General features: G+C 59.1%; 48 protein-coding genes and 1 riboswitch (1 of these 49 only partly in view). Of the genes, 30 read left to right on the plus strand and 18 right to left on the minus strand.

Annotated features, from left to right (window positions below):
- The first annotated feature begins 100 nt into the window (after positions 1–100).
- The 5 genes from MRBLRC7O_RS11010 (at position 101) to MRBLRC7O_RS11030 (ending at position 7,851) form a co-directional block, all read left to right on the plus strand.
- Positions 101–1,051, plus strand: coding sequence for a phosphoribosylaminoimidazolesuccinocarboxamide synthase (locus MRBLRC7O_RS11010; protein WP_003510435.1), 951 nt, complete (start codon positions 101–103; stop codon positions 1,049–1,051).
- Between the two features lie 2 nt (positions 1,052–1,053).
- Entirely contained in the window at positions 1,054–1,713 is a 660-nt protein-coding gene (locus tag MRBLRC7O_RS11015; RefSeq protein WP_080866445.1) for a TetR/AcrR family transcriptional regulator, read from the plus strand.
- A 199-nt stretch (positions 1,714–1,912) separates the two neighbouring features.
- Complete coding sequence (locus MRBLRC7O_RS11020; protein ID WP_003510438.1) at positions 1,913–3,115, plus strand: efflux RND transporter periplasmic adaptor subunit; 1,203 nt, start codon at positions 1,913–1,915, stop codon at positions 3,113–3,115.
- 54 nt (positions 3,116–3,169) lie between these two features.
- Positions 3,170–6,259, plus strand: coding sequence for an efflux RND transporter permease subunit (locus MRBLRC7O_RS11025; RefSeq protein WP_060725454.1), 3,090 nt, complete (start codon positions 3,170–3,172; stop codon positions 6,257–6,259).
- 149 nt (positions 6,260–6,408) lie between these two features.
- Positions 6,409–7,851: an efflux transporter outer membrane subunit gene (locus tag MRBLRC7O_RS11030; protein WP_003510442.1), complete on the plus strand. Its 1,443-nt coding sequence runs from the start codon at positions 6,409–6,411 to the stop codon at positions 7,849–7,851.
- Between the two features lie 115 nt (positions 7,852–7,966).
- Here MRBLRC7O_RS11030 and efp read toward each other — a convergent pair whose 3' ends face one another.
- Positions 7,967–8,536 carry an elongation factor P gene (gene efp, locus MRBLRC7O_RS11035; RefSeq protein WP_003504809.1) on the minus strand — a complete coding sequence of 190 codons (570 nt, stop codon included), beginning with the start codon at positions 8,534–8,536 and terminating at the stop codon, positions 7,967–7,969.
- Positions 8,537–8,787: 251 nt separating this feature from the next.
- Here efp and epmA point away from each other — a divergent pair, with 251 nt between their 5' ends.
- The 3 genes from epmA to MRBLRC7O_RS11050 all read left to right on the plus strand — a co-directional run bounded on the left by epmA (position 8,788) and on the right by MRBLRC7O_RS11050 (position 11,483).
- Positions 8,788–9,852, plus strand: a complete 1,065-nt coding sequence (epmA, locus tag MRBLRC7O_RS11040) for an EF-P lysine aminoacylase EpmA (RefSeq protein WP_080866446.1) — start codon at positions 8,788–8,790, stop codon at positions 9,850–9,852.
- The gene (locus tag MRBLRC7O_RS11045; RefSeq protein ID WP_080866447.1) at positions 9,849–10,913 is read left to right on the plus strand and encodes a lysine-2,3-aminomutase-like protein; all 1,065 of its coding nucleotides are present in this window, start codon (positions 9,849–9,851) and stop codon (positions 10,911–10,913) included. The genes epmA and MRBLRC7O_RS11045 overlap by 4 nt, the downstream gene beginning before the upstream one ends.
- A gap of 378 nt (positions 10,914–11,291) precedes the next feature.
- On the plus strand, positions 11,292–11,483 hold the full coding sequence (locus MRBLRC7O_RS11050; protein ID WP_003492264.1) for a hypothetical protein: 192 nt from the start codon (positions 11,292–11,294) through the stop codon (positions 11,481–11,483).
- A 378-nt stretch (positions 11,484–11,861) separates the two neighbouring features.
- Here the strand turns inward: MRBLRC7O_RS11050 and MRBLRC7O_RS11055 are convergent, their stop codons facing one another.
- Both MRBLRC7O_RS11055 and MRBLRC7O_RS11060 read right to left on the minus strand, forming a co-directional pair.
- Positions 11,862–12,098 carry an Lrp/AsnC ligand binding domain-containing protein gene (locus tag MRBLRC7O_RS11055; protein WP_003504815.1) on the minus strand — a complete coding sequence of 79 codons (237 nt, stop codon included), beginning with the start codon at positions 12,096–12,098 and terminating at the stop codon, positions 11,862–11,864.
- Between the two features lie 103 nt (positions 12,099–12,201).
- On the minus strand, positions 12,202–13,128 hold the full coding sequence (locus MRBLRC7O_RS11060) for a LysR family transcriptional regulator (RefSeq protein ID WP_080866448.1): 927 nt from the start codon (positions 13,126–13,128) through the stop codon (positions 12,202–12,204).
- Between the two features lie 130 nt (positions 13,129–13,258).
- Between MRBLRC7O_RS11060 and MRBLRC7O_RS11065 the strand changes: the two genes are divergently transcribed.
- From MRBLRC7O_RS11065 to modC, 4 genes are all read left to right on the plus strand, one after another.
- Entirely contained in the window at positions 13,259–14,542 is a 1,284-nt protein-coding gene (locus tag MRBLRC7O_RS11065; protein ID WP_080866449.1) for an NAD(P)/FAD-dependent oxidoreductase, read from the plus strand.
- A 317-nt stretch (positions 14,543–14,859) separates the two neighbouring features.
- Positions 14,860–15,651, plus strand: coding sequence for a molybdate ABC transporter substrate-binding protein (modA, locus tag MRBLRC7O_RS11070; RefSeq protein ID WP_003504820.1), 792 nt, complete (start codon positions 14,860–14,862; stop codon positions 15,649–15,651).
- A gap of 53 nt (positions 15,652–15,704) precedes the next feature.
- A complete protein-coding gene (gene modB / locus MRBLRC7O_RS11075; protein WP_020813444.1) occupies positions 15,705–16,412 on the plus strand; it encodes a molybdate ABC transporter permease subunit in 708 nt (235 codons plus the stop codon).
- Complete coding sequence (modC, locus tag MRBLRC7O_RS11080; RefSeq protein ID WP_080866450.1) at positions 16,409–17,485, plus strand: molybdenum ABC transporter ATP-binding protein; 1,077 nt, start codon at positions 16,409–16,411, stop codon at positions 17,483–17,485. The genes modB and modC overlap by 4 nt, the downstream gene beginning before the upstream one ends.
- Here modC and MRBLRC7O_RS11085 read toward each other — a convergent pair.
- The 6 genes from MRBLRC7O_RS11085 to thiC form a co-directional block, all read right to left on the minus strand.
- On the minus strand, positions 17,454–17,849 hold the full coding sequence (locus MRBLRC7O_RS11085) for a winged helix-turn-helix domain-containing protein (RefSeq protein WP_003504826.1): 396 nt from the start codon (positions 17,847–17,849) through the stop codon (positions 17,454–17,456). The two genes, modC and MRBLRC7O_RS11085, sit on opposite strands and share 32 nt — an antisense overlap.
- A 3-nt stretch (positions 17,850–17,852) precedes the next feature.
- On the minus strand, positions 17,853–18,857 hold the full coding sequence (locus MRBLRC7O_RS11090) for a P1 family peptidase (protein WP_003504828.1): 1,005 nt from the start codon (positions 18,855–18,857) through the stop codon (positions 17,853–17,855).
- 88 nt (positions 18,858–18,945) lie between these two features.
- Positions 18,946–19,719 carry a thiazole synthase gene (locus MRBLRC7O_RS11095; RefSeq protein ID WP_003504832.1) on the minus strand — a complete coding sequence of 258 codons (774 nt, stop codon included), beginning with the start codon at positions 19,717–19,719 and terminating at the stop codon, positions 18,946–18,948.
- Between the two features lie 3 nt (positions 19,720–19,722).
- The gene (gene thiS, locus MRBLRC7O_RS11100; protein WP_003504833.1) at positions 19,723–19,920 is read right to left on the minus strand and encodes a sulfur carrier protein ThiS; all 198 of its coding nucleotides are present in this window, start codon (positions 19,918–19,920) and stop codon (positions 19,723–19,725) included.
- Entirely contained in the window at positions 19,889–20,893 is a 1,005-nt protein-coding gene (gene thiO, locus MRBLRC7O_RS11105; RefSeq protein ID WP_003504834.1) for a glycine oxidase ThiO, read from the minus strand. Before thiO ends, thiS begins: the two co-directional genes overlap by 32 nt.
- Before the next feature lies 1 nt (position 20,894).
- Positions 20,895–22,718: a phosphomethylpyrimidine synthase ThiC gene (gene thiC, locus MRBLRC7O_RS11110; protein ID WP_080866451.1), complete on the minus strand. Its 1,824-nt coding sequence runs from the start codon at positions 22,716–22,718 to the stop codon at positions 20,895–20,897.
- 95 nt (positions 22,719–22,813) lie between these two features.
- Positions 22,814–22,925, minus strand: a riboswitch (TPP riboswitch).
- 182 nt (positions 22,926–23,107) lie between these two features.
- Here thiC and MRBLRC7O_RS11115 point away from each other — a divergent pair.
- The 5 genes from MRBLRC7O_RS11115 to MRBLRC7O_RS11135 are packed head-to-tail and all read left to right on the plus strand — an operon-like array spanning position 23,108 to position 28,896.
- Positions 23,108–23,359, plus strand: coding sequence for an acyl carrier protein (locus tag MRBLRC7O_RS11115; protein WP_003504852.1), 252 nt, complete (start codon positions 23,108–23,110; stop codon positions 23,357–23,359).
- Positions 23,359–24,540: an acyl-CoA dehydrogenase family protein gene (locus tag MRBLRC7O_RS11120; RefSeq protein ID WP_020813437.1), complete on the plus strand. Its 1,182-nt coding sequence runs from the start codon at positions 23,359–23,361 to the stop codon at positions 24,538–24,540. The genes MRBLRC7O_RS11115 and MRBLRC7O_RS11120 overlap by 1 nt, the downstream gene beginning before the upstream one ends.
- Positions 24,541–24,544: 4 nt before the next feature.
- On the plus strand, positions 24,545–25,453 hold the full coding sequence (locus tag MRBLRC7O_RS11125; protein WP_003504856.1) for an amino acid--[acyl-carrier-protein] ligase: 909 nt from the start codon (positions 24,545–24,547) through the stop codon (positions 25,451–25,453).
- 6 nt (positions 25,454–25,459) lie between these two features.
- Entirely contained in the window at positions 25,460–26,443 is a 984-nt protein-coding gene (locus MRBLRC7O_RS11130; RefSeq protein ID WP_060725442.1) for a DUF1839 family protein, read from the plus strand.
- Positions 26,440–28,896 carry a beta-mannosidase gene (locus MRBLRC7O_RS11135; RefSeq protein WP_080866452.1) on the plus strand — a complete coding sequence of 819 codons (2,457 nt, stop codon included), beginning with the start codon at positions 26,440–26,442 and terminating at the stop codon, positions 28,894–28,896. The genes MRBLRC7O_RS11130 and MRBLRC7O_RS11135 overlap by 4 nt, the downstream gene beginning before the upstream one ends.
- 20 nt (positions 28,897–28,916) lie before the next feature.
- On the opposite strand, the gene MRBLRC7O_RS11140 is transcribed toward MRBLRC7O_RS11135, so the two are convergent.
- Positions 28,917–30,722, minus strand: coding sequence for an alpha/beta fold hydrolase (locus MRBLRC7O_RS11140; RefSeq protein WP_080866453.1), 1,806 nt, complete (start codon positions 30,720–30,722; stop codon positions 28,917–28,919).
- A 344-nt stretch (positions 30,723–31,066) separates the two neighbouring features.
- Here MRBLRC7O_RS11140 and MRBLRC7O_RS11145 point away from each other — a divergent pair, with 344 nt between their 5' ends.
- The 4 genes from MRBLRC7O_RS11145 (at position 31,067) to MRBLRC7O_RS11160 (ending at position 37,239) form a co-directional block, all read left to right on the plus strand.
- A complete protein-coding gene (locus MRBLRC7O_RS11145) occupies positions 31,067–33,784 on the plus strand; it encodes an ABC transporter ATP-binding protein (protein ID WP_003504864.1) in 2,718 nt (905 codons plus the stop codon).
- Between the two features lie 43 nt (positions 33,785–33,827).
- Complete coding sequence (locus tag MRBLRC7O_RS11150; RefSeq protein WP_060725438.1) at positions 33,828–34,283, plus strand: cyclic nucleotide-binding domain-containing protein; 456 nt, start codon at positions 33,828–33,830, stop codon at positions 34,281–34,283.
- A gap of 190 nt (positions 34,284–34,473) precedes the next feature.
- Positions 34,474–35,334 (plus strand): MBL fold metallo-hydrolase, encoded by an 861-nt coding sequence (locus MRBLRC7O_RS11155; protein ID WP_050816427.1) that lies wholly within the window; start codon positions 34,474–34,476, stop codon positions 35,332–35,334.
- A gap of 210 nt (positions 35,335–35,544) precedes the next feature.
- Positions 35,545–37,239, plus strand: coding sequence for an adenylate/guanylate cyclase domain-containing protein (locus tag MRBLRC7O_RS11160; protein ID WP_003504871.1), 1,695 nt, complete (start codon positions 35,545–35,547; stop codon positions 37,237–37,239).
- A 34-nt stretch (positions 37,240–37,273) separates the two neighbouring features.
- Here MRBLRC7O_RS11160 and MRBLRC7O_RS11165 read toward each other — a convergent pair whose 3' ends face one another.
- Both MRBLRC7O_RS11165 and MRBLRC7O_RS11170 read right to left on the minus strand, forming a co-directional pair.
- Positions 37,274–37,756 carry a class I SAM-dependent methyltransferase gene (locus MRBLRC7O_RS11165; RefSeq protein WP_003504873.1) on the minus strand — a complete coding sequence of 161 codons (483 nt, stop codon included), beginning with the start codon at positions 37,754–37,756 and terminating at the stop codon, positions 37,274–37,276.
- 4 nt (positions 37,757–37,760) lie between these two features.
- Positions 37,761–39,101 (minus strand): nucleotide sugar dehydrogenase, encoded by a 1,341-nt coding sequence (locus MRBLRC7O_RS11170; protein ID WP_153315648.1) that lies wholly within the window; start codon positions 39,099–39,101, stop codon positions 37,761–37,763.
- A 127-nt stretch (positions 39,102–39,228) separates the two neighbouring features.
- Here MRBLRC7O_RS11170 and MRBLRC7O_RS11175 point away from each other — a divergent pair, with 127 nt between their 5' ends.
- Both MRBLRC7O_RS11175 and MRBLRC7O_RS11180 read left to right on the plus strand, forming a co-directional pair.
- Positions 39,229–40,326: a glycosyltransferase family 4 protein gene (locus tag MRBLRC7O_RS11175; RefSeq protein WP_080866454.1), complete on the plus strand. Its 1,098-nt coding sequence runs from the start codon at positions 39,229–39,231 to the stop codon at positions 40,324–40,326.
- Positions 40,323–41,066 carry a polysaccharide deacetylase family protein gene (locus MRBLRC7O_RS11180; RefSeq protein WP_003504880.1) on the plus strand — a complete coding sequence of 248 codons (744 nt, stop codon included), beginning with the start codon at positions 40,323–40,325 and terminating at the stop codon, positions 41,064–41,066. The genes MRBLRC7O_RS11175 and MRBLRC7O_RS11180 overlap by 4 nt, the downstream gene beginning before the upstream one ends.
- On the opposite strand, the gene MRBLRC7O_RS11185 is transcribed toward MRBLRC7O_RS11180, so the two are convergent.
- Positions 41,058–42,020: a glycosyltransferase family 32 protein gene (locus MRBLRC7O_RS11185; protein ID WP_003504882.1), complete on the minus strand. Its 963-nt coding sequence runs from the start codon at positions 42,018–42,020 to the stop codon at positions 41,058–41,060. The two genes, MRBLRC7O_RS11180 and MRBLRC7O_RS11185, sit on opposite strands and share 9 nt — an antisense overlap.
- Positions 42,021–42,230: 210 nt before the next feature.
- On the opposite strand from MRBLRC7O_RS11185, the gene MRBLRC7O_RS11190 reads away from it, so the two are divergent.
- The 7 genes from MRBLRC7O_RS11190 to MRBLRC7O_RS11220 all read left to right on the plus strand — a co-directional run bounded on the left by MRBLRC7O_RS11190 (position 42,231) and on the right by MRBLRC7O_RS11220 (position 51,913).
- The gene (locus tag MRBLRC7O_RS11190) at positions 42,231–44,123 is read left to right on the plus strand and encodes an ABC transporter ATP-binding protein (protein WP_003504884.1); all 1,893 of its coding nucleotides are present in this window, start codon (positions 42,231–42,233) and stop codon (positions 44,121–44,123) included.
- On the plus strand, positions 44,120–46,021 hold the full coding sequence (locus MRBLRC7O_RS11195; protein WP_003504886.1) for an ABC transporter substrate-binding protein: 1,902 nt from the start codon (positions 44,120–44,122) through the stop codon (positions 46,019–46,021). The genes MRBLRC7O_RS11190 and MRBLRC7O_RS11195 overlap by 4 nt, the downstream gene beginning before the upstream one ends.
- Position 46,022: 1 nt before the next feature.
- A complete protein-coding gene (locus tag MRBLRC7O_RS11200) occupies positions 46,023–47,021 on the plus strand; it encodes an ABC transporter permease (RefSeq protein WP_003504887.1) in 999 nt (332 codons plus the stop codon).
- Positions 47,018–48,193, plus strand: a complete 1,176-nt coding sequence (locus MRBLRC7O_RS11205; protein ID WP_003504888.1) for an ABC transporter permease — start codon at positions 47,018–47,020, stop codon at positions 48,191–48,193. The genes MRBLRC7O_RS11200 and MRBLRC7O_RS11205 overlap by 4 nt, the downstream gene beginning before the upstream one ends.
- 72 nt (positions 48,194–48,265) lie before the next feature.
- Complete coding sequence (locus MRBLRC7O_RS11210; RefSeq protein ID WP_003504889.1) at positions 48,266–49,474, plus strand: glycosyltransferase family protein; 1,209 nt, start codon at positions 48,266–48,268, stop codon at positions 49,472–49,474.
- A 43-nt stretch (positions 49,475–49,517) separates the two neighbouring features.
- Entirely contained in the window at positions 49,518–50,765 is a 1,248-nt protein-coding gene (locus MRBLRC7O_RS11215) for a glycosyltransferase (RefSeq protein ID WP_161974142.1), read from the plus strand.
- Positions 50,762–51,913 carry a glycosyltransferase family protein gene (locus MRBLRC7O_RS11220; protein WP_080866455.1) on the plus strand — a complete coding sequence of 384 codons (1,152 nt, stop codon included), beginning with the start codon at positions 50,762–50,764 and terminating at the stop codon, positions 51,911–51,913. The genes MRBLRC7O_RS11215 and MRBLRC7O_RS11220 overlap by 4 nt, the downstream gene beginning before the upstream one ends.
- Here the strand turns inward: MRBLRC7O_RS11220 and MRBLRC7O_RS11225 are convergent.
- The 5 genes from MRBLRC7O_RS11225 to MRBLRC7O_RS11245 all read right to left on the minus strand — a co-directional run.
- Positions 51,879–52,619 (minus strand): copper homeostasis protein CutC, encoded by a 741-nt coding sequence (locus MRBLRC7O_RS11225; RefSeq protein ID WP_080866635.1) that lies wholly within the window; start codon positions 52,617–52,619, stop codon positions 51,879–51,881. The genes MRBLRC7O_RS11220 and MRBLRC7O_RS11225 overlap by 35 nt on opposite strands.
- Positions 52,620–52,645: 26 nt before the next feature.
- Positions 52,646–53,851, minus strand: a complete 1,206-nt coding sequence (locus tag MRBLRC7O_RS11230) for an MFS transporter (protein WP_020808536.1) — start codon at positions 53,849–53,851, stop codon at positions 52,646–52,648.
- A 62-nt stretch (positions 53,852–53,913) separates the two neighbouring features.
- A complete protein-coding gene (locus MRBLRC7O_RS11235) occupies positions 53,914–55,347 on the minus strand; it encodes a M81 family metallopeptidase (RefSeq protein ID WP_080866456.1) in 1,434 nt (477 codons plus the stop codon).
- A gap of 12 nt (positions 55,348–55,359) precedes the next feature.
- Positions 55,360–57,279 (minus strand): beta-N-acetylhexosaminidase, encoded by a 1,920-nt coding sequence (locus tag MRBLRC7O_RS11240; protein ID WP_080866457.1) that lies wholly within the window; start codon positions 57,277–57,279, stop codon positions 55,360–55,362.
- 45 nt (positions 57,280–57,324) lie between these two features.
- Positions 57,325–57,671: the final stretch of an SDR family oxidoreductase gene (locus MRBLRC7O_RS11245; protein ID WP_003504903.1), read on the minus strand. It continues 436 nt past the right edge of the window; only the last 347 of its 783 coding nucleotides appear in the window; its start codon lies off the right edge, out of view — the gene reads right to left on this strand; the stop codon is at positions 57,325–57,327.

Raw genomic sequence — 57,671 nt, forward strand, 5'->3', positions numbered from 1 at the left:
ACTGGCCCTGTTCCAGGAAACATGCAATAGGAACGGACGAGAGTTTCAGAAGACTTGGGGCGTCTCACGTCCCCTTATAAAGCGAAGAATTGGAGAGCCCGTGCGCATTCTCGATGAAGCCGTCATTCCCGAGCTGCCGAATTACTACCGTGGCAAGGTGCGGGAAAACTACGATCTGCCGGACGGCAACCGTATCATCATATCCACCGACCGCCTCAGCGCCTTCGACCGTATTCTCACCTGCATACCTTATAAGGGACAGGTCCTGACCCAGACGGCCCGCTACTGGTTCGAAAAGACAAAGGACATCTGCCCCAATCATGTGGTCAGCTATCCTGACCCAAATGTCGTCATCGGCAAAAGACTTGAGATATTGCCGGTCGAGGTGGTGGTTCGCGGTTATCTGGCCGGCACGACAGGCACGTCGATCCTGACCCTTTATAAGAAGGGCGAGCGGCAGATGTACGGCATGAGCCTTCCTGACGGGATGCAGGACAACCAGATTCTGCCCGAACCGGTGATCACGCCCACAAGCAAGGCCTTCGATGGCGGCCACGACGAGCCGCTGACACCGACCGAGATTGTGGAGAAGAAACTCCTGACACAGGAGCAATGGAACACGCTTTCCCGTTACGCGCTGGCACTGTTCAAGCGCGGGCAGGAAATTGCCGCAAAGCAGGGCCTCATTCTCGTCGACACGAAATATGAATTCGGAACGGATGAAAACGGCACCATCATCCTGGCCGACGAGATCCACACACCTGATAGCAGCCGCTACTGGATGGCTGGCAGCTATGAGGAAAGCTTTCGCAACGGCACCCGGCCGGCGAGCTTCGACAAGGATTTCGTGAGAGCCTGGGTTGCCGAACGCTGCGACCCTTATAAGGATGACGTTCCCGAAATTCCGCAGGATCTCGTCTTGCAGACCTCGAAGGTCTATATTGATGCTTACGAACGCATCACCGGACAGAGCTTTGTTCCCGACGATAGCGGCGAGACGCCGCTTGCAAGAGTACGCCGGAATCTGGAGCCGTTCTTCCCCGGAGTCTGACCGTGAGCAAAATGATCGAACAGGCGAGAAAGGGCGACAGGAAGAGTGACCGTCCTGTCAAGCGCCGGCCTCGCCGTTCCGCCGAGGAAACCCGGCGGGACATTCTCGCCAAAGCGGAAGAGCTTTTCCGGGAGCGTGGTTTCAATGCGGTGGCGATTGCCGATATCGCCTCAGCGCTTGGCATGTCTCCCGCCAATGTCTTCAAGAATTTCAGCTCGAAGAACGCGCTCGTCGACGCCCTTGGCTTCGAACAGATCGGCGCTTTCGAACGGCAGATCTGTCCACTCGACAAAAGCCATGCACCGCTTTCCAGATTGCGCCATCTAGCGCGCAACCTGATGGAGCAGCACCACCAGGATCTCAATAAGAATCCCTACGTCTTCGAAATGATCCTGATGACCGCCAAGCAGGACATGAAGTGCGGAGACTATTATAAATCCGTCATCGTTAAATTGCTGGCCGAAATCATTCAGGACGGCGTCGAGGCCGGAATCTACACCGCCACCGATATCCCTCCTCTGGCGGAGACCGTGCTCCACGCGCTGACCAGCGTCATCCACCCCGTCCTCATTGCGCGGGAAGATATCGGCAATTTGGCAACACGTTGCGATCAACTCGTCGATTTAATTGACGCGGGATTGCGCAATCCGCTTGCTAAGTGACGATTCCCAATTTACGTCACCTTCTCGCAATTGCTTGCGAAGCGCAAAAGCCTGCGCTTCTATGCGCATGGCGGTCCGGACAAAATGAGCGAATCGGGTCCCTTCCAAGGCCTTCGCCTGTCGTGTCTGTTTCCGGACGCGCATCCGCCGAGCGACATTGCGCTTATAGTTAAATGCGAGCGATACGCAGGGAAGAACAATGAGCCGACGTATTTTACCCCTATTTGCTTCTCTGTGTGTAACCGCGCTTCTGGCGGGCTGCAGCGATGGCGGCGAGAGCAGCCAGACCGCCGGCCAGACTGCAGAGCGTCCGCCGTCTCCGGTCAGCGTCATCCTGATGAAGACCAGCGAATATCCCCTGACCACCGTTCTGCCCGGCCGCGCCAGCGCGTTCCAGACAGCCGAAATCCGGCCGCGCGTCACCGGCATCATCCGCGAAATTCCTTTCAAGGAAGGCAGCGAGGTCAAGCAGGGCGACGTTCTCTACCAGATCGAGGACAATACCTATCTGGCGGAAGTGGCGCAGGCCAAGGCTAACGTGGCGAAAGCGGAAGCAAGCATTCCGAGCGCCCAGGCGAACCTTGCCCGTTACGAACGCCTGGTCAACAGCGGTGCGACGCAGATCGAATATGAAAATGCCAAGGTGACGCTGCTGCAGGCGCAAGCCGACGTGGCACAGACCAAGGCAGCGCTGGAAACAGCCGAGATCAATCTCGATCTCACCAAGGTCCGCGCCCCCTTCGATGGCATTACCAGCGCGACCGCCTTCAGCATCGGCAACGTGGTGACGGCGAACCAGACGACGGCGTTGACAACGCTGCGCCGCATCGATCCGATCTATATCGACCTGATGGAATCCAGCATCAATCTCCTGCGTCTGAAAAAGGCGATCTCATCGGGTCAGCTTGGCGGCGACACGAAGGAGACCGGCATTCACCTGACGCTGGAAGACGGCACCGAATACAAGCATGACGGCAAGATTGATATGTCGGACATGGCGGTGAGCGAAACGACGGGTACCTTCTCCATCCGCGCCCTCTTCGACAACCCTGACGATCTTCTGCTTCCCGGCACCTATGTTCGCGCCACGCTGACGATCGGCAAGGAAAAAGGCTTCCGCATTCCGCAGCGCGCAGCGAGCCGGAACGCCAATGGCGAACTGACCGCAAAATTCGTGACCGCGGAAAACAAGGTGGAAACCCGCACCTTCCCGTCCAGCCAGCAGTCGGGCAACGCCTGGCTGGTGACGGAAAATGTCAAGGATGGCGACAAGCTCATCGTCGACGGCTTCCAGTGGATTGCCGACGGTGCAACGGTTGCGCCAGTTGAAGTGACCATTGACGATCGCGGTATCGTCGTTCTGCCGCAGCAAGCTCCGCCTGCCGCCGCCCCCTCGAAATAAGCATGAGCACGAAACCCCTTGGTCGAAGCTCGTAAAAGGTAAGGCAGGACTGCCATGGCCCATTTCTTCATCAGGCGCCCCGTGTTTGCATGGGTTATCGCCATCGTCATCATGCTGGGCGGCGCCCTTGCGATCTGGACGCTTTCCATTTCGCAATATCCCGATATTGCGCCGACAACGGTGCGTGTCAGTGCGACCTATAACGGCGCCAGCGCCGAAACCGTCGAGAAATCGGTGACGACCATCATCGAGGACGGCATGACCGGCCTCGACGACCTCACCTATATGACCTCGTCGTCCTCGACCGGCAGCGCCGAAGTGACGCTGACCTTCGGCAACAGCATCCTGCCAGACATTGCGCAGGTTCAGGTGCAGAACAAGCTGCAGCTTGTCCAGTCGCAATTGCCCGATACCGTGCAGCAGCGGGGTATCCAGGTCAGCCGCTCGACATCGAGTATCCTGATGGTTGGCGCGCTGATCTCGACCGACGGCAAGCGCAATTCGGCCGATCTCGGCGACGTATTCTCCTCGCGTGTCGAAGACCAGATCAAGCGCCTCGAAGGCGTGGGCAGCATCAACGTGTTCGGCTCCGAATATGCGATGCGTATCTGGCTGGATCCGTTCAAGCTCAACAAATACCAGCTGACCACCGCCGACGTCACCAGCGCCATCGAAAGCCAGAATACCCAGGTTTCGGTCGGCTCGCTCGGCGCCGTGCCCGCGGTCAAGGGCCAGCAGCTCAATGTGACGGTGACGGCGCAGAGCCAGCTCACCACGGTTGCCGATTTCGAATCGGTCATCCTGAAAGTCGAAAAGGATGGCGCGACGGTTCGCCTCAGCGACGTGGCGCGCATCGAAATCGGCCAGGAAACCTATGGCGGCGATTCCCGATCCAACGGCCGTCCGTCCGCCGGTTTCGCAGTCAACCTTGCCACGGGTGCAAACGCGCTCGACACGGCGGCACGTGTGAAAGCGGCTCTGACAAATGTCGAGGGTTCGCTGCCCGAGGGCGTTTCGATTGAATACCCCTATGACACGACGCCGTTTGTGAAGCTGTCGATCGAGAAAGTGGTGCATACGCTGATCGAGGCGATCATCCTCGTCTTCGTCGTGCTTCTGGTGTTCCTGCAGAATCTGAGAGCCACCTTCATTCCGATGATCGCCGTTCCGGTCGTGCTTCTCGGCACCTTCGGCGTTCTCGCGCTCACCGGGTATTCCATCAATACGCTCACCATGTTCGCCATGGTTCTGGCGATCGGCCTTCTCGTCGATGACGCTATCGTCGTTGTCGAAAACGTCGAGCGCATCATGTCGGAAGAGGGCCTTTCGCCGGTCGAGGCGACCGAAAAGTCGATGGGCGAGATCACCGGTGCGATCATCGGCATCGCGCTCGTGCTCACAGCCGTGTTCATTCCGATGGCCTTCTTCGGCGGATCGACGGGCATCATCTACCGCCAGTTCTCGATCACCATCGTTTCGGCCATGCTGCTTTCGGCCGTTGTCGCCATCGTGCTGACGCCGGCGCTTTGCGCCACCATGCTGAAGCCGATCGATCATCACAAGAAGCAGCGCGGACCTGGCGCGTGGTTCAACCGCGGCTTCGGCAAGACGACGGATGGCTACGTGTCCTCCATCGGTTATCTGCTGAAACGGCCCCTGCGCGTGATGATCATCTTCGCGATCGTGATCGGCGGCTGCGCCTGGTTCTTTTCAAAGCTGCCAAGCTCGTTCCTGCCGCAGGAAGACCAGGGCGTGCTGCTGACGATCATCCAGACGCCAACCGGGTCGAATATCGAGCGAACCAACGAGGTGGTGAAGCAGGTCGAAAACTACTTCCGCGAAAAAGAAGCCAACAATGTCGAATCTGTTTTCGGCGTGCTCGGCTTCAGTTTCAGCGGTTCGGGCCAGAACAACGCTATCGTCTTCACCAGGCTCAAGGATTTCGCCGAAAGAACCGCGCCCGATCAGCATGCCGGCGCCATCGTGCAGCGTGCGATGGGCACCTTCTTCGGCTTCCGCGATGCTCAGGTGTTCCCGCTTCTGCCGCCGGCCATTCAGGGCATGGGCACATCGAGCGGTTTCTCGATGTATCTCGTGGATAGCGGCCGCAACGGCACCGAGGCATTGACCGCCACGTCCAAGGAGCTGATCGCGCTCGCGACCAGCAATCCGAAGATCAGCTCGCTTCGAAGCGACAGCCAGGACAATGAAACGCAGATGAAGATCGTTCTCGATCAGGAAAAGATGGGAGCCATGGGGGTCGATCTCTCCTCCGTGAACCTCATGCTGTCGACGATCTTTGCCGGCCGGGATGTCAATGACTTCACTCTGAACGGCGAACTGAAGCCTGTTTATGTCCAGGGTGACGCGCCCTACCGCATGCAGCCGGACGACCTGAAGTTCTGGTATGCCCGCAATACCAGCGGCGAGATGGTGCCTTTCTCTTCCTTCAGCGAAGTGAAATGGATCAATGCACCGCCGTCTCTCGCCCGCTTTAACGGCACAGGCGCGATCTCGCTGGAAGGCACCGCCGGCGCAGGCGTTGCATCCGGTGATGCGATGGACGAGATGGAACGCCTGACGGCAAGCATGCCGGGCGGTTACACGGTGGCATGGCAGGGCATCTCCTATCAGGAACGCCTTTCCGGTTCACAGGCGCCCATGCTGTACGCGCTGTCGGTTCTCATCGTGTTCCTTTGCCTTGCCGCCCTCTATGAAAGCTGGTCGATCCCGTTCTCGGTCATCCTGGCCGTTCCGGTGGGCGTCCTTGGCGCCTTGACCGCGGCCCATTTCTTCGGCCAGACGAACGACGTCTACTTCAAGGTGGGCCTGCTGACGACCATCGGCCTCGCCGCGAAAAACGCGATCCTGATCGTCGAATTCGCCAAGGAGAGGCAGGAGCACGGGTTAAGTCTGGTGGAAGCGGCACTGGAGGCAGCGAAGCTGCGCCTGCGTCCGATCATCATGACATCGCTCGCCTTCATCCTGGGTGTCGTGCCTCTTGCGATCGCAACCGGAGCGGGTTCCGCCGCGCAAAATGCAATCGGTATCGGGGTGCTGGGTGGTATGCTTTCTGCAACACTCCTCGGAATTTTCTTCGTTCCGTCCTTTTTCGTCATCATTCGTCGCCTTTCAAGGCGTTAACAAAACAAAAATGGGCTGTGCCAACCGTTAATACGCTGCTAGAAATGTTGCCGATTTGGCAAATGCACGTTTCTACGGCATATCGATCGCGCAGCCCATTTGTCAGCAAGCCGCGCTCGGTAAGCCAACCAGAGAATTGGGAAAATTACATGCTGTCTATTCGCGCTACCCTTCCCCTGACAATGCTGCTGCTCTCGGGCTGTGTTGTTGGACCCGACCACAAGACGCCGGAAATCCAATTGCCGGGAAAGTTTGCGGAAGCCGGAAAAACCAGTAATGGCGACATCAGCAGCGTTGCATGGTGGACGGCCTTTAACGACAACCGCCTGAACGGTTACGTCTCCACCGGCCTCGCGCAGAACCTCACCGTGATGCAGGCGATCGAACGCATCAATCAGGCGCAGGCCCAGGTGATCGTTGACGGCGCTGGCGGCCTGCCGAGCCTGACAGGCAGCGGTAGCCACACGACCAGCCAGACCAAGGGCAGCTACCGTGACGTTCCCGTCACCAACGTATCCAGCGGCAGCCTCAGCGTTTCGTGGTTCCTCGACCTCTTCGGTCGCTACCGCCGGGCGACGGAAAGCGCGGATGCATCGCTCGATGCCGCTTACTCCACCGTCGACGTGCAGCGCCTGACGCTGATTTCGTCCGTCGCCGCCGCCTATATCGACGTGCGCTATTATCAGGAGCGCCTGGCGATTGCCCGCCAGAACCTGGGTTCACGCCGCGAAACGCTCGATCTGACCAAGCTGCAGCTCGAAGCGGGTGCGGCCTCGCGTCTCGATGTCGTCCAGTCCGAAGGTCTGGTCAATTCCACGCTGTCGCAGATACCCGGCCTCGAAACCAGCTTCCGCAAGGCAGCGCACCGCATCGCGACCCTGCTTGGCATGCCGGCCTCGTCGCTCATCGCCGAGCTGCAGAAGGGCGCACGCCAGCCTGTTGCGCGCGCAGTTCCCCGCACCGGTATCCCGGCCGACCTGATCCGCAACCGTCCGGACATCCGCGTCGCTGAACGCAATCTCGCCGCTGCGGTCGCCACGATCGGTGTAACCGAGGCGCAGCTTTATCCAAGCATCGAGCTTGGTGGAGCGATCACGCCGAGCTACAATTTCCTGAGTGGCGGCGGCAGGGGAACTGCCAATAGCTGGTCCTTCGGTCCGAGCCTCACGCTCCCGATCCTCGATGGCGGCAGACTCCGCGCCAATGTCGACATCGCCAACTCACAGGCACGAGAACAATATCTCGTCTGGAAGGCGACCGTTCTCAATGCGGTGGAAGAAGTCGAAAACGCCCTGGCCGCCATCAATCGCGACCAGCGTACCGTTGACGCGCTGAGAAAGACCGTTGCCTCCTACCAGGAAGCGCTGCAGCTCTCCACCGCCAGCTATCGTGATGGCGCCTCGTCTCTGCTCGATGTTCTGGATGCCCAGCGCTCGGTATCGGATGCGCAGGCAAACCTTGCCACGGCGATCCAGACGACCGCGCAGGATTATGTCTCGCTCAACGTGGCTCTCGGTGGCGGTTATGCCGTTGGCCAGCCTGCCCCGAAGAAGTCCGCCGGCCCGACCGTGGCCGCCGCGAAGGGCATGTAGGCAAGGCCCAAAAAAGCAAACAAAAAGCCCGCATCTTTCGATGCGGGCTTTTTGTTATTCAAGGCACAAAAAAAGCACCGGTTACCCGGTGCTTTTTTTCAGCCCGTCTCCAGGCTCAGTTCTTGGCGCGCTCGACGTAGGAATTGTCTTCCGTCGCGATGACCACGCGAATGCCGGCATCGATATGCGGCGGCACCATGGTGCGGATGCCATTGGAAAGGATTGCCGGCTTGTAGGAGGAAGAAGCCGTCTGGCCCTTCACGACCGGTTCGGTCTCCGTGATCTCAAGCGTGACGTGACGCGGCAGTTCAACGGCCAGCGGATTGCCTTCATGAATAGAAAGAATGCAGGTCATGCCTTCCTGCAGATAGGCCTTCTGATCACCCATCGTCTCGGCATCGACCACGACCTGGTCGTAGTTCTCAGGGTTCATGAAGTGGAAGCCTTCGCCATCTTCATAAAGGAACTGGAAGTTCAGGTCTTCAACGAAAGCGCGCTCGACCTGCTCGGTGGTGCGCCAGCGCTCGGAGACCTTCACGCCGTCAACGATGCGGCGCATGTCCACCTGCGTGACCGGCGTGCCCTTGCCGGGGTGAAAGTTCTGCGCGGTAAGAACGACGTAAAGCTTGCCGTCCACGTCGAGAACATTGCCCTTGCGGACGGATGAGGCGATAACCTTGACCATATGACTTCCTTGTAACTCGATGAAATGCGTCGTAAAGGACTGCGCGGCAGCACCGGCCCCGGCAGACGTTTTGTCTTTTTTCTGGGGCGCAACTACCTTAAATCCGCACGAATTGCCAGCCTTCTACAGCAATTCCCGGAAGAGTGCCTAGCGGTTTTCCGCCCGGAATTGCTTTAAATGACGCGATCAGGCGTTTTGCGGACCATTTCTCCGCAATTGAGCGCCGCAGAGAAGACGGAAAAGAACTGAGAATGCGTGCAAGCAACGAGACAATGTCGCCATGGTGGACGCCTGACGTCCACGCGGACCGCCGCGCGTTTCTCATCGGGCGCAATGCGATCCAGTCGGCTTTTCGCGGCTATTTCGCCAGCGCCGATTTTCTTGAGGTCGATACCGCGACATTGCAGATCTCCCCCGGCAATGAGGCGCATCTGCATGCTTTCGCCACGCAAGGCCTGACGCCGGCCGGCGACGCCGCGCCGCTTTATCTGCACACCTCGCCGGAATTTGCCTGCAAGAAGCTGCTCGCCGCCGGTGAAAAACGCATCACCTGTTTTGCGCATGTTTACAGAAACCGGGAGAGAGGCCCCCTGCACCACCCGGAATTCACCATGCTGGAATGGTACCGGGTCGGCGAAACCTATGAGAGCCTGATGAAGGACAGCGCCAATCTTCTGGCGCTGGCAGCCGAAACCGCAAAGACGAAGAATTTCACCTATCGCGGCCGCAGCGTCGATCCATTCCTGGAGCCGGAACGAGTGAGCGTCGCCGAAGCCTTCGAGCGATATGCTAATGTCGACCTCTTGGCCACTATCAGCCGAAACGGCGAAACCGACAGCCGCCATCTTGCCGCGAGCCTCACCAATGCCGGCATTCGCGTGGCCGCTGACGATAGCTGGGCGGATATGTTCAGCCGCGTCATCGTGGAGCGGGTGGAACCGGAGCTGGGTTTCGGCAGGGCAACCATTCTCGACGAATATCCCACCTGCGAAGCGGCGCTTGCCCGCAAGTCCCCCGGGGATGCCCGGGTTGCGGAGCGTTTCGAGCTTTATGCCTGCGGTGTTGAACTCGCCAATGCCTTCGGCGAATTGACCGACGCGGCCGAGCAGAGACGGCGTTTCGAAATGGAAATGGCCGAGAAGCAGCGCATTTACGGCGAAACCTATCCGCTGGACGAGGATTTTCTGGCCGCGCTGGCAATCATGCCGCCGGCAAGCGGCATAGCACTCGGTTTCGACCGGCTGGTGATGCTGGCAACCGGCGCACCGCGTATCGATCTCGTCATGTGGGCTCCAGTCGCGGAATATGGACGATGACAGGGCTCGAGACCATCAAGACACCCGAAGCGCTTCTCGAAGCGGGGCTGATTGAAGCCGAAGCGCTGGAGAACCTGCGCGCGGTGACGCAGCGTTACGCGCTCGCCATCACGCCGTCGATTGCCGGGCTGATCGACAGCCGCGACCCGCAGGATCCCATTGCCCGGCAATTCGTGCCGGATGCCGCCGAACTCGTTCACCTTCCCGAAGAACGGGACGACCCGATTGGCGACGACGCGCACAGCCCCGTCCACGGCATCGTTCACCGTTATCCCGACCGGGTTCTTTTAAAGGCAGTACATGTCTGCCCCGTCTATTGCCGCTTCTGTTTCCGCCGGGAAATGGTCGGACCGCAGGGCAATGGCATGATGAGCCCGGCGGAACTTGACGCCGCATTCGACTATATAAAAGCGAACCCCGCCATCTGGGAGGTCATCCTGACCGGTGGCGATCCGCTGGTGCTTTCCCCGCGGCGCCTGTCTGACCTGATGACGCGCCTGAAAGACATACCGCATGTGAAGATCGTCCGGTTCCATACCCGCGTGCCGGTGGTCGATCCCGACCGTATCGACGCATCATTGATCGATGCGCTGAAGGCCAGCGGCAAAACCACCTATGTGGCCCTGCACGCCAATCATTCCCGAGAACTCAGCGAAGCCGCAAGGCACGCTTCGGCACGCCTGATTGATGCCGGCATCGCCATGGTCAGCCAGACCGTGCTTTTGAAAGGCATCAATGACGACCCGGCAGTTCTTGCCGAGTTGATGCGCGCCTTTGTCGAGACCCGTATCAAGCCCTATTACCTGCATCATCCCGATCTTGCGCCCGGCACCAGCCATTTCCGGCTAACGATCGAAGAGGGCCAGCGAATCGTTTCGGCGTTACGCGGAAATGTCTCCGGTCTTTGCCAGCCGACCTATGTTCTCGACATTCCCGGCGGTCACGGCAAGGCTGCTATCGGCCGAAATGCGGCCGAAAAGACCCGCGATGGCTGTTATTCCGTTTCCGATTTCAACGGAAACGATCATATTTACCCACCGCCAGCCACCGGCGACGATTAAAAAATACATAAAAAGCCTGCTACACCGGGCTTTTCGCGGCGGCCTCGGACGAAAACAAAAATTTCACATTTCCGCCCCTCTCCTGTCATCATAAAGAAAAATATTCTACCTATAACAATCAGCATTGATTTTAGTGCTGGTCTGGATTATCAGTGTGGAACTGGAGAACGAGTCTCCTGATTCCGGACCAACACCAATACAGGGAGTGTGTCATGTCAAAACATATCAGCATCAACGCAATCCTTGGTCTTGAGTCCTGGAATGCTGGATTTAAATCCACGTGTTCCCGCTGCTGTCGAATGTGACCTGACGGTCTCAATTTCCTGAAAATCAGTTCGACAACATGCTGTGTTAATTAGCCACAGCGGGAGTATATCTATGCAGAAGCAAGTTATTGAATTCGCTGGCGAACCCGTCGGCATCGTCATCCCGGATAACGACCGGTTGAAGTTCATCGCGGTGAAGTTCCACGTTCACGACCTGGACGAACAGAAGTTCGACAGCGCCGACGACGTGCGGATTGCGATCCGCGATCTCGTGCGCAACCGGAATCTGGCCGCGGTCGCCTGATGCGGGAAAACTTTCGCCCGCTCACACAACCGTCAAAACCAGAGCGCGCCAAATATCGGACCCTCAAAACGCGGGCCGATGGCGCGCTTTTCCTTTGCCTGACAGCTCGCCAGCCTGCAGTCGCGCTGGCCATGCATTGCGCATCAGAGCGCTCTGCGCGGAACTGAAGTCCAAAAATCCGGATTCGAACGGAATGCCGGACGCCAGGCGCAATACCTCTTAAAGCCGCACCTCAATTCATCCCTGTACGCATCACAAGAACCTAGCCGGCCGCAAGTCTTTGGACCGAAAAGGCTCTTCCTGCCATGCGCGCGCACCTCCACCCTATTACGGGCAGCAGGCGTTTGAGGCCGGATGGACGGCAATCTTCAAAAGTCTTCAGAATGCGGTAAAAGTCAGCGTCGTCAGCGAGCGCACGATTCCTGGAATATTGACAATGTTCTGGTTGATGAACTTGCCGATATCTTCTTCCTGCGGCAGGTAGACTTTCAGCAGCAGATCATATTCACCGCTGGTGGAATAAAGCTCGGAAACCAGTTCCGTTTTATAGATGGCATCGGCGACATCATAGGTCTTGCCGGGCTCACATTGAAGCTGAACAAAAATGGGCTTCACGGACATCTCCCGTATTTGAACTTTCGGTGCATGGCTGCTCGTGCCACGCGTCATGGCGCACTATTGGCTGAGCTGCGTCCGTCTTGCAAGACCGGTCACCGGATTACGCCGAAAACTCGCCCGTTCTGCCGTTCGTCCCAATTGCGGCCTCGGAAACGATCCACCGCCGAAAACTCTCGAGCGGTGCATAACCGGCGCGATCCGGCATGCAGGCGAGATAATAGGCTTCCTCGCTCTCCACTTCGCCCGCGACAGCCGCGACCAGGCGACCGCTTCGCAGCTCCTCCTCGATCATGAAAGAAGGAATGAGCGACGCCCCGACGCCGGCGCTCGCCGCCTCGGCAATCGTCGTGAACTGATCAAAAAGCATGCCATGCACATTGTCGAAACGAACCTCGTGGCCGCGAAACCATTGTTCCCAGGCATCCGGCCGGGTCGTCATGTGCAGCAACGGCACCTGCAGCAGATCATCAGGCCTTGAAAGTCCGTGTCGCTCCTTGAAGGCCGGGCTGCATACCGGAATGACCTTTTCATGCATCAGGAAAACCAGCTCGGTTCCCGGCCAATGCGGCAATCCGAAATGGATGGCCGCATCAACAGTGTCAGTACGGAAATCGAACAGCGATGATCGCGTCAGAAGATTGACCGAAACGCCCGGGTGTCTGGCAATGAAATCGGGAAGACGAGGCACCAGCCAGCGCGTGCCGAAGCTCGGCAGAATCCCGAGATTGAGCGTGCCGCCATCGGGATTGGCGCGCAGGTTGAGCGAGGCCGTCGATATACGCCGCAAGGCCTCGCGGATTTCCCGCGCATAACCCTCTCCAGCCCTTGTCAGCCGTATCGTCTGCCGCTCACGCAGGAATAGCGCCATGCCAAGCTGCTCTTCAAGCGCCAGAATTTGGCGGCTGACCGCACCCTGCGTCAGCCCCAGCTCCCTCGCCGCGGCGGTGACGCTACCCGTGCGCGAAGCGGCTTCGAAAGCCGCCAGCAGCGAGAGCGACGGCAGAAAACGGCGGGGCGGCAGAACCATATTCCCTCACGGAATGAACTCTTGACGATATGTCGATATTCAACAGGCGCGACCGCTTGTAAAGTCTCATAAACAAGGGCTTGTCACTCATACGAAAAACAAATGAACTGGCCCGGAATATGGTGGAACGATGTATAACGACCCCCGCTCGCACGGCCTCTGGGAAAAGACCGCGCCGCAACCGCCCGTAACGCCTGCCCTGCAGGGCGCAGCAGTTGCCGATGTCGTCGTCGTCGGAGGTGGTTTCACTGGACAATCCGCCGCCCTTCATCTTGCCGAATGCGGTGTGGATGTCGTTCTTCTCGAAGCAAGGGAAATCGGCTTCGGCGGCGCCGGCCGCAATGTCGGCCTCATCAATGGCGGCATGTGGGTCATGCCGAAAGAACTGCCCGGCGTGCTGGGTACAACTTACGGCGAACGGCTTCTCGATCTTCTGGGCAATGCGCCCCTCCTCGTTCGCGAGTTGGTGGAGAAACACGCAATTCCCTGCGAAATCGAAAAAAACGGCACGCTCCATTGCGCAGTCGGCGAAAAGGGGCTCGTCGAAATCCGCGAGCGCTGCGAACAATGGGCTGCAAGAGGCGCGCCCGTCCGCATTCTCGATGCCGAGGAGACAGCGAGACGCACCGGCAGCACGACCTATTCCGGTGCGCTTCTGGATACACGCGCCGGCACGATCCAGCCGCTCGCTTATGTTCGAGGCCTTGCCGCCGCCGCCCGGAAAGCGGGTGCACGTCTGCACACCGAAAGCCCCGTGGTAGCGACCGAACGCAGCAATGGAAAATGGGTGGTGAAGACGCCGCAGGGGTCTGTAACCGCCAGCTGGATCGTTGTGGCCACCGAAGCCTACAGCACCGGACCGTGGCAGATCGTTCGCGATGAGCAGATCTACCTGCCCTATTTCAACTTCGCGACCAGACCGCTGGGCGACAACCTGCAAAAAAGCATCCTGCCCGGCCGTGAGGGCTGCTGGGATACGAAGGAAATTCTCTCCTCCTTCCGCATGGACAAAGCGGGCCGGCTGGTCTTCGGCAGCGTCGGCGCCCTGCGCGGCACCGGGACCGCCATTCATCGCGCCTGGGCAAAACGATCGCTGAAGCGGCTTTTCCCGCAGCTCGGCGATACGGAGTTCGAATGTGAATGGTATGGCCAGATCGGCATGACCGACAATGCCGTGCCACGGTTTCATAAATTCGCGGAGAACGTCGTCGGCTTTTCAGGTTATAACGGCCGCGGCATTGCGCCGGGCACGGCCTTCGGCAAGGTGATCGCGCAGCATATTCTCGGTGAGATTGCTGAAGCCGAATTGCCGCTGCCTGTGACGGAGCCGAAAGCGCAGGCTTTCCGGGCGGTGAAGGAAGCCTATTACGAGGCAGGCGCACAGATTGCCCATTTCGCCGGCGAGCGTTTTTGATCGGACTTACAGTGCACGACACAAACGTTCGGGGCCGATGCCTCATTGCGACGTTTGCCGTTTTCGGGTGTGCTCACCGTCCCTCATCCCTGTGCTTGTCACAGGAATACAGCCAACCCAAGTCCTTGGGCGGAAAAGACTCTCACGCTGCACAGACGCACATCTGCTGGATTCCTGTGACAAGCTCATGAATGAGGTAGGGGAAGCCCGCCACGGGCTTTTTCCTACCCCAGCGATATATCCTTGAAAATATAATGATTGCCCTATAGGCCTATCGATATATTCATAGGAATATATAGAACCGGGGGTAACATACCATGAGACTTTTGCGTCGCAGCTTTTTCAAAACCATCGCCGCAGCCACATCCCTCTGGATGGCGGCCTCCTTTGCGGCCGTTCCGGCCCATGCCGCCGAAAAAGTCACGGTGTTTGCCGCCGCGAGCATGAAAAACGCCCTCGACGCCATCAACGCCGAATGGGCGAAGGACAGCGGTAACGAGGTAACCGTTTCTTATGCCGCAAGCTCTGCGCTGGCCAAGCAGATCGAGCAGGGCGCACCGGCGGATATCTTCATTTCCGCCGACCTTGCATGGATGGACTATGTTGCCGACAAGAAGCTGATAAACGCTGACAGCCGCTCCAATCTTCTCGGCAACCGCATCGTTCTCGTCGCTCCCGCAGACAAGGCAAAGTCGGTCGAAATCAAACAGGGCTTCGATCTTGCGGCTCTGGTGGGCGACGGCCGTCTGGCGATGGGCGCGGTTGATTCCGTACCAGCGGGCAAATACGGCAAGGCCGCTCTGGAAAAACTCGGCGTCTGGTCGTCTGTCGAACAAAAGGTCGCCGGCGCGGAAAGCGTGCGTGCCGCGCTGCTGCTCGTCTCGCGCGGCGAAGCCCCCTATGGCATCGTCTACCAGACCGACGCCGCCGCCGATCCCGGCGTGAAGATCGTCGGCACCTTCCCGGAAGACAGCCATCCGCCGATCATCTATCCCGTCGCCGTTCTCGCGGAGGCAAAATCGCCGGCAGCAAAAGCCTATCTGGATTTCCTGAAATCCGAAAAGGCGACGCCTTTCTTCGAAAAGCAAGGCTTTACCGTTTTGAAATAAACTGCCTTTCGGGAGCCCAGCATATTGGCCGCGAGAGATGACGATTGCAGGATATGGCATTGCATTGGTGGACACTCAGCCCTGAAGAATGGACGGCAATCAGGCTCAGCCTGTGGGTGTCCTCCATCGCCATGCTTGCCAGCCTGCCTTTCGGCATTGCGATTGCCGTGGCGCTGGCGCGCGGCCGCTTCTGGGGCAAGTCGCTGCTCAACGGCATCGTCCACCTTCCGCTCATCCTGCCGCCCGTCGTCACCGGCTTTCTGCTGCTCGTCCTGTTCGGTCGCAGGGGGCCAATCGGGCAATTTCTCGATAGCTGGTTCGGCATCGTCTTTTCTTTCCGCTGGACAGGAGCCGCGCTCGCCTGCGCCGTCATGGCCTTTCCCCTGATGGTGCGTTCCATCCGCCTCTCCATCGAAGCGGTGGACCGCAAGCTGGAGGAAGCGGCGGGCACATTGGGGGCAAGCCCGTTCTGGGTGTTCCTCACTGTCACGCTTCCCCTGACATTGCCTGGCATCATCGCCGGCATGATCCTGGCTTTCGCCAAGGCCATGGGCGAATTCGGCGCGACCATCACCTTCGTTTCCAATATTCCCGGTGAAACCCAGACACTCTCCGCCGCCATCTATACCTTCACCCAAGTTCCAGGCGGGGATGCCGGCGCATTGCGGCTGACCATAGTCTCGGTCGTGATTTCCATGCTCGCCTTGCTCGTCTCGGAATTTCTGGCCCGCATCATCGGCAAACGGGTGAGCATGGAATGACGCTTTCGGTCACCACCCGCCATCGCCTCGGCTCCTTCGAACTCGATGCGTCATTCACCTCCGAAGGCGGCGTCACCGCGCTGTTTGGACGCTCCGGTTCCGGCAAGACCTCGATGATCCGCATCATCGCCGGCCTGCTGCGACCGGATGAGGGACAGGTTTTGCTGGACGGCGAAGTGCTGGCCGATAGCGAAAAGCGACTGTTCGTGCCGGCCCATAAACGCCGTTTCGGTTATGTCTTTCAGGAGGCGCAGCTTTTCCCACATCTCAGCGTGGCGCAAAATCTGCACTACGGCAGCTGGTTCACCACAGACAAAACGAAGGCCGCGCAGGAAGACCATATCGTGGAGATGCTCGGCATCGGCCATCTCTTGCAGCGGCGTCCAAACAAACTCTCGGGCGGCGAAAAACAGCGCGTCGCCATCGGCCGCGCCCTGCTTTCTTCCCCCAGGCTGCTGCTGATGGACGAACCGCTCGCCTCGCTGGACGAGCAGCGGAAAGCCGAAATCATTCCTTATCTCGAACGGCTGCGCGACGAGACGAAAATCCCTGTTGTCTATGTCAGCCACTCCATTCAGGAAGTCGCCCGCCTCGCAGACCGCATCGTGGTGATGAAGGATGGCAAGGTGGAAACGCAGGGAAAAGCAGCCGAGGTGCTGGCGAGACCGGATTTCAGCATGCATCTCGAACGGCGTGAGGCAGGCAGCATTCTTTCCGGGCACATTGAAAGCTTTGATGAGCGGCACGGACTTGCCGCCGTGCGGCTAAAGACCATGCTGCTCCATGTGCCGGCAAAAAGGGGAACATCCGACAGCCCGGCACGCGTGCTTATACCGGCGCGCGATGTGATGCTGGCAACCATAAAGCCCGAAGGCTTGAGCGCCCTCAACATTCTCGAGGGCCGTGTTGCGACTGTTTCGGCCAGTGAAGACGGCATGGTCACGGTTCAGGTGGATTGTGGCGGTGACATCATCCAGTCGCGCATCACCGACCTCTCCCGCGAAAGGCTGCAGCTGGAACCCGGAAGACCGGTGCATGCGATCATAAAGTCGGCGGCTCTTGATCCCTATTGAGGGCCGCATCGGGATTGCGGCTGGCCTCCAGCCAGTCGATATCCGCGCGCAAGGCCTCGTTCATCCGCTTTTGCATGCTGCGATAGCGTTCCAGCAATTCGGCGCCGAAAGCGGTCAGCGCCGCACCGCCGCCCTGTTTGCCGCCCCGCTGCGATTCAATAACCGGCTGCCGGAACATATGATTTAGCGCATCCACCAGCAGCCATGCGCGACGATAGGACATGTCCATCGCCCGCCCCGCGGCGGAGATGGAACCCGTTTCGGCAATCAGCTCCATCAATTCGATCTTGCCGTGCCCGAGACGCTCTCCGGGCGGAAAATCGATACGAAGAACAGGTTTCAGTGGAGGGAGAGCCTTAATCATCGTTCAAAGGCTCCGTCCATGAAGATCGCGATAGGCCTTTTGCGCTCCATCCACCGGCAAGGCCGTCGCCTCATAGACGCCACGCGCCACCGCACGCGCCATCACGATGGTGGCAAGATGGCAAAGTTCGGCGAAATGAACGCCGCCCTCAAGCGGCTTTTCACCGGTTGAGGCCGCAAACATGGTGTCGCCGTCACTCGGCAGATGGGCGGGCAGAACGGCACGCGCCAGCCCGTCATGCGCCATGATGGAAAGGCGATGCGCCTGCGCCTTGGTGAGCGCGGCATCCGTCACCACCGCACCGATGGTCGTTGCCGTGAGATTGACCCCCTTGAGCCGCAGCGCGGTGTGATCCGGCTCGAAATGAGCAGGAAAACCGCAATCGCCGTATTCACCCTGCACTTCAAAAGGCGCGGACCAGAAATGGCGGCTCGTTCCAACCGTTACGGAGCCGAGCGCATTGACGGCAACGATGGCCGCCACTTTGTAACCGCCGGAACTGACGGCGCTTGCGGAGCCGAGCCCGCCCTTGAAGGTGGCGGTCGTCGCACCCGTTCCAGCCCCGGCTGTTCCAAGCTCGAAGGGCATCGCACGCGCCGCCTCGAAGGCTGCATATCCCATCTCGCGGTAGGGCGAATGCAGACCCCAATCCTTGTCACCGCCATTCAGCAGATCCATCAGGATCGCCTGCGGCACGATGGGAACGCGGGTGGACCCCACCTGCAGCCCCCGCCCGATCTCGCGCAACCCGGCCTGAACGCCGCCCGCCGCATCCAGCCCGAAGGCGGAACCACCTGACAGCACGAAGGCATCCACCGTTTCCACCGTCATCACCGGGTCGAGCAGGCCGGTATCGCGCCCGCCCGGCGCACCGCCCAAAACAGAGCCGGAAGCAATGGCGGGTTTTTCGAAAACAATCGCCGTAACACCGGAGCCGAGGGAAAGATCGGTGACATTGCCGACCGAAACGCCGCCTATGTCAGTCAGAAGATTGGTGAGTGCCGCCATGCCGTTTCCCTTTTTTCCCGGTATCCCGCCACCATCAGGCACTGTCAACGCAAAACGTGACGTGCCTGATGTCTACGACAAGCCGCGATCAGGAAAAAACAGCCGTGCCGATCACCGGCGTCGAGGGAACGGCCATGTCCCTCGGCTCCAGCGGCCCGGAGAGATATGCCTGATGGCCGGCCTCTATGGCGTGGGCGAAAGCCTCCGCCATGCCGACCGGATCACCCGCGCCCGCAACCGCCGTGTTGAGCAGAACAGCATCGTAACCAAGCTCCATCACCGTGACCGCATGGGACGGGCGGCCGATACCGGCGTCAACAATCATCGGCACATCCGGAAAACGCGCCCGCATGGATTTCAGCGCCGTCAGATTGAGCGGCCCCATGGCGCTGCCGATTGGCGCGCACCAGGGCATCAGTACCCTGCAGCCTGCCTCCAGCAGCTTTTCGGCGACGACCAGATCGTCGGTCGTATAAGGAAAGACCTCGAAACCATCATCGCAGAGAATTTTCGCCGCTTCGACAAGCGCAAAGACATCGGGCTGCAACGTATCGTGATGACCGATGACCTCCAGCTTGATCCAGTTGGTGCGGAACACCTCGCGGGCCATCTTTGCCGTCAGCACCGCTTCCTTGACCGTATGGCACCCGGCCGTATTCGGCAGGATGTAGCGATCGAGCTCGCGGATAAGCTCGAAAAACTGACCGCCCTTCTTATTGCCGGCTGTTTCCCGGCGCAACGAAATCGTCAGAATATCCGTGTTGCTCGCCCGCACGGCATCGGCAAGCACGGCGGGGGACGGATACCGCGCCGTGCCGAGGAGAAGACGGGACGAGACTTCACGGCCATAAAGCGTCAGCATGTCTCAGCCTCCCTGCATCGGCGAGAGAATTTCGACACGGTCGAAGGCCTTCAGTTGATAGTCGGCGCGCTCTTCCGAATGCACCAGATCGCCATTGACCGCCGTTGCCAGCCATTCACCTTCATATTCGAGGCTGGCGAGCAGACCGGCCAGCGTCTCGGCGGCAAGATCAAGCTCGTCGCCATTTACCAGAAGTTTCATGATCCTGTTCCTTTTGAGAAAGAGTTTGGCAGACGATTTCAACCGCCTGACGCGCGATAGCCGGCGAGAGCAGAAAGCCATGCCGGTGTGCGCCGTTGATGAAAATGAGCCGGCCGTCTTGCGTGACTTTCGGCAGATTGTCGGGATAGGCGGGGCGCACGCCCGTGCCGGTCTCGATGATTTCCGCTTCCGCGAAAGCCGGATGCACCGCATAGGCGGCATTCAGGAATTCCACCATCGAACGGACAGAAATGTCGCCGGTATCCTCGGTTTCGATCATCGTCGCGCCCACCATAAAACGGCCGGGCTCGCGCGGCACGATGTAAAGCGGAATACGCGGATGCAGCAGCCGGACGGGACGGGACAAAAAAACTTCCGACGTGGAGAGATAGAGCATCTCTCCCCGCACGCCGCGAAGGTCGGAAATCTCTCCCACCGCAGCGGCGCCGGTGCAATCCACCACCCGGTCGAACGGTCGGTCATCCACCGGGATGCCCATATGGAACCGCACACCCATGGTGCAAAGCCGCTCATGCAGCGATTTCAGTGCAAGGCGCGGATCGAGATGCCCCTCGTCCGGAAAATAAAGCCCGGAGCGAAACCGCCCGGCAAGATCAGGCTCCAGAGCGGCGATCTCTCCCTCGTCCACCCAGCGATAGCCGCCGGTCCGCGATGCGAAACGCGAAAGCTCCGCTTTGTCGCGGGCGGGCGCGACAACCAGCGTGCCATGTCGGGCCACAAGGCCGGGGGTTGCCTCATCCCACCAGTCGAGCGCCGCCTGACCCAGCGTCAGAACGGCCTCTTCCGCATTTTCACGCTCACACCAGGGCGCCAGCATGCCGCCCGCATACCAGGATGCGCCGCGAAAGGGTCCGGCATTGCGCTCGCAAACCTCGACGGTAACGCCGTTCCGCGCCAGTTCGAAGGCCGCCGTCAAACCGGCGACCCCCGTTCCCTTGACCAGAACGCGCATGCTATTCGGCATCCGCAGGCGTCGCGAGCGGCATATAAAGCTCCCCGCCTTCCTTGAAGCGCGCGGCCATGGCCTCCAGCCCCTCCTTCTGCGCCTCGGCGCGGATATCGTGGGAAATCCGCATCGAGCAGAATTTCGGCCCGCACATGGAGCAGAAATGCGCGACCTTGTGCGCCTCCTTCGGCAGCGTCTCGTCATGGAAGGACCGGGCCGTATCCGGATCGAGCGACAGGTTGAACTGGTCTTCCCAGCGGAACTCGAACCTTGCGCGCGACAGCGCATCGTCCCGCACCTGTGCGGCCGGATGGCCCTTGGCGAGATCGGCCGCGTGCGCGGCGATCTTATAAGTGATGACGCCCACCTTCACGTCGTTACGATCAGGCAGGCCGAGATGTTCCTTGGGCGTGACGTAGCAGAGCATGGCCGTGCCGAACCAGCCGATCATCGCAGCACCGATGCCCGAAGTGATATGGTCGTAACCGGGCGCAATATCGGTGGTGAGAGGTCCAAGCGTATAGAAGGGCGCCTCGCCGCAGGTCTTCAGCTGCTTGTCCATATTCTCCTTGATCTTGTGCATCGGCACATGGCCGGGGCCTTCGATCATCACCTGGCAATCCTTAGCCCAGGCGATCTGCGTCAGCTCGCCAAGCGTTTCCAGTTCCGCGAACTGCGCCGCGTCATTGGCGTCGGCAATCGAGCCGGGTCTAAGACCATCGCCCAGCGAGAAGGAAACGTCATAGGCGCGGCAGATGTCGCAAATCTCGTCGAAATGCTCGTAGAGGAAACTTTCCTTGTGGTGATGCAGACACCACTTCGCCATGATCGACCCGCCGCGCGACACGATGCCGGTGACGCGACTGACGGTGAGCGGGATGTAGTGCAGCCGGACGCCGGCATGGATGGTGAAATAGTCCACGCCCTGTTCCGCCTGTTCGATCAGCGTATCGCGGAACACCTCCCAGTTGAGATCCTCGGCAATGCCGTTGACCTTCTCCAGCGCCTGATAAAGCGGCACCGTGCCGATCGGTACCGGCGAATTGCGGATGATCCATTCGCGGATATTGTGGATGTTGCGCCCTGTCGAAAGGTCCATGACGGTATCGGCGCCCCAGCGGATCGCCCAGACCATCTTCTCCACCTCTTCCGCCATGGAGGAGGTGACGGCGGAATTGCCGATATTGGCGTTGATCTTCACCAGAAAATTGCGGCCGATGATCATCGGTTCAAGTTCCGGATGGTTGATGTTGGCGGGAATGATGGCGCGGCCCGACGCCACTTCCTGACGGACGAATTCCGCCGTGACGTAATCAGGGATATGCGCGCCGAAACTCTCGCCGTCACGCGCGAGCTTCTCCTTCGCTGCCTCGCGCCCGAGATTTTCGCGAATGGCGATGAATTCCATTTCCGGCGTGATGATACCTGCCCGCGCATAGGCAAGCTGGGTCACGGCTTTACCTGCCGTGGCTCTGAGCGGCTGGTGGCGCACGGAAAATTCGGGCGTCAGCCGTTCGCCGGTGGCAAAGCCGTTATCCTCCGGCTTGAGGTGCCGGCCATCATAAGCCTCGACATCGCCCCGCGCTACAACCCACTCGTGACGCAGACGCGGCAGACCCTTTTCAATCAGAACGGGATGGGTAGGGTCGGTATAGGGACCGGAGGAATCATAGACCGTCACCGGCGGTTCGCCCGCCGTCGGATGGACGGCGATCTCGCGCATCGGTACGCGGATATGCGGATGTAAAATGCCTGATTTGTGGATTTTCGTGGAGGCGGCATGCGGCCCGGTGGTGACGGAAAGCGGGATATTCTTGGCAGCGATATTCATCTTGAGGCTCCAAAGCTTAACAGTGGAGACCCAGTTCGAGCCGGAATGATGGAAAATACCGAAGTGCCGAAACACGGCGTCATGCGCCCGTCCGACATCAGGTCTTTGCACCGTCCCTACGCCAGTATGAACTGGATCAGGTTCAACGGGTCACTGCGCATGAAAGCAGAATCTCAGCCCCTTGACGGGACACCCCTGGTGAATGACCCCAGCAAAAAACACCATCAGGCATTTGTCAAGGCCGACGATCCATGCTTGGCAAAGGTGCGGGAATGGCGCATGCTGCCGTTAGTTGTAATTAACCTAACGGTTTAGGCGAATATTATCGTTTGCAACGTAACGATAAGCACAAACCATCCTGATGTGAAATTTATGGGAGATACGTCGGAATGAATGCGACTATACGTGAAATACTGGCCAAATTCGGCCAGCTTCCAACCCCCGTCGATACGATTGCAGATGAAGCCGATCTTTACGCGGCGGGGCTTTCTTCCTTCGCATCGGTGCAATTGATGCTCGGCATCGAAGAAGCATTCGATATCGAATTCCCGGACAATCTGCTGAACCGCAAGTCGTTTGCCAGCATCAAGGCCATTGAAGACACCGTTAAGCTCATTCTGGATGGTAAAGAGGCAGCCTGATGAACGTCACCGTAGCGCCGCAGGATGAAACGCTGTCCGCGCGCGCGGGCCGTGTCGCAGCAATTGCCGCCAAACACGCAGATGAGGTGGATGTTACCGGCCGCTTTCCGCAGGAAGCCGTTGATACACTCAGGCAGGAACGCCTGCTCGGCATTCAGGTCCCCGCTTCGCTCGGTGGCGAAGGTACTTCCCTGCAGGAAATCGCCGATATCTGCGCCCGGCTCGGCCAGGCCTGTTCCGCAACCGCGATGATTTTCGCCATGCACCACATCAAGCTGTCCAGCCTTGTGGAACATGGCGAGGCGAGCGCATGGCATGCGGGCTTCATGAGCCGCGTCGCGGCGGAACAGCTGCTGCTCGGCTCAGCCACCACCGAAGGCGGCATCGGCGGCAATCTGCGCAACTCCATCTGCGCAATCGAGGTCGAAGGCGATTTCTGCCGGCTGGAAAAGGACGCCACCGTCATTTCCTATGGCAGCAATGCCGATGCGATCCTCATCACCTCGCGCACCCATAAGGATGCCGCGCCCGCCGATCAGGTGATGACCGTATTCCTGAAAAACCAGTACACGCTCGAAAAAACCCATGTCTGGGATACGCTCGGCATGCGCGGTACCTGTTCGGATGGTTTCCTGTTTCGCGGCGAAGCGCCGGCGGCACAGATCTTCCCGAAGCCTTTCGCGGAAATCGCAGCGCAATCCATGCTTGCAAGCTCGCATCTTCTCTGGAGCGCCGTCTGGTATGGCATCGCGTCGGATGCCGTGCTGCGCGCGCAGTCTTTCGTCAGAGCCGCAGCGCGCAAGTCGCCCGGCACGGCTCCTCCCGGCGCGATCCGCCTTGCGGAGGTTTCCACCAAGCTGCAGGTGGTGAAATCCAACATCATCGCCGGCATCAAGGCTTACGAGGATACCAAGAGCGACCCGGAAAAACTGATGTCGATGGCCTTTGCCGTCGCCATGAACAATGTGAAGATCTGCTCTTCGGAAACCATTCTTGAAATCATTGACCACGCCATGCTGGTCTGCGGCATCATGGGCTACAAGAACGGCACGCCCTACAGCCTCGGCCGGCACCTTCGCGACGCGCATTCTGCCCGTCTGATGATTTCCAACGACCGCATTCTCGGCAATTCCGCCAATCTCCTGCTGGTTCACAAGCAGGACACCAGCCTCTTGGGATAAGACCATGGACATGCAAACATCGTTTCTCGATCGACTGTTCGAAGAAGGCCTGCTGATTGAAACGGGTGTGGACGGTCTTTATGGACGCAGCGGCCAGTTCGAGGACGTGATTGCCGCATTCGAGCGGCTGATCGACCGCACGGGCGGCGCTGATGGCGCCGAAGCGATCCGTTTTCCGCCCGGCATCAACCGCGCCTACTTCGAAAAGAGCGGTTACATGAAGAGCTTCCCGCAGCTCGCCGGCACCGTCCACTCCTTCTGCGGCTGCGAACTCGACCATGTCAGCCTGCTGAAAACCATGGATGAGGGCGGTGACTGGACCAAGGACCAGAAAGCGACAGACATCGTGCTGACGCCGGCGGCCTGCTACCCGCTTTATCCGACGATTGCCAAGCGCGGCGCGCTACCTGCCGGCGGCGGTCTCTATGACATCCAGTCCTATTGCTTCCGCCATGAACCCTCCAAGGATCCGGCCCGCCAGCAGCTTTTCCGCATGCGCGAATATGTTTGCATGGGTACCGAGTCCGACGTCACCGAATTCCGCCAGACCTGGATGGATCGCGGCGTCGAGATGATGAAAGCAGTCGGGCTCGACGTCACCATCGATGTCGCCAACGATCCGTTCTTCGGCCGTGCCGGCAAGATGCTGGCCAACAACCAGCGCGACCAGAACCTGAAATTCGAACTGCTGATCCCGGTCACATCGACGACCAGCCCGACGGCCTGCATGAGCTTCAACTATCACCAGGATGCCTTCGGCCAGAAATGGGGTCTTAACCTCGACAATGGCGATGTCGCCCATACCGCCTGCGTTGGTTTCGGCCTTGAGCGCATCGCGCTCGCGCTGTTTGCGCATCATGGCCTCGACGTGAAGAAATGGCCTGCGAAGGTCGTGGAAACGCTCTGGGGCTGATCATTCATGCGGCAGATTTTTCCCGGTCTCGACCCCCAAAATTATGTGCAGCATCCGCTCCATTCCTCCGAGAGAATGTGGCCGGAAACGAATTGCTACATCGATTTGTGGATCGAGGTGCTGGCCTCGAAAGGCTTATCCCCGGAAGCCATGTTCGGTTTCACCCTGACACAGGATTTCGAAGGCGACCAGTTCACCTTCTTCAAGGTGCCGCTGGAAGATCTCGAAGCACTTTATGGCGTTCGCGCCACCGAACTTGCGATCTTCGACAGGGTGGAAAACCATATCGAGGCGCAGCTGGAACGCGGCCGCATCTGCCTGATCGAGATGGACAGCTTCTATATGCCCGATACCCATGGGGTGGGCTACCAGAAAGAACACGGCAAGACCACCATCGCCATCAACCGGCTCGACCTCGCGAAACGTGAACTCGACTATTTCCACAATGCCGGCTTCTTCCATCTTGCAGGCGAAGATTTTGACGGCCTGTTCCAGCATCATCTGGCGGAAACCGATCCGCCCTTCCTGCCCTATACGGAGTTTGCGAAATTCGCTGACGGCAATCCTTCGCCGACGCATATTCGCAAGACCGCCGAACGGCTCTTGAAGTTTCATTTTTCGCGCCGACCCTCCGCCAACCCGGTCAGGGCTTTCGCAAGCGTCTTTCCGGCACAGGTGGAAAAGGTTGCCGACAGGCCATTCGGTTTTTTCCACAAATATGCCTTCAACACGCTGCGTCAGCTCGGCGCCAACTTCGAGCTTTTGGCAAGCCATCTCGAGTGGCTGGACAGGAATGAATTCGCTGAAGCGAGGGATCACGCGCTGCGCATATCCGAAGTCGCCAAGACGGTACAGTTCCAGCTTGCCCGCGCCGTCACCCGGCGCAAGTTCGATGCGCTCGCGTCAGTACTCGATCCGGCGGCGGATGCATGGGATGACGTGATGGAAGCGCTTGCGGCCAAACTGTCTGATGCCAGCGAGGCAGCGTGAGGACCTATCTTCCGGGTGAAAGCGAGGAATTGCTGAGCGAAGGCTGGACGCTGACGCTGACGCCCGCCGATGCCTGCGAAACACCCTCCGATATTCCCGCATCGCTTGAAAGCCTTCACGTCTCCGTGCCCGGAACCGTGGCGCAGGCTCTGGAATCGGCCGAAAAGTTCGACCGCCTTGCTCCAGCGCCCCTCAATGACAGGGATGCCTGGTATCGGCTGACGATGATTTCCGATACGCGCGAACGCGCCACACTGCGCTTCGATGGTCTCTCCACCATTGCCGAAATCTTCTTCAACGGTGAGCTGATCGCCGCAAGCCAGAGCATGTTCGAAAGGCTGGAAGTGCCTGTCGAACTAACGGGCGCAGACGAACTTTCGATCTGCTTCCGGGCGCTTGCGCCGAGACTTGAAAAAACCGGGCCCCGCGCCCGCTGGCGGCCGCAAATGATGAATACGCAGGGCTTGCGGCTGATCCGCACCACTGCACTGGGTTACATGCCCGGATGGTGCCCGGAAATCCACGCCGCCGGCCCCTGGCGACCCATCAGCCTGATAAGGCAGGACGGAGTGCTCTGCACGCTCCGGTCTTCGCTGGACGGAGACGGAACGGGAACGGTCAGCATCGTGCTGCAAAGCAACCGCCCGATAAAATCGGCAAGGCTTGGCTGTGCCGGTTACAGCGCCGATCTTTCTCCGGACGAGGGCGGCAAGCTTTCCGGCGAATTGCGCATATCCGATGTCGAACAATGGTGGCCGCATACCCATGGCAGGCCGGCTCTGCATGAGGTCGTTCTCGAGCTGGACGGCACGCAACATCACCTTGGGCGCACGGGCTTCCGGCAAGTCGAGATCGATCACGGCGAAGACGGCAACGGTTTCGGCCTCAAGGTGAACGGTCAGCAGGTATTCTGCCGCGGCGCGGTATGGACGACGGCCGATATTGTGCGCCTGCCGGGAACGCGGCCGGACTATGAACCATGGCTTAGAAAAGCCGCTGAAGCGGGCATGAACATGATCCGCATCGGCGGCACCATGGCCTATGAGACGCCGGAATTCTTCGCGCTTTGCGACGAGCTTGGCATCATGGTCTGGCAGGATGCCATGCTCGCCAATTTCGATTACCCGGCAAAGGACGAGAGCCTGCGCCAGCATATCGTGACGGAAATCTCGCAGTTCCTGGAAGCGATCGCGCTTTCTCCATCGCTTGCCGTTTTCTGCGGCGGCAGTGAAATGTACCAGCAGGGAGCTATGCTCGGCCTGCCAGAGCAGATATGGAAGGGAACGCTTACCGAGGAAGTCCTGCCGGAACTCCTCGCCGAGAAGCGGCCAGATGCAGCCTATGTCGCCAATTCCCCTTCCGGCGGCGCATTGCCCTTCTTTCCCAACGTCGGGGTCGGCCATTATTACGGCGTGGGCGCCTATTGCCGCCCGCTGGAAGATGCGCGCCGCGCCAATCTGCGCTTTGCCGCCGAGTGCCTCGCCTTCGCCAATATTCCCGAACAGGAAACGCTGGACAGATATCTTCCCGGCGTCGCCGTGCACGATCCACGGTGGAAAGCCCGCGCACCGCGTGATCGTGGCGCCTCCTGGGATTTCGAGGATGTTCGCGATCACTATCTGAAACTGCTCTACGACGTCGAACCGGACGTGCTGCGTCGCGAAGATGGCGGCCTTTATCTCGACATGTCCCGGGCCGCGACGGCCGAGGTCATGGAGGCGACTTTTGCCGAATGGCGGCGCAGCGGTTCCTCCTGTCAGGGCGCTCTGGTCTGGACCCTGCAGGATCTCGTTCCCGGCGCGGGCTGGGGCATTATCGATGCGACCGGCAGGCCGAAATCCGTTTGGCATGCACTGAAAAGGGCGTTCCGTCCCATTCAGGTCGGCCTTTCAGATGAGGGCACGAACGGGCTGGATATCCATCTCATCAACGAGACCGGCGGCGGCTTTGAAGCCATGCTGGAACTGACCTGCCTGCGCGAAGGTGTGCAACCTGTCGTTCACGCCAAACGACCGCTCACGCTTTTGCCGCGGCAGGGCCAGACGATTGCCGCAACAGATTTGTTCGGCGCCTTTTTCGATACGACCTATGCCTATCGTTTCGGCCCTCCGTCCCATGATGTAACGGTCGCCAGGCTTCGCGACGTTGCGACAGGACATGTCATCGCCGACGCGTTCCATTTCCCTCTCGGCCGTAAAAAGGCGCTGCATGCCGCGAACCTTCAGGTCGCGCTCAGCGAAACGAGCGGCAACTGGTCTCTTGAAATCGGCGCGGACCGGCTGGCGCAGTCCGTCCATGTCGAGGTGCAGGGTTACCGCGCGTCGGAAAACTGGTTCCATCTCGGCCCTGGCGAGACCAGAAAAATCGGCCTCCTACCGGAGACCCCGGCGACAGAAGCTCCTCCTTCCGGAGAGGTCGTGTCACTCGGTTCCAGCCGGCGATTTTCCTTCTAGGGCACGACCGCTAAGCGTTTTTACTGCAAATGCTCGAGAGCCAGTCGCTTCACCGCGTCGATATAGGTTTGTTTGGCTTCAGGCGTTGAAAGATTGTGATCGGCATCAGGAATGATGGTCAGCGACACGTTCTGATAGGCTGATAGCCCTTCGCCATTGGCATCAAAATAATATTGGAAGTGCTCCAGACCATCATCGTTGTCGCTGTAAAGCAGATGGACGGCGGTATCATTCGCCTTCAATTTGTCGAACGCGCCATAAACGGCACGCCCTTCCTCGCTCCCCCTGCGGAACAGCCTCGCCGTTTTTGTCGAAAGCCTCTTGATCGTCGCCTTGACGATATTCAGTCCGGCACTTGCCACATCGACATCGCCGCTGATGAGACGCTTGAATGTCGCGCCCTGGCGAAAGCGCTGGCTGTATTCCCCGAAGGAACGCGGCCGTTTATGCAAGGCCTCATCCACCGAGCGGCCTTTGCGCCAATGGAAGACCACCGGATTGACCGCGACAACCGCACCGATCCGCTCATCGGCGATTGCGCCGTTGAAGGCGAGATAAGCGCCGCTGCACCGGCCCGCCGCAATGAAAGGCCCCTTGCCGCGCTTGCCGAGAAAATCGAGTGCGGCAGCCACGTCGTCATTCTGCGCGACATCGTAGAGAACCTGCTCAGGCACATTCTTGACCGGAGGGCTGTCGGCAATATTGGCCGCGTCGAAGCGAAGCGATGCCACACCCTCACGCGCCAATGCTCGGGCCATCTGAACGGAAAGCCTGCCCCAGCCCGCATGCCGGTCATAGGCAGCGCCAAGTAGAAGAACCGAAGAAACCACATCCCCATCATCTGGCCCGCAAAAAACGCCGAAAAGCCGTCCGCCATCTCCAAACTGCACCGGCTGCTCGACGAAACCGCGACCGCGCTGCGGAGCATTGAGGGTGAAATCCTCCAGAGGCATCGCCGCACTCTCGGCGTGGGTCTGAGAGAGAACCCAGTCGACCAGCCGATTGACCACATCGTCGGATATTTTCGAGAGCGTCGGGCTGGAGACGAGATCGTCGTAACCTGAAAACTCCGCCTCCTCCACCTTAGCGCCGGTCGTGGCAAGATGTTTGGCGAAATCGGCATCGGTCACGCGGCCCGGTCGGGAGAGAGCCAGAATGGTGCGCGCCGGAGCAGCCGCGAGATTGGAAAGATTGGTCTTCCTGATCGCATCCGCAACACCCGCAGGCATGGTCATGCCGGCAATCGATCCCGCTTCCATCATCCTCTGCGCGGGCCGAAGGCCTAAACCATCGTCGATCATCGACGACCACATCGCCAACTCACGCAGATAGGCGCGGCCGGAAACGACAGGCGCCAGAAACGCCATGGAACCCGCTTCGGCCACATCGGCAAACGCCTGTGCCGCTATCAGACAACCGAGGCCCTGAGCGACGACAACCACCTCAGTGCAGCCGGAAAGACGCTTCAGACAGTTGAGCGCTACGCGCACATCCGAAACCCAGTCCGCCGCGCGGCCCGCATCATCAGGGTCAAGCGCGTCACCCGCGCCGAGATAATCAAATCGAAGGCTAGCGACACCGCAGGCGGCCAGCCGCTCGGCCAGTACCCGTTGAAACTTGCGGCTGCAGAGCTCCTCCATGCCCCATGGGCTGACGAAAAGAACGGCATGGCCTTGCCTGACTTGCTTGTGCGCCGGATGGAAAATCCCGGTGAGCCCGTCAAAAGAAACCGGATGCGCAACCGCCCCATGCGAGGCAATGCCGGAAAGCGACAATGCATCAAGGGACGGATCGCTGCCTGCACGCTCTGAAATATCTATCGCCATCGACCTTGCCATCATTGCGCCAGTGTCTGGCTCAACCCTCGCGGGATCATTGCATCGAAGCGTCTTAACGCCTGATCTACAATAAAAACAACAATATTAGAGAAGTCTAAAAATATAGTCGCATTTATATCCCTTGTCGCCCACACGTTGCAAAAACAAAAGCGGGGGTGACGGAGAAGTCTCGGCAGGGCCGCTATTTTGCTCGAAACCGCTTGAATATACTGATAAATAGCGAGTCCCACACCTATTTGCAGGAGGAGGTTGCGCCACCCGGCCACCGGATCGTCTAGACACCGCGCAAACCAACACGCCGGGCCTCGCCCGCCAGGTCATAGAAGTTTTATATGGAACAAAGCCTTACGCGTTATATCTGGTCGCACACGAGGCGGCAGCAGCTTTTCATTCTGCTGATCGTGGCCCTCTCGATGATCCCCTATTTCCTCGCCTTCGATCTGCCCAAGCAGATCGTCAACGGCCCAATTCAGGGGGATGGTTTCGAAGGGGCGAATGCGACGCAGCTTTTCATGCATCTCACGGTCGATATTCCCTATTGGGGCACCGTGACATTATTCCCCGGGCTTGAGCTCAACCGCATGTCGATGCTGATGGCGCTCAGCCTGACGTTCCTTGCGCTTGTCGTCATCAACGGTCTTTTCAAATATTATATCAATACCTTCAAGGGTCGCCTCGGCGAACGACTTCTGCGGCGTATCCGCTTCGAGCTCATAGACAAGATTCTGCGGTTCCCACCCTCCCATTTCAAACGGGTCAAGGGCGCTGAAATCTCCAGCATGGTGAAGGACGAGGTTGAGCCGCTCGGCGGCTTTACCGGCGACGCCTTCGTGCAGCCGGCCCTTCTCGGCGGCCAGGCGCTCTCCGCGCTCTTCTTCATTCTCGTTCAGAATTTCTGGCTGGGCCTGATCGCAGCTTTCATGGCGGCAATCCAGGTGGGCATCATTCCCAAAATGCGCCGCCGCCTCATCGAGCTCGGCCGCCAGCGGCAGCTGAGCGCCCGCCAGCTTGCCGGACGCATCGGCGAAATGGTCGACGGTATCGGCACCATCCACGCCTATGACACCTCCAACTACGAGCGCGCGGATGCCTCGCATCGCCTCGGCGACATCTTCAAGATCCGCTACGATCTCTACCAGTGGAAGTTTCTGGTCAAATTCATCAATAACTTCCTCGCGCAGCTGACACCCTTCTTCTTTTATGCGCTCGGCGGTTATCTCACACTGAAGGGCAGTCTCGATGTCGGGCAGCTGGTCGCCGTCATCAATGCCTATAAGGAACTGCCGGGACCGCTGAAAGAACTGATCGACTGGGATCAGGCACGCCAGGACGTGCAGGTGAAATACGAGCAGGTCTTCGAGCAGTTCGATGCCCCGAACATGATCGAAGAGAAGGTGCAGAAACTGTCTCCCGGCACCGTTGCTGCAATCAGCGCCCCGATCGTCGTCGCCAATCTGACGCTCGAGGATGATAGCGGCAGCCGGCTTCTGGAGCAGGCATCGCTGAAGGTCGAGCCGGGTGAGGTGATCGCCATCGTCGGCGGCTCGGGCGCCGAGGCGCTGGCGGATGCGATCGGCCGCACGCTCTGGCCAACCTCTGGCAAGATCAGCATCAACGACGTCGACATATTGGAACTGCCGGAATCGCTCACCGGGCGGCGCATTTCTTATGTCTCCTCGGACAGTTACTTCTTCCACGCCAGCCTGAAGGACAATCTGCTTTACGGCCTCAAACACGCCCCGCTTGCCGACAGGGACTATGAGGGCGCGGCGCTGGAACACCGCAAGTGGGAAATCCGCGAAGCCAAAATGGCGGGAAATCCACTGATCGATATCAACAGCGAATGGATCGATTACGCTTCAAGCCCGGCCGGCGACGGCAAACCGGAAAATCTTATCCAGGCCATTCTGGCCGTCCTCGACAGCGTGGAGCTCTCACAGGATATTCTGGAATTTGCGCTGCGTTCGTCGATCGATCCTTTGACCGACCTGCATCTTGCCGCCCGCATCGTGGAGTTGCGGCATGTCCTGCGGGCCGAACTGGAGAAGGAAAATCTGAGCGGCCTCATCGCACCCTTTGAACTGGAGAGCTACAACAGCGAGGCGACGGTCGGTGAAAACCTTCTGTTCGGCACCATGCGGGATTCGTCCCAGACGATCAGAATCGTCATCGAAAGCGACTATTTCCGCGCCCTGATGCGCGAAACCGGTCTCGTCAAAACCCTGTTCGAAATGGGTTACACGATTGCCGAAAACATCGTGGAAATCTTCGCCGACCTGCCGGGAGATCACCCCTTCTTCCAGCAGCTTACCTTCATGACCCCCGATGACATTCCAGTCTATCAGCAGATGCTGCAGCGGCTTCAGGGAAAGAGTTTCGACGAGGCCAATGAAAACGAAAAGCGCGCAATGCTGCGGCTCAGCTTCTTCTACATCGAGCCTCGCCAGCGTTTCGGCCTGCTGTCGCCGGAGATCATGAACCGGATCGTCGAAGTCCGACACATGTTCCATGAGAACCTGCCCGACAGCCTGAAAAACGTGATCGAAATCTACGATCCGACCAAATACATGAGCGCTACCAGCCTTCTGGACAACATCCTCTTCGGCAAGGTCGGCCATCGTTACACCGACGCCTCGCGGCGCATCACCCGCATCGTGGCCGATGTCATGCGCAAGCAGGGTGTCTATGAGCGCGTGCTGGCGGTGGGTCTGGACTTCAACCTCGGCGCCGGCGGCAAACGGCTTGGCCCGCTCCAGCGCCAGAAGCTCAATCTGGCACGGGCGCTGATCCGCAAATCCGATTATTACGTCTTCAACCGCCCTCTCCCCGGCCTCGATCCCCGACAGCAGGAGGAAATTGTTGAACGGGTCATCACACTCCTGAAACAGAACAACAATAACCCGTCGATCATATGGGTTCTGTCGAATGCGACGCTCTCTCGCATGTTCAAGCGAGTGATCGTTGTTCATCAGGGTCTGATCACCGCCGACGGAAGTTACGAGACTCTCGCCGAGGAAAACGGTACATTCAAGGACATGGTCGCAACATAAGTCCAAGAAGGTGACCGAGGTGGAACAAGAACAGGGTAAGTCAATGCTGTTTAAAGACGAAATTCAAATGCTGAAAAGGGTCCCGTTTTTTTCTGAAATGGAACCGTCAAAGCTCAAACTACTCGCATTCGCGTCCGACCGAGTATCCTATCATGCTGGCGACGTACTGTTTCATCAGGGAGACGTCGGCGATGCGGCCTATGTTCTCTTGACCGGAAAAGTCGATGTTCTCGTCGATTCCCCTTCGGGCACGCTGAAAGTGGCCGAAATGACCGGTAATGCCATTGTCGGCGAAATCGCAATCCTTTGCGATAGCGTCAGAACAGCGACCGTTCGCGCCTCCACCAATGTGGAAGCCCTGCGCATCGGCAAGGAACAGTTCTTCAAGCTCATGTCCGATTTCCCTGACATCACCATCAAGGTCATGCGTGTTCTCGCCGAACGCCTTACCCAGACGACGGCGGAACTGAGCAAAGCGCGAACGAGCGTCAGGACATAAACGGCAATTCCTTGCTACCGTGAATGGCGATATTGGAAAAATAAATGTCGTACTATTGCAATATAAATGAAATGCTGACTGAATAAGGGGTAAAGGCTTCCGCCAGAAACGAGCGGATATAAGAATCTATAGAGACAACGGGCTTCATGGGAGGAAAGCGTGCAAGATTCCGTTGTTATTGGGGTGTGTCATGGCGTTCGATTCCGACACAGCAAGTCGGGAAAGTAATAGAAATTTTCGGGTAAAGATCTGGGGTGCGCGGGGAACGCTTCCTGTTTCAGGTGAAAACTTCCGAAAATACGGCGGGAATACCATCTGCATCGAGGTAAGATGCGGCGATCACGTTCTTTTGTTCGATGCGGGTTCGGGCTTGCATCCCGCTGGCCTTGCCTTGCGGGCGGAAGGCATTACCGACGTCAACCTGTTCTTCTCGCATTGCCATTACGACCACATTGTCGGCTTCCCCTATTTCAAGCCCTTTTATAACAGCTCCAACGATGTGGCCATCTGGTCGGGCCACCTTGCCGGCACCATGACGACCCGGGAAATGCTCAGGGATTTCATGAGCCCGCCCTGGTTCCCCGTGCCGCTGGAGATCTGTTGTGCCAAGATCGCAACGCGGGACTTCCTGCCCGGCGATGCGCTTGACGTGCATCCCGGCCTTTCGATCAGAACCGGAATGCTCAACCATCCCGGCAACGCCATCGGATACCGGCTGGACTGGGAAGGAAAATCCCTTGCCATCATCACCGACACCGAACATGAGCCGGGCAGCATCGACGAAACCGTGCTCGACCTGATCAGGGATGTCGATCTTTTCCTCTATGACGCCATGTTCACCGATGAGGAAATGGGCCTTTATCGCGGTTATGGCCATTCGTCCTGGCAACAGGCGATCCGCCTCGCCAAACTCGCTGGCGCAAAAAATGTCGGTTTCATCCACCACGCCCCCAGCCGCAGCGACGAGGAACTGGACAGCATCGAAAAACAGGCAAAAGCTCTGTTCAGCGGCGCGTTCGCGGCCATGGACGGCCAGATCATCGAACTCTGATCGCAACTTGGCTCCGGCGAAGATTTGATCTTGCCGACCGTTTTTTCGAAGTCCTGATTCAACATCTTTTGCACGCAGGCATTCGAACACGCACAATTGACTGTTTGCGATCAATTGCTCCACGATATTGCCACGAGACACCCTGCACTAAGGGGTGCCACCACATACTACATGATGATTCTGCGTCGATGACCACATGATGGGATTTGCATGATCCGTTTCTTTTCGGAGACCAATTTGAGACGCGCCCGGATTTTATCCGGTCTCATCATATTTGCTTTCGTATTTTCCCATCTTTTCAATCACTCCCTCGCGCTCATCTCCATCGATACCGCCGAACGGGCGCGAAAATGGTTCAGCCTGATCTGGCTCAATCCCGTCAGCAGCCTGCTTTTTTATGGGTCGGTTGTCGTGCATGTCTGCCTTGTTCTGCGCTCGCTTTATCAGCGCAGAACGCTGCGCATGCCGCTTCGCGAAGCGCTTCAGGTCATTTTCGGCCTGTCGATCCCGTTTCTGATCATCGGCCATGCCGTGAATATCCGCGTATCGCACATGCTCTATGGCATCGACGTCGGTTATTATTCGGTTATCCGCCGCCTGTGGATCAATAATCCTGTCAGCGGCGCATGGCAGAGCCTTGCATTGATCGTGATCTGGATCCACGGATGCATCGGCCTTTATTTCTGGCTGCGTTATCGCGACTGGTATCCGAAAATCGCCGGGCTCTTCATGACGGTGGCAGTGATGCTGCCGCTTCTGGCCTTGCTGGGTTTCAGCGATGCGGGCCGCTGGCTGGAGGAAGTCGATCGGAAATACGCGCTTCCTCCCGGGCTCTCGGATTACGCCATCCAGAGAGACGAGCTCCCGCTGCAAAGGGAGATGGAAACGCGAATCCGGTTCATTACCAGCACGACCGAAGCGCTTTTTGCCGGCGCGGTCATGCTGGTCTTCGTATTGCGCGGCGTGCGCAGCTTCCGGCAACGGTTGACCGCCATCGAAATCCACTATGAACAGGGCGCACAAGCACGCATCCCGGCCGGCTTCAGCATTCTCGAAGCCAGCAGGCTCGCGGGCATCCCGCACTACTCCGTCTGTGGCGGCAAGGGACGCTGCTCAACCTGTCGCGTCAAGGTTCTGAACAGCAAGGGCCCGCTTCCGCCACCCGGGGAGATAGAGCAGACCACCTTGAGGCGCATCCATGCCGATTCGGATGTGCGGCTCGGTTGTCAGCTGCGCCCTACGAGCGATCTCAACATCGCGCTTCTCGTTTCACCGCCCCAGCAGAGCGATCTGCCCGCGGATGCACAGCCGGCCCGACCCGGCCGTGAAGAAGAAATCGCCATCCTCTTCTGCGATCTGCGTAACTTCACCACGCTGTCCGAAGCGAAGCTGCCCTATGATGTCGTCTTCCTTCTCAACCGCTATTTCACCATCGTCGGCCAAGCCGTCGAACACGCCGGAGGTCATCTCGACAAATTCATTGGCGATGGCGCCATGGCCCTTTTTGGACTTGGCGAGGATGCGGACCGTGCCTGTCGCAACGCCATGAAGGCAGCCGCAACCATATTGCGGGATATCGCCATCCTGAACGAGGGGTTGGAGAAACAATTCGCCGTCCGCCTGGAAGTGGTGGTCGGCATTCACTCCGGCCCGAGCATCGTCGGTGTGATGGGATATGGCGCGGCAAAAACCCTGACGGCCATAGGCGATACCGTCAACGTGGCAAGCAGGCTCGAATCCAAGGCCAAGGAGTTCGGCGCCGCCATCGTCGTTTCCGAACCGGCCATCATTCAGGCGGGACAGGAGATTGCCGATCTCAGGAGCGAAGAAATCGCCATTCGCGGCCGAAACTCGCAGATGAGGGTCTTCCTGCTCTCGAAGGAAGAGAGCGAGCGCTATTTATGAAGTAGCCCCGACAAACCTGTCGGGGCGTCCGATCTCAAATCTTGCGATAGAGAAAATAACGGTCCGTCGGCACACTTGCCGGCACCGGCAGCGGCTTCAGCATGGGATGATCCAGAGGCAGCCCGCTGACCGCGAGGCCGCCTTTTGCCAGCATGCCCGCAGCAAGATCGGGCAACCATGTAAGGGTAACCGCATCCTTTTCCGGATAGCCCGTGCCGATATCGGCATGCACGAAAGCCGCTTCCGTGCCGATGAAAGCCGGAGCGGTTTGCGATATTTCGCCGATCACCAGATCCTCCTGCGCCGGAACCGAGGAGGCATGTGCACCCATGGCCCTGTCGAAAGCGATGATGCGGCGGTTGGGGAACAGCTCTCGCAGGTGATTGAAGGTGCGCCCGTTTCCAAGGCCGATTTCCATAAGCGCCCCTTCACCCGGCAGATCGAGATTGGCCGCGACATGGTTGAGGATATCCCGCTGCGCGGTCAACCGGCGAATGAAACTATCGAGTCTGCTCATTTTATCAGGCCTTGATGATGTGTTTTGCGGCTATATCCCGACGCGCGAAAACATTGCGTGTGTCGATGATAAGCGGCGCCCATTCGCTTAGAGCGGCATAATCCACATTGTCATGGTCAGTCGCAACGAGAACGGCGTCGAAGGCGCCGATCGCCTGCCTGTCCCACGGCACGGATTTCATGCCCATGAGGTGGCTATATTCCCGTGTTTTCGGGATTTCAGCCACGTAGGGATCGAAATAGGCCGCTTCGCCGCCGCGCTCCTGAATAAGCTCGATGAGCTTCAGTGAGGGGCTTTCGCGAATGTCAGGCACGTTCTTTTTGTAGGCGAGACCGACAACCAGCACCTTTGAGCGGCTGAGCGCCTTGCCGGAATGAATATCGAGCGCCTCCGCAACCCGTCCGATGACGTGACGCGGCATACCGGTATTGATCTCCCCGGCAAGTTCGATGAACCGCGTTGGCAATTCATATTCCCGCGATTTCCAGGTGAGATAGAACGGGTCGATCGGTATGCAGTGGCCGCCAAGACCCGGACCGGGATAAAAGGGCATGAAACCAAACGGCTTGGTTTTCGCCGCATCGATCACTTCCCATATGTCGATACCCATCGCCTCGTAGACGACCTTGAGTTCATTGACGAGGGCGATATTGACGGCACGGAAGACGTTTTCGGTGATTTTCACCGCTTCCGCCGTGGCATTGGTCGAAACCGGAACGATTTTTTTGACCACCGAACCGTAAAAAGCCTCCATCAGCTTTCCAGCGGCCTCACCATCGCCAGCGACAACCTTCGGAATGGTCGAGGTCTCGAAATCGCGATTGCCGGGATCTTCCCGCTCGGGCGAAAAGCCAAGGAAGAAATCGACGCCGGAGACAAACCCGGTGCTTTCCAGAATGGTCTTCACCACCCCGTCGGTGGTGCCGGGATAGGTGGTCGATTCCAGAACCACGAGCTGCCCCTTGCGCAGATGCGCGGCAATATCCCGGCAGGTCTTTTCGACATAGGAGAGATCCGGCTCGCGATATTTGGTCAGGGGCGTGGGCACGCAGATGGCGATGACATTGCATTCGGCCAGCCTGGAGAAATCCGAGGTGGCGACAAAGCCGTCATCCTGCCTCACACTTGCCAGCACCTCGTCCGAAACGGCCTCGATATAGCTGTGTCCGGCCTCGATCGCGGTAATTTTGCCGGGATCGATATCGAAACCGACAACCTCGAAACCGCCCTTGGCGATCGTCATGGCAAGCGGCAGACCGACATAGCCGAGGCCGATCACCCCCGCTTTGGCGCTTCTGTTTTCAATGCTGGAAAGCAGGTTCTGGGAAATGTCTGGGGAAGTCAAAGCGTGTCACGCTCCGCGCATGTGCAAAAGATGCCTTTCAGTTGGGCAAGAATGACTGACCTGTCAAGGCTCGGGCCTTTCAAATTCCGGTTGACGCCCAAGCCGCCGGCAACGCACAACCATCGCCATGAAGATCGCCTTTTATGCGCCGCTCAAATCACCCAACCATCCCGTTCCCTCCGGCGACCGGCTGATGGCCCGTTTGCTGATGAGAGCGATGACGATGGGGGGCCATGAGGTTTCAATCGCCTCCGAACTGCGCGGCTTCCTGAAACAGCCGGATGATCCCGCGCGGGCTTCGCTTGCCGATGCTGCTGAGCGCGAAATCGAGACCATCACGCAGCGCTGGCAGCTGGAGGGCGCACCGGACCTCTGGTTTTGTTATCACCCCTATTACAAGGCCCTCGATTTGCTTGGGCCGGAACTGGCCAGACGTTTCGATATTCCCTACGTCACCGCCGAGGCATCCTATTCGCCCAAGCGCAACGGGATGGGCTGGCAGGTGGTTCAAGACCGGTTGCTGGCCGCATTGAATGTCGCATCGATCAATATCTGCCTCACTGCGCGGGATCGCGAGGGGCTTGTGCGGGCCTCGCCCGCCCTTCGATGGGCCATGTTACCGCCCTTTATCGATGCCGAGGCCTTTCTCAAAAACACACCCAATCCGACCCCGGCAAAGTTGATTGCCGTCGCCATGATGCGGGCGGGTGACAAGCTCGACAGCTATCGCGCCCTTGCCGAAGCGCTCGCCCTTTTGCCGCAGGATATCAACTGGACGCTGGATATCGTCGGCGATGGGCCGGAACGCGCGGCCGTACAAGCCATGTTCAGCGCTTTTCCGGATCAGCGCCTTGTCTGGCACGGGGAAAAAACCGCGTCCGAGATCGCCATGCTTCTTTCGAAAGCGTCACTCTATGTCTGGCCGGGCCATGGCGAGGCCTATGGGCTTGCCTATCTCGAAGCGCAGGCCGCCGGCCTACCCGTCGTGGCCGAAAAGGTGGCGGGCGTTCCCGAAGTGGTAAAATCCGGCACCACAGGATTACTGACACCGGAGAATGATACAGCCGCCTATGCCGACGCGATTAAAACCCTGATCGGTGATGACAACAGGCGTGAAGAACTGGCAAGGGCGGCCCGGCAATTCGTCAGGAACGAACGGTCTTTGGAAAACGCCGCAAAAGAGCTGAACCATATCCTGCTGCAAGCAAAGGCGCGAAGATCATGAGTCTGGAAACACTCGTTGCGGCACTGGACGAATGTGAGCGGCGCGGCATAAAGGCCGATCTCTGGCTCAGGGACGACGATGCGGTGGAGCCGACACCGGCCCTCGACACGCTACTCGATCTTTGCGCCGGCTTTTCCGCTCCGGTCACGCTCGCGGTCATTCCCGAGATGACGACAGACAGGCTCGCACAGCATCTGGATACGTCTGATATCGCCCAGGTCGCCGTCCATGGCTGGTCCCATGCGAATTATGCCGGGGAGAAAGAAAAGAAGCAGGAGCTCGGATCACATCGCGATCCGGCCATCGTTCTCGATGAGTTGCAATCCGGGCTGGATAAACTCCACGACCTGCATGGTGGGCGCTTGGTACCTATGCTCGTGCCGCCATGGAACCGCATAGATGCCGGTATCGTGAAGGAGTTGGCCGGCCTCGGATATCGCGCCTTGTCCGTTTTCGGCCCGGAGAAAAGCACCCTGCCGCCCTGCCTGAACACCCATGTCGACGTGATCGACTGGCACGGCAGCCGCGGTGGCCGTGACGACGATGTTCTTTTCGCCGAGACCGCCGCCCGCATCCTGTACACCGCCGAGAACGGCGGCGCGACCGGCATCCTCACCCATCATCTCGTGCATGATGACAATGTATGGCGCTTCCTGAGACGGCTTTTCGAAGTGACCGCCGAACATCCCGCCGCCCGCTGGCGTTCTTCCAAGGACCTTGTCGACGAAATCTCACCATGATTTCCAGGCGATCAGCAACCCGCCCGCCTCAGTGGAAAGTTTCCGCCTGACCACTTCCACCTCATCGAAAGCTGCGCGGTCGGGAAGAGACGCGGCGACGAACGACGCCGGCGCGAGGCTGATGCTTCCGGCCCGGGCGATAACGGTGAATATCAAAGGACCGGTCGACCACCAGGCAGGCGCGCGCGGCATGTCTTCGATGATCCCGGGAAAGGCCTCCAGCATTTTGCCAAAAACCGGATGTCCGGTAGGCGCAGCGATGAAGGAATTGGCAAGCAGCATGCTGCCCTGCCCCGTGTCACGCGGCGTTTTTTCGTCAAATACCGTCAGCCCCGCCAGGGGCAGGAATGTATCGAAGCTCACATCATCCCGCGCCGGATACCAGTCACAATCAAGATAGATGCCGCCAAATCGCTCCAGCAGGATATAACGGGCCACATCCACCGCACCCGGATAATCGCCTTTGTCCAGCATGGTTTTGAAGATGCCGTTCGAAAACACGCCTTCCCGCTCAAGATCAGCCTCCCGCCAGAGGCGATAGTCGTAACCATGGTTAGAAGCGTGGGCGGCCCATGCCTCAACCGATACCGGCGGGGCTTTTTCCCCGATCCATATCTGGTGGATAAGCCTTGGCACGTCTTCACGGCTTTTGAGACTGATGATGCGACGTTCTTCCGTGGAAAACCGCGCATATTTCTGCAGCACCTGTGGCGGCGGAACCAGCGTATATTGATAGCCGATCCTGGCGACCATATCGCCCTCGGCCTTGGCGAGACGCAGCCGCGCGGCATGCAGCCTGCGCGGCAGACCGAGCACCGTCCGTTCGCCCATCAGATGTCCGTCTTTTGCTGCAACCAGCGATAAGAGAAGCGCGTCGGCTTCCACATATCGGCCGTCATTTTGCAACTGCCGGGCTTTATCGAGCTCAGCGTCATAATATTTCTTGTCGGACATGGATCCTCATTCAAAAGCACCCGTTAACATATCACGAAACAGGAGCTGTCAGGCAAGCCGCCCTATTTCGGAAGCCGGCTTTGAATTTGCTAAACAATTCGATGTTTCAGAGGCATAGACAGACAACAAACCCTGCGATAACGTGGATTTAAGCCCTCCTGAGCAATTGTCACAACGTAACAATAAAGAGACGGCAAGGAACCCTTTGGCATGAGCGCAGGCGCAGATTTGCTCCGTATTGAAAATCTGCGGGTTTCGTTTTCTCTGATGGGCGGCACCATCGATGCCGTCAGGGGTACCAGCCTTCGCATTCTTCCGGGAAAAGTCACTGCTCTCGTTGGCGAGTCCGGCTCGGGAAAGTCCGTCATCGGCCAGACCATCATGGGCATTCATCCCAAGACGGCGCGCGTGAACGGCCGCGTGTTGTTCACCGATCCGGAAAATGCCGCAGCCGGCCCTATCGATCTGCTGCAATTGCCGAAGGACGGGCGGGAAATCCGTTCAATACGCGGAAACCGCATCGGCCTGATTTTTCAGGAGCCTATGACGTCCTTCTCGCCGCTGCATACGATCGGCAACCAGATCGATGAGGCGCTCAGAATCCACAGCATCCTGTCGCCGGCCGAACGTGCGGAAAAAATGTATGAAACGCTCGATCTCGTTGGGTTTTCCAAACCCAAGAAGGTCGTGAACATGTATCCCTTCGAATTGTCGGGCGGCATGCGCCAGCGTGCCATGATCGCCATGGCGCTGATCTGTCGCCCCGCGCTCCTGATCGCCGACGAGCCGACGACGGCGCTTGATGTGACGATACAGGCGCAGATCCTGAAGCTCCTGCGCGATCTCCAGAGCCGGCTGAACATGAGCATGCTGCTCATCACCCACGATCTCGGCGTAGTGGCCAATATCGCCGACGAGGTCGCCGTGATCTATCAGGGCGAGATCATGGAGGCGGGCACGGTCGATGACATTTTCAAGTCGCCAAGCCATCCCTATCTCAAAGGCTTGATGGCCGCCGTACCGCATTTCGACATGAAGCCCGGCGAAAGGCTGAAGGCGCTGCGCGAAATCAACATTGACCACGAAAGCCTGGTCGGCAAAAAGACCGCCGCGGTCAATAAAACTCCCGGCCCGCTTCTGACCGTGGACAATATCAGCAAGACCTTCACAACCCGCAAATCCAGCTGGTTCCGCAAGGGTGACGCCAACGCCACCAAAGCGGTCAACAGCGTCAGTTTTGAAATCCGCCGAGGAGAATGCCTCGGCCTGGTCGGCGAAAGCGGCAGCGGCAAAACCACCGTCAGCAAAATCCTCATGCGCGCCGTGCGCCCGGATGAAGGCTCGGTGACCTTTCACCGGCCGCAGGGCGATATCGATGTCCTCAATGCGAAGGACGGCGACCTCAAGGAGCTGCGGTCGAAGATACAGATGGTCTTCCAGGACCCGATATCGTCGCTGTCTCCACGCATGACCGTGGGCAATATTCTGAGCGAGCCGCTCGAAATCCACGGACGGGGCGATGCGAAATACCGCGCGGAGAAAGTCCGCAATCTCGTCAGGGCTATCGGGCTTGGAGAAAGCGCGCTTAATCGTTATCCGCACAGTTTTTCGGGCGGCCAAAGGCAGCGTATCGGTATCGCCAGAGCCCTGGCGCTCGGACCCGAACTGCTGATCTGCGATGAACCCGTTTCCGCCCTCGATGTCTCCGTGCAGGCGCAAATCCTCAATCTGCTCAAGGATTTGCAAAAAGACCTCGGGCTTACCTATCTCTTCATCTCGCACAATCTGGCGGTGGTGGATTACATGGCCGACCGCGTGGCCGTGATGTGCGAGGGCCGCATCGTCGAGCTGGCGCCGCGGGAAATCATGATGCGCGCTCCCGTGCATCCCTATACCAAATCGCTGCTGGCGGCTGTACCTTTCCCCGATCTCGACCGGCCGCTCGATTTCCGCACCATCGGCAAGATCAGCGCGACGGGCAAATTCGACTGGGGCAAGCAGTTCCGCGATGAGGGTGATGGCGACATGATCTCCGCCGATCTGGGCGACGGCCATTTCGTTCTCGCAAACGGCAACGCCGATATCCGGGAGCTTCGCCCTTGATCACGCGCCGCACCACCCTTGCCCTGTTGGCCTCCGTTTTCCTGCCGGCCTATGCGCGAGCCGCCTATACCGACCCCGCCTATTTCAAGGAAAAACGGGAAAAGGGCGAATTGCCCGACGTAGCCGAACGGCTGCCGAAAAACCCGCGCGTCATCGACATGAAAGCGCTTGGCCGTGAGCCAGGAAAACATGGCGGCTCGGTGCGCATGCTCATTGGCGGCCAGCGTGATATCAGGCTGATGCCGATCAGCAGCTATGCCCGCCTCGTCGGTTATGACGAAAAATTCGAGCTTCATCCGGATATTCTGGAAAGCTACGACGTTCAGGACGAACGCATCTTCACCTTCAAGCTGCGCGAGGGCCACAAATGGTCCGATGGCAGCGACTTCACCTCTGAGGATTTCCGCTATTTCTGGGAGGATGTCGCCCTCAACAAGGAAATCCACAAGGGCGGTCCTCCGATCGAACTTCTGGTCAACAACAAACCACCCCTGATCGAGGTCATTGACCTGCTGACGGTACGTTACAGCTGGGACGGCCCCAACCCGGATTTTCTGGCCAAGCTCGCAGCCGCCTCGCCGGCGCGGCTGTTCCTTCCCGCCGCCTACATGAAGCAGTTCCACGTCAAATATCAGACTGCGGAAAACCTCGCCAAACTCATCAAGAAAAACAAGGCGGATGACTGGAGCGGGCTGCATATCAAGATGTCGCGGCAGGTGCGCCCGGAAAATCCTGCTTTGCCGACACTGGATGCCTGGCGAAACACAACCGCGCCGCCAGCCGAACAGTTCGTGTTCGAACGCAACCCCTATTATCATCGCGTCGATGAAAACGGCCTGCAACTGCCCTATCTCGACCGGTTCCTGCTGAACGTCACCTCGTCCGATATCATCTCGGCCAAGACGGCCTCCGGCGACAGCGATCTGCAATATTTTGGCCTCGATTTCGCCGACTACACCTTTTTGAAGGATGCGGAAAAGCGTTTTCCTCTGAAGGTGAACCTCTACAAGCGCTCCCAGGGTTCACGCATCGCGCTTCTGCCCAACCTGAATTGCGCCGATCCGGTCTGGCGCAGCGCTTTTCAGGACGTACGCGTGCGCCGTGCTTTGTCCCTTGCGATCAACCGGCACGAAATCAACATGGTCTGTTTTTACGGGCTGGCGAAGGAGAGCGCCGATACCGTTCTGCCGGAAAGCCCGCTTTACCGGCAGGAATTTGCGGATGCCTGGAGCGCCTTCGACCGCGCAACCGCCAACAGGCTGCTCGATGAAGCCGGTCTCGACAAGCGCGACAATGCCGGCCTTCGGCTCCTGCCGGATGGGCGTCCGGCCTATATCATCGTCGAGACGACTGGTGAAAGCACGCTCGAAACCGACGTGATGGAGCTGGTGACGGATCACTGGCGGCATATCGGTATTGCTGTTTCCGTGCGCCCCACCCAGCGCGATGTTTTCCGCAAACGCGCCATGGGCGGCGAGGTGCTGATGTCGGTATGGATGGGCATGGACAATGGTGTGCCGACACCTGATATGCTGCCTTCCGGCCTTGCGCCCACCGGTGACGACCAGCTGCAATGGCCGGTCTGGGGCGTCCATTATCTTTCCGGCGGCCGCGAGGGCAAGGAACCTGACCTGCCGGAGGCGGCGCACCTGCTCGATCTCCTGAAAAAATGGCGCCGAAGCGTCACCGAGGAAGAACGTCAGGCCATCTGGCTGGAGATGCTCGGGATTTATACGCAGCAGGTGTTTTCCATCGGTATCGTCAACGGCGCGCTGCAACCCGTCGTCCATGTCAAACGCATGCGAAACGTGCCGGACAAGGCGCTTTTCGGTTACGAACCCACATCTTATCTCGGCGTCTACATGCCGGATGCCTTCTGGTATGACGGAGACGCCTGATATGCTGCGGTATATTTTAAAGCGCATCCTCGTCATGATCCCCACGCTGATCCTGATCTCGATGCTGGTCTTCACCATCATCGAACTGCCGCCGGGCGATTATTTCGAAAGCTACGTCGCAGAGCTGCGTGCCATGGGCGAAACGGCGAACCTTGCCGAAATCGAGGAGTTGCGCGTCCGCTATGGCTTCGATCAACCGGCACCGATCCGCTATTTCCGCTGGGCGACCGGCATGCTCGTCGGTGATTTCGGTTATTCCTTCGAATATCAGCTGCCGGTCAGCGATGTGGTTGGAGACCGCCTGTGGCTGACGGTTCTGGTGTCCTTCGTCACCATCATCGTCACCTGGATCCTCGCTTTTCCAATCGGCATCTATTCCGCCACGCACAAATACAGCTGGGGTGACTACGGGCTCACCTTCCTCGGCCTGCTCGGCATCGCCATTCCCAATTTCATGCTGGCGTTGATCCTGATGTATTTCGCCAATATCTGGTTCGGCATCTCCATCGGCCACCTGATGGACCGGGAATATCTGAGCCAGGCGATGAGCTGGGCGAAGCTCAAATCGATCCTCGAACATATCTGGATTCCCGTCCTCATCATCGGAACAGCGGGTACGGCCGGCATGATACGCCGCCTGCGCGCCAATCTGCTCGACGAATTGCAGAAGCAGTATGTGGTGACGGCCCGGGCCAAGGGGCTTCATCCCTTCAAGGTGCTGACCAAATATCCGCTGCGCATGGCGCTGAATTTCTTCATCTCGGATATCGGCTCGATCCTGCCTGCGATCATATCAGGCGCGGAAATCACCGCAGTCGTCCTGTCGCTCGAAACCACCGGCCCCATGCTCATCAGAGCGCTGCAGAGCCAGGACATGTATCTGGCCGGTTCGTTCCTGATGTTCCTTGCTTTCCTGACGGTGATCGGCGTTCTGGTGTCGGATATCGCCCTTGCCATACTCGACCCGCGAATCCGCTTCGGAGGTGGTAACGTCAAATGACTTCATCCATTCCGAACCCCGGCGAAGCGCTGCCCCACTATGTCTCGACCGCGCCCTTCGACCCGTCGCTGATCGAACCCAACACGTCAGGAATGGCGGCCTTCAGCAAGGCCTCGCAGCTGCGTCTCATGTGGTGGCAGTTCCGTCAGCACAAGATCGCGGTCTGGTCCGGCGCTTTTCTGGTGGTGCTTTACCTTTCGATCCTGATCAGCGAATTCCTCGCGCCCTATAACCTCCATACCCGCAATATCGAGCACATCTACGCGCCACCGCAGGCCATTCACCTGTTCAATGACGGAAAATTTGTCGGCCCCTTCGTTTACGGCCGGGAAATGACGCTCGACATGGACAATCTAAGACGGGTCTATCGGGACGTGCCGACGGATATCCAGCCGCTGCGTTTCTTCTGCAAGGGCGATACCTATCACTTCTGGGGCCTGTTCGAGGGCAGAACCCATCTCGTTTGCCCGGCCGAAGGCGGTGAAATGTTCCTGCTCGGCACGGATCGTCTCGGCCGTGACGTACTCTCCCGTATCATCTATGGCGCCCGTATTTCGCTGACCATCGGCCTTCTCGGCGTCGCCATGAGCTTCGTTCTCGGCATTGTGATCGGTGGTCTGGCGGGTTATCGCGGCGGCACCTTCGACCTGATCGTCCAGCGCATCATCGAGGTGCTGCAATCCATCCCCAGCATTCCGCTGTGGCTGGCGCTTGCAGCCATCATGCCGGTGACCTGGAGCCCTATCCTCGTCTATCTCGGCATCACCATCATTCTCGGCATGCTGGACTGGACGGGGCTGGCGCGCGCCGTGCGCTCAAAACTGCTGGCGCTTCGCGAAGAAGACTATGTTTTGTCTGCACAATTGATGGGCGCGGGCACGCCGCGCATCATCGGCAGACACCTTATTCCCGGCTTCATGTCACACCTGATCGCCTCTGCCACATTGACGATTCCAGGCATGATCCTGGGCGAGACCGCACTGAGCTTTCTCGGGCTTGGTCTCAGACCACCGATCACAAGTTGGGGAATTCTGCTCACGGAGGCGCGCAGCGTCAGCGTCATTGCGCTATATCCGTGGCTTCTCATACCGACGATCCCGGTCGTTCTCGTCATTCTGGCCTTTAATTTCTTCGGTGACGGACTACGTGATGCTGCGGACCCCTTCAAATAAAATGGAATACGTCTTGATACACTGCCCTTCCGACGCCGCCTTCATCGTGAAAGGCAAAAAGAGGTCTGGCCCATGAGCTCCCGTTTGAACGACGCGCGCATTCTCATGTACAGCCATGATTCCTTCGGCCTCGGCCATCTGCGGCGGTGTCGCACGATTGCGCATGCTCTGGTGGAGGATTATCGCGGCCTCAACGTCCTCATCATTTCAGGTGCGACGATTGCCGGCGCCTTCGATTATCGCGCCCGTGTCGATTTCGTGAAAATCCCGAGCGTCATCAAGCTGCGCAACGGCGAATATACCTCGATGGACAGGCATATCGATCTTCAGGAAACGCTGAAGATGCGCCGCTCCATCATCTATCACACCGCAGAAAGCTTCCAGCCGGATATCTTCATCGTCGACAAGGAACCCATGGGCCTGCGCGGCGAGGTGGAGGAAACGCTCGCCTATCTCAAGGGACAGGGCACCAAGCTCGTCATCGGCCTGCGCGACGTCATGGATGCGCCGCAGCTGCTCGAAGCGGAGTGGAAGCGCAACAATGTCATGACAAAGATCGGCCAGTTCTATGACCACGTCTGGATTTATGGCCCGCCCGATTTCCACGATCCGCTGACGGGGCTCGACGTTCCGCACACCGTTCGAGACAAGATGGATTTCGTCGGTTTCCTGCAAAGGTCCAAGACGCAGGCCGAAACCGTATCGCATCGGCCGGAAGGCGATTACCTTCTCGTCACCACCGGCGGCGGCGGTGATGGCAGCGAATTGATCGATGACGTCATCAACGCCTATCGCCATGACAGCGAACTGACGCATAAGGCGCTGGTGGTGCTCGGCCCCTATATGCCGGCGGATCAGCGTCAGCGCTTCATGAACAGCGTCGCCGATATTCCGCATATCGAGATCATCGAGTTCGACAATCGCATGGAAGATCTCGTCGCCGGCGCGCAGGCCGTTGTTTCGATGGGCGGATACAACACCGTCTGCGAGATATTGTCTTTCGACAAACCCGCCCTCGTCGTGCCGCGCACGGTGCCGCGCGAAGAGCAGCTTATCCGCGCCAGCCGCGCCTCGGAGCTTGGCCTTTTCGACATGCTTCTACCGGAAGATGCCGAAAATCCGGCAAAAATGGCAGCAGCTCTGAAGGCGCTGCCAAACCGCGCACCGCCTTCCGTCAATGCGCGCGGGCTGAAACTGGATGGTCTGGAAAACATATCGCGCCGGATCGCCGAATGGCTGCCGCCCGAGGGCGACAAGGCGCCGATCACGCTAACCGCGTGACCGGTTCCCCGACAAACACCACTTCAAAAGAGACACGCGCAACGTGACCGATACAAAAAAAATCGTGGTGCTCCTCAAGGGCTATCCGCGCCTGTCCGAGACATTCATCGCTCAGGAGCTTCTCGGGCTGGAAAAGGCCGGCCTGAAGCTCGAACTCATGTCGATGCGCCGGCCCACGGACAAGAAGCGCCATCCCGTTCACGATGAAATCCGCGCGCCCGTTACCTATTTGCCGGAGTATCTGCACGAGGAACCGCTGCGCGTTCTGAGGGCGCTATGGGCCTGCCGCAAAAAGCCGGGCTTCACCAAAGCGCTTCGCCGCTTTTTCAGCGACCTGCCGCATGATCTCAGCCGCAACCGCTTCCGCCGTTTCGGGCAGGCCGCGGTGCTCGCGCATGAATGGCCGGACGATGCCGAATGGCTGCACGTTCACTTCATCCACACGCCCGCCTCGGTCGCCGCCTATACCCATCTGATGACAGGCACGCCCTGGACGATCTCGGCGCACGCGAAGGACATCTGGACCTCGAACGACCGCGACCTTGCCGCCAAGCTGCAAAGCGCCCGCTGGGCCGTGACCTGCACCGCCGGCGGTTTTCAGCATCTGCAGACCCTTTCCGGGGCCAAGAAGAATGTGCATCTGAGCTATCATGGCCTCGATCTCACCCGCTTCCCGCATTTCGAGACACCGCGTCCGGTAAGGGACGGATCGGACGCCGATGATCCTGTCAGGATTTTAAGCGTCGGCCGAGCCGTCAAGAAAAAGGGCATCGATATTCTGCTGCGCGCGCTCGCCTCGCTTCCCCAGAATATCCATTGGCGTTTCACCCATATCGGCGGCGGCGATGAACTGGCCGCACTGAAGAAACTTGCCGACGAACTCTGCATTGCCGACAGGATCGTCTGGACCGGGGCGATGGACCAGAAACAGGTATTGGAAAACTACCGGGAAGCAGACCTCTTCGCCCTTGCCTGCCGCATCACCAGCGATGGCGACCGCGACGGCCTTCCCAATGTGCTGGTCGAGGCTGCGAGCCAGGCTTTGACCTGCATCTCCACCAACATATCAGGCATTCCGGAGTTCTTCGTCAGTGGTGAAAACGGCCTATTGACGGAACCGGAAAATCCGGCCGCCTTCGCAGAGGCGCTACGCATGGCCATCACCGATCCGCAATTGCGCCAGCGTCTTGGCAGTGCAGCCGAAAACCGTGTGCGCACCGCCTTCGACCATCGCACCAGCATTGCCGAACTGACGGCCCTGTTCGAGACCGAGTGGGAAAAAACGCCATGACCGATACGGAAAAACGCCCCTGCGTCTTCTTTTACGTCCAGCACCTTCTCGGTATCGGCCATATCGCCCGCGCCAGCCGCATTGCCAAAGCCCTTCAGGCGGACGGTTTTGATGTGGTTCTGGTGACGGGCGGCACTCCGGTCCCGGGCTTTCCGGGCGAGGGCATCCGCCATGTCGAATTGCCGCCCATCGCCGTTAGCGACGGCAACTTTGCCGGCCTGGTCGACAGTTCCGGCAAACCGGTGGATGACGACTTCAAGAGGCTTAGAACCGATATGCTGATCGGGGCCTATCACGGCGCCAAACCCGATATCGTTATCATCGAGGCTTTCCCTTTCGGTCGCAGGCAGGTGCGTTTTGAATTGCTGCCGCTGCTGGACGAGATTGAGGACAGCGAACCGCGCCCGCTCGTCATGGCGTCGCTGCGCGATATTCTTCAGGAAAAAACCAAACCGGGACGGGACGAAGAGACCGTGTCGCTGGTGAAGAAACATTTCGATGCGGTGCTCGTCCATGGCGATCCGGATTTCGCCCGGCTGGAAGACACCTTTCCCCTCGCCGGTGAAATCAGCCAGCGCATCGTCTATACCGGGCTCGTCGCCCCCCTTCCGCCGCCGGAACCGGAGGAGAAATTCGACATCGTGGTTTCCGCAGGCGGCGGCGCCGTAGGGGCAACACTCATACGGGCTGCTATCGAGGCCGCCCCTCTGCTTGGTGGCATCAAGAACTGGTGCCTCGTAACCGGTCCAAACATGCCGCAAGCGGATTTCGATGCGATCTCGGCGCAGGCGGCCGAGAATGTGTCCGTCTTCCGTTTCCGTAAGGATTTCGCAAGTTTGCTCGCCGGGGCACGGCTTTCGGTTTCACAGGCCGGTTATAATACCGTCTGCGATATTCTTCAGGCCAGATGCCGCTCGCTTCTCATCCCGTTCGCAGCCGGGGGCGAAACCGAACAGAGCGCCCGTGCCGAACGACTGGCGCGGCTGGGGCTGGCGCATGTGCTGGAGGAGAAGGATATTTCGGCGCAACCGATGGCCGATGCCATCAAGGCAGCACTGGCCTTGCCAGCACCCGGCACGATCACGCTCGACCTCGACGGCGCGGCCGGAACGGCTAGAGCGCTGCGCCGCCTTTATGATGAGCGGTGAGGATCGTCTTCAACTCGCGAACCGCCGCCTCATCTGTAACCTTGCGCCCTGCGCCGGTGAAACCGAGCTTCGCCACCCTGCTTTCCAGATCAAAGGATGGAACGGCGGAACAGGATGCGTGGATTTCCGTGATCGGAAAGCGATCCAGCAATGTCTGAACGCTCTGCGGACGCACGCCGGCGCCGGGCATGATGATGATCCGGCCTGTCGCCATCTCGGACAGGTGCGCCAGAGCCTCCATCCCCTCAAGCGCCGAACGCGCGCCACCGGAAGTGAGAATTCTTGGAAATCCCAACGCGATGGCGGCTTCCAGCGCCTCTTCCATGTCAGGCACGACATCGAAAGCCCGATGCAGCGTCACATCCAGCCCGTCGGCATGATTGCGCAGCTCTTCAAGCAAGCCAATATCGAGCGAACCATCGCCACGCGACGCGCCGAGCACCACGCCGGAAAGGCCTGCAGCACGCGCCGCATCGATGTCGCGTTTCATGACATCCGCTTCGTCGCGTGTGAACACGAAATCACCGGCGCGCGGCCTGATCATGACGCTCACCGGCAGCCCACAGGACGCCGCGCGTTGCATGAAACCCGCCGATGGCGTCACACCGCCGCCCGACAGCGCCGCACAGAGCTCGATGCGATCGGCCCCGCCGCTGACCGCCGCTTCCAGACCGGCGACATCGTCCACACAAATCTCGAGAATCATCGTAACCTCTTTCATTTGGGTGGCCGTTACCTGCGGCGGCCCTTTCCATCAAGCGCGTAAAGCATATAAACGCCGCCGAGCCCCACGATTGCTCCCAATATGGAAGTTCCCGAATAGCTGGAGACCAGGGTTCCAACGGCAAAAATCAGCGCACCCAGACCAGCACCGAGAAAGATATTGACGGCAATCAGCGAGCTTCCGAGCCCCGGCCGATCAGCGATCAGTTCCTGCAGGTAGGTAATGGGAATGCTGATGATCGCGGCGGCACCCAGCGCACTGATAACCGTCTGCGCGTAGATATGCCACGGCGCGGAAGCAAGCCCCTGCAGGATGAGATAGATGGCATAAAGTCCCGCTCCCGCCGCAAGTGTCAGTGTTTGCGGAACCTTCTTCTCGATCCAGCCCCAGAGGAGAATGAAGACGATTTCCAGCGCAGCGACGATACCCGCAACAATACCGATATCCGCCACCGTGCCCTTGGCCTGTCCGGTTATGATAAGCGAGCGCACGGAATCGTTGAGATGCAGCATCGAGCAGATGAGCGCGATGGCGATGATCCGGAGCAGCACCCGCCGTGACCCGATTTCCGCAAGCGAGGCGCGCAGGCCGAACCGCGCTTCGGTATTTGCCGATGCCGGCGTGGCGGCCCGCGGCAGGCAGAAGGCGACGAGCAGAAAACAGACAAGCGCGCAGATGCCCGAAAACAGGAAAGCCATCAGCATATTGCCGGAATTCACCAGAAAAACACCGACAATACCAGGCACCAGCACCCAGGAGAGCGAGATGGTTGCCCGCATGATCGAGTTCACCGCGATCATTTCACCTGTCGAAAGGTTGCGCGCATCCGCACGCACATGCGCGAAGATCAACGAATTCATCGCTCCGAAAATCGGCAGAAGCACCAGCTTCGCGGCGACAAATGCCGTGGCGTTACCGGCCAGATAAACCAGCAGATAACCGCTGACGCCGAAGAGCGCGATATAGAGCATTGGCTTGCGATATTCGCCCAGCCTGTCGGCGACGATGCCCATCAACACGCTGGCGCTGACATTGATGACAGCGGCAAACAGCATCAACAGCGAATAGACGCTGTTGCTCAGCCCGATTTCGCGAATGCCGATGACCGCCTGATAGGGGGCGGTCGCCGCATTCGAAAACCCGAAAAACAGGATGGCGAGCGCCCCGATGCGGATCGACGGATTGTTGATGACGATGGAAAGAGCCGACGGCATGGAGATTCGCCTGAGATGATCCGGCACCGCCGGATCGCTGGGTAAAAGCTACCGGACCGCTGTCATCGCCAGCGGGCCGAAAGGATGGGTTTGGGGGTATAGTCGAAATGCGGCTTCCATGGGTAGAAATCGCCATCCCGGCGGCGATTGGGAAGGTTTTCGATATCCTGATTGATAACCCCTTCCGTCAGCGCCATGAGGTTGGGATTGGCGATCGGTGCAAGCTCCGGCGAAAGATAACCTGACTTGACGACCAGCAGCCGCACGCCCTTTGGATCGAAGCCGAGACGGGTGAAATCGGAAATCATGTGATAAGGCCTGCGCCGCGCCGCCAGAATGACCGTGATGCCACCGATGGCGACCACCGCCTGCCGCTGGTCCGCAGCACCAGAATCGTCCAATTTCAGGACCTCGGCTTCGACAGTGACCGATGGGCTTTGCGGATCGAGACTGCCGCCAATCTTCAGGGAAAGTGTTGCACCTTCGCCGGCCGCAAAACAGGCTTCGACCGCCGGCCTGTCGGTGATGCCGCCCAGCAACGCACCCTGCCAGTTGCGCGCAATCAGTGCGGCCAGAACATCGGCGCGATCGCCAACCCCACCACCGGTCGGATTGTCTCCCGAGTCGGCCAGGATGATCGGTCGCGTTGCGGTGTTTTCGGCAATATCCACAATGGCCTCAAGCGGCTCGGTCACGGGGCCGAAACGAAAGTCCTGCCGGGCATTCCAGTAGGATTGCGCGATCTCGCTCGCGACCGCCTGTGCAGCCGCTTTGTCCGTTCCCGTCACCACGGCGCAGGCCGTTGCACGGGGTTCGTCCGCCCAGACGTAGCCGATCATGAAATTCGCATCCCAAATGCCGGGCCGCACATCATGATCCGGCAGAACCGCATAAAGGCTTTTGGCAGGCTCATCCTCCGTCGAGGTCTTTTCACCCGGCAGCAGAACGGGGATTTTTGCCCATGCCACGCCGGGTCTTTCTCCCGTCTTCAGCGCCTTCAGCAGCATCGCCCAAGCCCGTACCATCGTCTCGCGCACATCGATATGCGGCGCCGTTCGGTAGCCGGCAAATATGTCGAGCTGATCGATGATCGTCTGGCTGACATTGCCATGCAGATCATAGCTCGCGGAAACGATCACATCCGGTCCCACCACGGCGCGGGCGCTGGAAATCCAGTCACCTTCCGCATCCTCCATACCCTCGACATTCATCGCTCCATGCATGGCGAGATAAAGCCCGTCGAGCGGCAGCGCGGCCTTCAGGCGCTCGAGGAATTCCCGCTTGAACGCGTCATAGGTCGCGCGCGACACAGGGCCGCCCGGCACCGCCCGCGCATGCAGAAGCGGCAGTACGTCCACCCTGCCCTCACCGAGGAAATTGAAATACTCGGCCTCCAGCAGTTCGACGCCGCGAAAGACACGAAAATCTTCCTGCCCCATCAGCACCGGCGAATAGGTGCTGCATTCGGTATGAATTCCACCAACGGCAATACGCATGTCTGTTTCCCCTCAATAAACCGGGCTCAAGGGGACGATGGCGGAAAAACGCAACCAGTCCTTCTGCGCTTTTGGTGTCCACGCCGCCTCGGCAATGGCCGGCAGCCTCGGGAAAACCAGATGGTTGAAATAGGCACGGTTGAGGAAGTGTTCTGACCAGATGCAGGCCTGAACGCCCTTCATCCGCTCCTTCAACTCCTCGGGAAATTCGCCGACGGCTTCATAGGCATAGGTATGCGAAGGCGGAACGGTGCCGGCCCAGCTTGCGCCCGGCTCCTGCCAGGCTTCATCCTGCACCATGTCCAGATAATAGGCCTGACCCGGCGTCATCACCACATCGTAGCCCTGGCGCGCAAGCTCAAGTCCGACTTCCGGCTTCTGCCATGCCATCAGCAACGTTCCGGCCGGATCGACGCCGCCGCCATGGGAAACCTCATCCCAGCCGGCAAGCTGGCGGCCGCGCTCGTGCAACATCCCCTGAATACGTTTCATGAAATAGGACTGGATGCCGAAGGTGCCATCCAGCCCCTCCTTTTCCATCAGCGCCTTGGCAAGCGGCGAGGCGAGCCAGGACCCATCCGCAACCTCGTCGCCGCCGATATGGATCAGCCGCGACGGAAAGAGCTCAACCATCTCGTCGAATATCTTACCGAGGAATTCATAGGTCGGCTCGATGGCCGGGTTGAGCGCGTTGTTCGGATATCCCTGCACAGAGCGATAGCTGTCCGGTGCCTCCTGCCCATCCGTCAGTTCCGGATAGGCGACAAGAGCCGCCGTGCTGTGGCCGGGAATATCGACTTCCGGCACGATTTCGACATTCAACGCGGCCGCATGCGCAACGACCATGCGCACCTCATCCTGCGTGTAATAGCCGGACACCGGTTCGGCCCCGTTACCGAGCTGCGGCGGAAGTGGCGCATCCGGACCGCGTGTCGCGCCGACTGTGGTCAGCAGCGGATAGGCCTTGATTTCAAGACGCCACGCCTCATCATCCGTCAGGTGCCAGTGGAACCGGTTCATGCGCAGCCATGCGAGAACATCGATCAGCCGCACGACATCATCAGTCGGATAGAATTGCCGCGAGACATCCAGATGGCAGCCGCGCCAGCTATAACGCGGCGCATCGCTGATGGTGCCGGCAACAGGGAAACGGAACTTGGGATCGATGCGCGCGCCATGCAGCAGCTGCGCCAGAACCGTCAAGCCATATTGCAGACCGGCAGCGGCCGAATATTCCACAACGACCGCGTCTTTCGAAAAGGTGATGCGATAGCCTTCGGCTTCCAGACCGCTATGCTGCTTGAAACGAAGCGGTTTTCCCTCATGAACCGGCGCGAGGCTGAAGGGCACGTGCCCGACGGCAAAAAGCCTGCGGAACAACGAAAGCACGGTTTCCACCGCAAGCACCTCTTCCGCGCCTGCATCTTCCGTGGGGAAGAGCGCGACGGGGAAGCCTTCGCCCGGTTCCGCATCGATTTCGGCAGGCCAGGGCTGGATGGAAAAGGGCAGGTCGAGCTTGCCTTCAGGAAGCAGCACCGGTGCCGGCTCGCTGTGACGCCCATCCAGCATCAGGTCACCGACATCGACAGCGCGATGCGTTCCGTCGGCAAGGCTGACATAGGCGGATTTCGCGCCATCCGTGCGATGCCTTGCGGGCCGCAGCAGGCCATCGACGGTGAAGCGCCAGGATTTGCCGGGCTCCAGCACGAAGCCCGCCGGCGGTGCTAATTCATGGAAATTGGCGTTGCGGCGCAGGTAAACGGCATTGCCGCACACCGGCTTGTCCACCGTCCGCGTCAGCGACGTGTAAACGATACGGAAATCCTTCAGCGGTGCGCCGGAAAGATTGACGAGAGTGAAGGTAAAGCCGCCGGATGCGGACTCTGCGAGCGGATGCCAAGAATTTTCAAGACGATATTGTGCGAGCGCCATGATGCTCCCCTTTATTGCGCATTGGAACCGGTGAGACGGTTTTAATCAGTAGTGTTCGGATTGCGAGAAAGTCCGGGCAAGCGGTGCCTGCCCCGCCGTGAGACCACAATCAACCGGCAAGCACACGCCGCTGATGGCGGCGGCCTGCGGGCCGGCCAAGAAAGCAACCGCATTGGCCACATCTTCAGGTCGCACGATCCGCTGCAGCGGATACCAGTGCTTCGCCTCCTCGAAGACCTGAGGATTGACGGCGGCCCGCGCCTCCCATGCCTGCGTGCGCACGGTGCCCGGCGCAACGGCGTTGGAGCGGATGCCGAATTTTCCGTATTCGACGGCGATCAGCTTGGTCAGATGGATCAGCCCGGCCTTTGCCGCGCTATAGGCAGGGTGGC

The organism is Agrobacterium radiobacter (assembly GCF_040801995.1).
In the GTDB taxonomy this organism is placed as follows: domain Bacteria; phylum Pseudomonadota; class Alphaproteobacteria; order Rhizobiales; family Rhizobiaceae; genus Agrobacterium; species Agrobacterium radiobacter.

Excerpts from the sequence above, each read along its gene's own strand:
- MRBLRC7O_RS11165 (WP_003504873.1), bottom strand. The coding sequence starts at position 37,756 with ATGAGCAGACTCGATAGTTTCATTCGCCGGTTGACCGCGCAGCGGGAT.
- MRBLRC7O_RS11155 (WP_050816427.1), top strand. The coding sequence starts at position 34,474 with ATGGCGTTCGATTCCGACACAGCAAGTCGGGAAAGTAATAGAAATTTT.
- thiC (WP_080866451.1), bottom strand. The coding sequence starts at position 22,718 with ATGAATATCGCTGCCAAGAATATCCCGCTTTCCGTCACCACCGGGCCG.
- MRBLRC7O_RS11140 (WP_080866453.1), bottom strand. The coding sequence starts at position 30,722 with ATGGCGATAGATATTTCAGAGCGTGCAGGCAGCGATCCGTCCCTTGAT.
- MRBLRC7O_RS11225 (WP_080866635.1), bottom strand. The coding sequence starts at position 52,619 with ATGATTCTCGAGATTTGTGTGGACGATGTCGCCGGTCTGGAAGCGGCG.
- epmA (WP_080866446.1), top strand. The coding sequence starts at position 8,788 with ATGCGTGCAAGCAACGAGACAATGTCGCCATGGTGGACGCCTGACGTC.
- MRBLRC7O_RS11175 (WP_080866454.1), top strand. The coding sequence starts at position 39,229 with ATGAAGATCGCCTTTTATGCGCCGCTCAAATCACCCAACCATCCCGTT.
- MRBLRC7O_RS11050 (WP_003492264.1), top strand. The coding sequence starts at position 11,292 with ATGCAGAAGCAAGTTATTGAATTCGCTGGCGAACCCGTCGGCATCGTC.
- MRBLRC7O_RS11210 (WP_003504889.1), top strand. The coding sequence starts at position 48,266 with ATGAGCTCCCGTTTGAACGACGCGCGCATTCTCATGTACAGCCATGAT.
- MRBLRC7O_RS11190 (WP_003504884.1), top strand. The coding sequence starts at position 42,231 with ATGAGCGCAGGCGCAGATTTGCTCCGTATTGAAAATCTGCGGGTTTCG.
- thiO (WP_003504834.1), bottom strand. The coding sequence starts at position 20,893 with ATGCGCGTTCTGGTCAAGGGAACGGGGGTCGCCGGTTTGACGGCGGCC.
- MRBLRC7O_RS11045 (WP_080866447.1), top strand. The coding sequence starts at position 9,849 with ATGACAGGGCTCGAGACCATCAAGACACCCGAAGCGCTTCTCGAAGCG.
- MRBLRC7O_RS11235 (WP_080866456.1), bottom strand. The coding sequence starts at position 55,347 with ATGCGTATTGCCGTTGGTGGAATTCATACCGAATGCAGCACCTATTCG.
- MRBLRC7O_RS11095 (WP_003504832.1), bottom strand. The coding sequence starts at position 19,719 with ATGCTGACGCTTTATGGCCGTGAAGTCTCGTCCCGTCTTCTCCTCGGC.
- MRBLRC7O_RS11180 (WP_003504880.1), top strand. The coding sequence starts at position 40,323 with ATGAGTCTGGAAACACTCGTTGCGGCACTGGACGAATGTGAGCGGCGC.
- MRBLRC7O_RS11205 (WP_003504888.1), top strand. The coding sequence starts at position 47,018 with ATGACTTCATCCATTCCGAACCCCGGCGAAGCGCTGCCCCACTATGTC.
- modB (WP_020813444.1), top strand. The coding sequence starts at position 15,705 with ATGGCATTGCATTGGTGGACACTCAGCCCTGAAGAATGGACGGCAATC.
- MRBLRC7O_RS11085 (WP_003504826.1), bottom strand. The coding sequence starts at position 17,849 with ATGATTAAGGCTCTCCCTCCACTGAAACCTGTTCTTCGTATCGATTTT.
- MRBLRC7O_RS11090 (WP_003504828.1), bottom strand. The coding sequence starts at position 18,857 with ATGGCGGCACTCACCAATCTTCTGACTGACATAGGCGGCGTTTCGGTC.
- MRBLRC7O_RS11185 (WP_003504882.1), bottom strand. The coding sequence starts at position 42,020 with ATGTCCGACAAGAAATATTATGACGCTGAGCTCGATAAAGCCCGGCAG.
- MRBLRC7O_RS11020 (WP_003510438.1), top strand. The coding sequence starts at position 1,913 with ATGAGCCGACGTATTTTACCCCTATTTGCTTCTCTGTGTGTAACCGCG.
- modA (WP_003504820.1), top strand. The coding sequence starts at position 14,860 with ATGAGACTTTTGCGTCGCAGCTTTTTCAAAACCATCGCCGCAGCCACA.
- MRBLRC7O_RS11160 (WP_003504871.1), top strand. The coding sequence starts at position 35,545 with ATGATCCGTTTCTTTTCGGAGACCAATTTGAGACGCGCCCGGATTTTA.
- MRBLRC7O_RS11060 (WP_080866448.1), bottom strand. The coding sequence starts at position 13,128 with ATGGTTCTGCCGCCCCGCCGTTTTCTGCCGTCGCTCTCGCTGCTGGCG.
- MRBLRC7O_RS11115 (WP_003504852.1), top strand. The coding sequence starts at position 23,108 with ATGAATGCGACTATACGTGAAATACTGGCCAAATTCGGCCAGCTTCCA.
- MRBLRC7O_RS11240 (WP_080866457.1), bottom strand. The coding sequence starts at position 57,279 with ATGGCGCTCGCACAATATCGTCTTGAAAATTCTTGGCATCCGCTCGCA.
- MRBLRC7O_RS11125 (WP_003504856.1), top strand. The coding sequence starts at position 24,545 with ATGGACATGCAAACATCGTTTCTCGATCGACTGTTCGAAGAAGGCCTG.
- thiS (WP_003504833.1), bottom strand. The coding sequence starts at position 19,920 with ATGAAACTTCTGGTAAATGGCGACGAGCTTGATCTTGCCGCCGAGACG.
- MRBLRC7O_RS11120 (WP_020813437.1), top strand. The coding sequence starts at position 23,359 with ATGAACGTCACCGTAGCGCCGCAGGATGAAACGCTGTCCGCGCGCGCG.
- MRBLRC7O_RS11145 (WP_003504864.1), top strand. The coding sequence starts at position 31,067 with ATGGAACAAAGCCTTACGCGTTATATCTGGTCGCACACGAGGCGGCAG.
- MRBLRC7O_RS11130 (WP_060725442.1), top strand. The coding sequence starts at position 25,460 with ATGCGGCAGATTTTTCCCGGTCTCGACCCCCAAAATTATGTGCAGCAT.
- MRBLRC7O_RS11030 (WP_003510442.1), top strand. The coding sequence starts at position 6,409 with ATGCTGTCTATTCGCGCTACCCTTCCCCTGACAATGCTGCTGCTCTCG.
- modC (WP_080866450.1), top strand. The coding sequence starts at position 16,409 with ATGACGCTTTCGGTCACCACCCGCCATCGCCTCGGCTCCTTCGAACTC.
- MRBLRC7O_RS11025 (WP_060725454.1), top strand. The coding sequence starts at position 3,170 with ATGGCCCATTTCTTCATCAGGCGCCCCGTGTTTGCATGGGTTATCGCC.
- MRBLRC7O_RS11220 (WP_080866455.1), top strand. The coding sequence starts at position 50,762 with ATGACCGATACGGAAAAACGCCCCTGCGTCTTCTTTTACGTCCAGCAC.
- MRBLRC7O_RS11200 (WP_003504887.1), top strand. The coding sequence starts at position 46,023 with ATGCTGCGGTATATTTTAAAGCGCATCCTCGTCATGATCCCCACGCTG.
- MRBLRC7O_RS11065 (WP_080866449.1), top strand. The coding sequence starts at position 13,259 with ATGTATAACGACCCCCGCTCGCACGGCCTCTGGGAAAAGACCGCGCCG.
- MRBLRC7O_RS11150 (WP_060725438.1), top strand. The coding sequence starts at position 33,828 with ATGCTGTTTAAAGACGAAATTCAAATGCTGAAAAGGGTCCCGTTTTTT.
- MRBLRC7O_RS11230 (WP_020808536.1), bottom strand. The coding sequence starts at position 53,851 with ATGCCGTCGGCTCTTTCCATCGTCATCAACAATCCGTCGATCCGCATC.
- efp (WP_003504809.1), bottom strand. The coding sequence starts at position 8,536 with ATGGTCAAGGTTATCGCCTCATCCGTCCGCAAGGGCAATGTTCTCGAC.